The 57,671-nt window shown below is 60.2% G+C and carries 42 protein-coding genes and 1 pseudogene (2 of these 43 only partly in view); 10 read left to right on the top strand and 33 right to left on the bottom strand.

What is annotated here, in order from left to right; all coding sequences use genetic code 11:
- The 15 genes and pseudogenes from ubiA to hslV form a co-directional block, all read right to left on the bottom strand.
- On the bottom strand, positions 1–135 hold the beginning of the coding sequence (gene ubiA, locus ACR2R1_RS08845) for a 4-hydroxybenzoate octaprenyltransferase (RefSeq protein WP_077728841.1). Its footprint begins 753 nt before the window's first position; only the first 135 of its 888 coding nucleotides appear in the window; the start codon lies at positions 133–135; its stop codon lies off the left edge, out of view.
- Entirely contained in the window at positions 132–713 is a 582-nt protein-coding gene (locus ACR2R1_RS08840) for a chorismate--pyruvate lyase family protein (RefSeq protein WP_240502407.1), read from the bottom strand. The genes ubiA and ACR2R1_RS08840 overlap by 4 nt, the downstream gene beginning before the upstream one ends.
- Before the next feature lie 152 nt (positions 714–865).
- Entirely contained in the window at positions 866–1,651 is a 786-nt protein-coding gene (panB, locus tag ACR2R1_RS08835) for a 3-methyl-2-oxobutanoate hydroxymethyltransferase (RefSeq protein ID WP_077728843.1), read from the bottom strand.
- A 296-nt stretch (positions 1,652–1,947) separates the two neighbouring features.
- Positions 1,948–4,032, bottom strand: coding sequence for an ATP-dependent DNA helicase RecG (recG, locus tag ACR2R1_RS08830; RefSeq protein WP_434113659.1), 2,085 nt, complete (start codon positions 4,030–4,032; stop codon positions 1,948–1,950).
- Positions 4,033–4,047: 15 nt separating this feature from the next.
- A complete protein-coding gene (locus ACR2R1_RS08825; RefSeq protein WP_086134568.1) occupies positions 4,048–4,434 on the bottom strand; it encodes a RidA family protein in 387 nt (128 codons plus the stop codon).
- Positions 4,409–6,625, bottom strand: coding sequence for a RelA/SpoT family protein (locus ACR2R1_RS08820; RefSeq protein ID WP_077728846.1), 2,217 nt, complete (start codon positions 6,623–6,625; stop codon positions 4,409–4,411). The genes ACR2R1_RS08825 and ACR2R1_RS08820 overlap by 26 nt, the downstream gene beginning before the upstream one ends.
- A 52-nt stretch (positions 6,626–6,677) precedes the next feature.
- Complete coding sequence (gene rpoZ / locus ACR2R1_RS08815) at positions 6,678–6,971, bottom strand: DNA-directed RNA polymerase subunit omega (RefSeq protein WP_077728847.1); 294 nt, start codon at positions 6,969–6,971, stop codon at positions 6,678–6,680.
- A 259-nt stretch (positions 6,972–7,230) separates the two neighbouring features.
- Positions 7,231–8,448 (bottom strand): phosphoglycerate kinase, encoded by a 1,218-nt coding sequence (locus ACR2R1_RS08810; protein ID WP_240502418.1) that lies wholly within the window; start codon positions 8,446–8,448, stop codon positions 7,231–7,233.
- Between the two features lie 141 nt (positions 8,449–8,589).
- Positions 8,590–9,009: pseudogene (locus ACR2R1_RS08805) on the bottom strand (thioredoxin family protein); the annotation flags it as partial.
- Between the two features lie 386 nt (positions 9,010–9,395).
- Entirely contained in the window at positions 9,396–11,018 is a 1,623-nt protein-coding gene (ubiB, locus tag ACR2R1_RS08800; RefSeq protein ID WP_077728849.1) for a ubiquinone biosynthesis regulatory protein kinase UbiB, read from the bottom strand.
- Positions 11,019–11,031: 13 nt separating this feature from the next.
- Positions 11,032–11,685, bottom strand: coding sequence for a ubiquinone biosynthesis accessory factor UbiJ (locus tag ACR2R1_RS08795; RefSeq protein WP_077728850.1), 654 nt, complete (start codon positions 11,683–11,685; stop codon positions 11,032–11,034).
- A 5-nt stretch (positions 11,686–11,690) separates the two neighbouring features.
- Entirely contained in the window at positions 11,691–12,440 is a 750-nt protein-coding gene (gene ubiE / locus ACR2R1_RS08790) for a bifunctional demethylmenaquinone methyltransferase/2-methoxy-6-polyprenyl-1,4-benzoquinol methylase UbiE (protein WP_077728851.1), read from the bottom strand.
- A gap of 105 nt (positions 12,441–12,545) precedes the next feature.
- The gene (locus tag ACR2R1_RS08785) at positions 12,546–12,923 is read right to left on the bottom strand and encodes a gamma-butyrobetaine hydroxylase-like domain-containing protein (RefSeq protein ID WP_077728852.1); all 378 of its coding nucleotides are present in this window, start codon (positions 12,921–12,923) and stop codon (positions 12,546–12,548) included.
- A gap of 14 nt (positions 12,924–12,937) precedes the next feature.
- The gene (gene hslU, locus ACR2R1_RS08780) at positions 12,938–14,263 is read right to left on the bottom strand and encodes an ATP-dependent protease ATPase subunit HslU (protein ID WP_077728853.1); all 1,326 of its coding nucleotides are present in this window, start codon (positions 14,261–14,263) and stop codon (positions 12,938–12,940) included.
- Entirely contained in the window at positions 14,260–14,823 is a 564-nt protein-coding gene (gene hslV, locus ACR2R1_RS08775) for an ATP-dependent protease subunit HslV (RefSeq protein ID WP_077728854.1), read from the bottom strand. The genes hslU and hslV overlap by 4 nt, the downstream gene beginning before the upstream one ends.
- Between hslV and ACR2R1_RS08770 the strand changes: the two genes are divergently transcribed.
- Entirely contained in the window at positions 14,809–15,009 is a 201-nt protein-coding gene (locus ACR2R1_RS08770; protein ID WP_133717771.1) for a hypothetical protein, read from the top strand. The two genes, hslV and ACR2R1_RS08770, sit on opposite strands and share 15 nt — an antisense overlap.
- Positions 14,972–16,171: a class I SAM-dependent rRNA methyltransferase gene (locus ACR2R1_RS08765; protein WP_077728855.1), complete on the top strand. Its 1,200-nt coding sequence runs from the start codon at positions 14,972–14,974 to the stop codon at positions 16,169–16,171. Before ACR2R1_RS08770 ends, ACR2R1_RS08765 begins: the two co-directional genes overlap by 38 nt.
- Here ACR2R1_RS08765 and ACR2R1_RS08760 read toward each other — a convergent pair.
- Positions 16,166–18,370: a cyclic nucleotide-binding domain-containing protein gene (locus tag ACR2R1_RS08760; protein ID WP_077728856.1), complete on the bottom strand. Its 2,205-nt coding sequence runs from the start codon at positions 18,368–18,370 to the stop codon at positions 16,166–16,168. The two genes, ACR2R1_RS08765 and ACR2R1_RS08760, sit on opposite strands and share 6 nt — an antisense overlap.
- Positions 18,371–18,530: 160 nt before the next feature.
- On the opposite strand from ACR2R1_RS08760, the gene ACR2R1_RS08755 reads away from it, so the two are divergent.
- Positions 18,531–19,886, top strand: coding sequence for a DegQ family serine endoprotease (locus ACR2R1_RS08755; protein ID WP_077728857.1), 1,356 nt, complete (start codon positions 18,531–18,533; stop codon positions 19,884–19,886).
- A gap of 61 nt (positions 19,887–19,947) precedes the next feature.
- On the top strand, positions 19,948–20,589 hold the full coding sequence (locus ACR2R1_RS08750; protein ID WP_077728858.1) for a hypothetical protein: 642 nt from the start codon (positions 19,948–19,950) through the stop codon (positions 20,587–20,589).
- 206 nt (positions 20,590–20,795) lie between these two features.
- On the opposite strand, the gene ACR2R1_RS08745 is transcribed toward ACR2R1_RS08750, so the two are convergent.
- From ACR2R1_RS08745 to ACR2R1_RS08720, 6 genes are all read right to left on the bottom strand, one after another.
- Positions 20,796–21,719: a branched-chain amino acid transaminase gene (locus ACR2R1_RS08745; RefSeq protein ID WP_077728859.1), complete on the bottom strand. Its 924-nt coding sequence runs from the start codon at positions 21,717–21,719 to the stop codon at positions 20,796–20,798.
- Between the two features lie 36 nt (positions 21,720–21,755).
- On the bottom strand, positions 21,756–24,614 hold the full coding sequence (gene glnE, locus ACR2R1_RS08740) for a bifunctional [glutamate--ammonia ligase]-adenylyl-L-tyrosine phosphorylase/[glutamate--ammonia-ligase] adenylyltransferase (protein ID WP_077728860.1): 2,859 nt from the start codon (positions 24,612–24,614) through the stop codon (positions 21,756–21,758).
- A 51-nt stretch (positions 24,615–24,665) separates the two neighbouring features.
- The gene (locus tag ACR2R1_RS08735) at positions 24,666–25,382 is read right to left on the bottom strand and encodes a tetratricopeptide repeat protein (RefSeq protein WP_168175350.1); all 717 of its coding nucleotides are present in this window, start codon (positions 25,380–25,382) and stop codon (positions 24,666–24,668) included.
- A 112-nt stretch (positions 25,383–25,494) separates the two neighbouring features.
- Positions 25,495–26,094 carry a hypothetical protein gene (locus tag ACR2R1_RS08730; RefSeq protein ID WP_434113649.1) on the bottom strand — a complete coding sequence of 200 codons (600 nt, stop codon included), beginning with the start codon at positions 26,092–26,094 and terminating at the stop codon, positions 25,495–25,497.
- 171 nt (positions 26,095–26,265) lie between these two features.
- Positions 26,266–29,415, bottom strand: a complete 3,150-nt coding sequence (locus tag ACR2R1_RS08725) for an error-prone DNA polymerase (protein ID WP_434113646.1) — start codon at positions 29,413–29,415, stop codon at positions 26,266–26,268.
- A gap of 3 nt (positions 29,416–29,418) precedes the next feature.
- On the bottom strand, positions 29,419–33,756 hold the full coding sequence (locus ACR2R1_RS08720; protein ID WP_434113644.1) for a DEAD/DEAH box helicase: 4,338 nt from the start codon (positions 33,754–33,756) through the stop codon (positions 29,419–29,421).
- Between the two features lie 269 nt (positions 33,757–34,025).
- Between ACR2R1_RS08720 and ACR2R1_RS08715 the strand changes: the two genes are divergently transcribed.
- Entirely contained in the window at positions 34,026–35,948 is a 1,923-nt protein-coding gene (locus ACR2R1_RS08715) for an ATP-binding protein (RefSeq protein ID WP_168183842.1), read from the top strand.
- A gap of 171 nt (positions 35,949–36,119) precedes the next feature.
- Here the strand turns inward: ACR2R1_RS08715 and ACR2R1_RS08710 are convergent, their stop codons facing one another.
- The gene (locus tag ACR2R1_RS08710; protein ID WP_086134559.1) at positions 36,120–37,442 is read right to left on the bottom strand and encodes an NAD(P)/FAD-dependent oxidoreductase; all 1,323 of its coding nucleotides are present in this window, start codon (positions 37,440–37,442) and stop codon (positions 36,120–36,122) included.
- A 566-nt stretch (positions 37,443–38,008) separates the two neighbouring features.
- On the opposite strand from ACR2R1_RS08710, the gene ACR2R1_RS08705 reads away from it, so the two are divergent.
- Positions 38,009–39,352 (top strand): diguanylate cyclase, encoded by a 1,344-nt coding sequence (locus ACR2R1_RS08705; protein ID WP_086134558.1) that lies wholly within the window; start codon positions 38,009–38,011, stop codon positions 39,350–39,352.
- A 132-nt stretch (positions 39,353–39,484) separates the two neighbouring features.
- Positions 39,485–41,590, top strand: coding sequence for a RelA/SpoT family protein (locus ACR2R1_RS08700; protein WP_434113639.1), 2,106 nt, complete (start codon positions 39,485–39,487; stop codon positions 41,588–41,590).
- A gap of 146 nt (positions 41,591–41,736) precedes the next feature.
- Here the strand turns inward: ACR2R1_RS08700 and ACR2R1_RS08695 are convergent, their stop codons facing one another.
- Entirely contained in the window at positions 41,737–43,128 is a 1,392-nt protein-coding gene (locus ACR2R1_RS08695) for a Coenzyme F420 hydrogenase/dehydrogenase, beta subunit C-terminal domain (RefSeq protein ID WP_434113636.1), read from the bottom strand.
- Positions 43,129–43,131: 3 nt separating this feature from the next.
- Positions 43,132–44,202 (bottom strand): polysaccharide pyruvyl transferase family protein, encoded by a 1,071-nt coding sequence (locus ACR2R1_RS08690; protein ID WP_210023856.1) that lies wholly within the window; start codon positions 44,200–44,202, stop codon positions 43,132–43,134.
- Between the two features lie 69 nt (positions 44,203–44,271).
- On the opposite strand from ACR2R1_RS08690, the gene ACR2R1_RS08685 reads away from it, so the two are divergent.
- On the top strand, positions 44,272–46,086 hold the full coding sequence (locus tag ACR2R1_RS08685; RefSeq protein WP_434113632.1) for a hypothetical protein: 1,815 nt from the start codon (positions 44,272–44,274) through the stop codon (positions 46,084–46,086).
- Here the strand turns inward: ACR2R1_RS08685 and ACR2R1_RS08680 are convergent.
- The 5 genes from ACR2R1_RS08680 to ACR2R1_RS08660 all read right to left on the bottom strand — a co-directional run bounded on the left by ACR2R1_RS08680 (position 46,083) and on the right by ACR2R1_RS08660 (position 53,048).
- A complete protein-coding gene (locus tag ACR2R1_RS08680; RefSeq protein WP_434113630.1) occupies positions 46,083–46,694 on the bottom strand; it encodes a histidine phosphatase family protein in 612 nt (203 codons plus the stop codon). The two genes, ACR2R1_RS08685 and ACR2R1_RS08680, sit on opposite strands and share 4 nt — an antisense overlap.
- Positions 46,694–47,581, bottom strand: coding sequence for a glycosyl hydrolase (locus ACR2R1_RS08675; protein ID WP_143735073.1), 888 nt, complete (start codon positions 47,579–47,581; stop codon positions 46,694–46,696). Before ACR2R1_RS08675 ends, ACR2R1_RS08680 begins: the two co-directional genes overlap by 1 nt.
- Positions 47,582–47,929: 348 nt before the next feature.
- Positions 47,930–48,727, bottom strand: a complete 798-nt coding sequence (locus tag ACR2R1_RS08670) for a TIGR04290 family methyltransferase (protein ID WP_077728872.1) — start codon at positions 48,725–48,727, stop codon at positions 47,930–47,932.
- A gap of 10 nt (positions 48,728–48,737) precedes the next feature.
- The gene (locus tag ACR2R1_RS08665; RefSeq protein ID WP_077728873.1) at positions 48,738–49,823 is read right to left on the bottom strand and encodes an inositol-3-phosphate synthase; all 1,086 of its coding nucleotides are present in this window, start codon (positions 49,821–49,823) and stop codon (positions 48,738–48,740) included.
- 330 nt (positions 49,824–50,153) lie between these two features.
- The gene (locus ACR2R1_RS08660; protein WP_434113625.1) at positions 50,154–53,048 is read right to left on the bottom strand and encodes a proline dehydrogenase family protein; all 2,895 of its coding nucleotides are present in this window, start codon (positions 53,046–53,048) and stop codon (positions 50,154–50,156) included.
- Between the two features lie 176 nt (positions 53,049–53,224).
- Here ACR2R1_RS08660 and rocD point away from each other — a divergent pair, with 176 nt between their 5' ends.
- Positions 53,225–55,324 carry an ornithine--oxo-acid transaminase gene (gene rocD / locus ACR2R1_RS08655; RefSeq protein ID WP_434113622.1) on the top strand — a complete coding sequence of 700 codons (2,100 nt, stop codon included), beginning with the start codon at positions 53,225–53,227 and terminating at the stop codon, positions 55,322–55,324.
- Between the two features lie 56 nt (positions 55,325–55,380).
- On the top strand, positions 55,381–55,665 hold the full coding sequence (locus ACR2R1_RS08650) for a hypothetical protein (RefSeq protein WP_086134550.1): 285 nt from the start codon (positions 55,381–55,383) through the stop codon (positions 55,663–55,665).
- A gap of 36 nt (positions 55,666–55,701) precedes the next feature.
- Here the strand turns inward: ACR2R1_RS08650 and ACR2R1_RS08645 are convergent, their stop codons facing one another.
- The 3 genes in view from ACR2R1_RS08645 to ACR2R1_RS08635 are tightly spaced (at most 2 nt apart) and all read right to left on the bottom strand, a layout consistent with a single transcriptional unit that may run on beyond the window.
- Positions 55,702–56,535 carry a carbohydrate ABC transporter permease gene (locus tag ACR2R1_RS08645; RefSeq protein WP_240507023.1) on the bottom strand — a complete coding sequence of 278 codons (834 nt, stop codon included), beginning with the start codon at positions 56,533–56,535 and terminating at the stop codon, positions 55,702–55,704.
- Between the two features lie 2 nt (positions 56,536–56,537).
- Entirely contained in the window at positions 56,538–57,422 is an 885-nt protein-coding gene (locus ACR2R1_RS08640) for a carbohydrate ABC transporter permease (RefSeq protein ID WP_077728877.1), read from the bottom strand.
- Positions 57,419–57,671, bottom strand: partial view of a sugar ABC transporter substrate-binding protein gene (locus tag ACR2R1_RS08635; RefSeq protein WP_210023862.1) — the 3' end only. Its footprint extends 1,001 nt past the window's final position; 253 of the gene's 1,254 nt are visible here — the last part of the coding sequence; its start codon lies off the right edge, out of view; the stop codon is at positions 57,419–57,421. The genes ACR2R1_RS08640 and ACR2R1_RS08635 overlap by 4 nt, the downstream gene beginning before the upstream one ends.

The following is a 57,671-nucleotide window of genomic DNA, read 5'->3' as shown; positions in this document are numbered from 1 at the left end:
GTTTCCGGCAATCAATAGCGCCCACAGGGCCGGCCAAAGCAGAAGGAAGATGCCGATGGGCTTGTCCAGACGCATCAATCGCCAGTAAAGCTCGAGACGACGGCTGGACAGCCGGAAGGTCGGTTGGTCGATCATAGGCTTGCTTCTCGCTTCAACAGAGAAGGTAGAAAAAACTCGGCTACTAACAGGTTTCCGTGCGCGACGGCGTACAGCGAGCGCCGACCCCAGATTCGGTCGGACGATTCGGCGAAGTCAAGAGCTTTGGAACGTTCCGGTAGCCATTTCGCCCTTTCGACGACGGCCAATTCCAGCCCCAGCCGCTTCAGGTTCGGGTCGGAGAAAAGAATCTCTCCCAGCGGGCGGTTGCCCAAAGAAGCCAGATGGCGCTGAGCGCCGCGGAGAATACTTGCCGGTATGATGCTGCGCGCCACGACCAGGGGCTGTTCGCCGCATTGAAGAGCCACCTCGCGTACCAACGCGACCCGCGAAGGTCTAAGTCTCAGCGCTCTCGATTCGTCGGCAAACGGCCTCAGCCAGTCCTGCTGCAGCACCCGGAGGCGAAAATCGCCGCCGCAAAGGCCGCGAACCCGGCGGGTCAGCGAGCCGGCTTCGAAAAGCCATGGATGGAGCCCTTCGGGGATCTGGCTGCGCTGACTGCTTCCAAGTTGAAACCAGTCCGGTGCTCGGCGGAAAAGTTGGCTGCGTGTCGTCAATGGTCGGTCTCGAGAATAAACCGCGAATTTTAGCAGAGCGCGTGAGTTTTCCTGACCGGCCGGATACATTCATCTGCAAGGAATTGCCTAGCTGCGCCTCTGTTCCGGCGGTTCGGTCGGAGCGGCCGCTTCGGTCGGACAAATCGCTATCTCTATCTCTTCCTTGAACCGCGCATGTGGAGAACATTGTCCACGAAGGTTCCGTCGTCGACTTCCTTCATGAATCGCTCGGCAACATCGACGATCGCTTTGCCAACGTAAGCGTACTGTCTCGAAAACGGCGGCCAGAAATCCCCCAGGCCGATCGCGTCGTTAATGACCAAAACCTGTCCATCGCACGATGCGCCGGCACCGATTCCCACGGTGGGCACCTTGATCGACTGCGTGATGGTCTTCGCCAGGGTTGCCGGTATGTGCTCCAGAACCACCAAGAACGCGCCCGCTTCCGCGATGTCGATCGCTTCGCTCAAGATGCGTTCCGCGTCGCTTTTCTTGCCTCCGACCTGTCGGAAGTCGGAAGCCGTCTGGGGCGTCAATCCGGTATGGCCGACCACGTCGATTCCGTTGGCAACGAGATGAGCGATCACGTCGTACTTCGGACCTTCCAGCTTGATGCTGTCGGCGCCGGCGTCCAGCAGCAGTTTGGCGTTATTCAGGGCCGTGGCCGGATCGCGATCGCTGTTGTATGGAAGATCGCCGATGATATGCGTATTCGGCGCGCCGCGGCGGACGGCGCCGATATGGTATTGCATGTGCTCGATGGTGACATGGCGCGTGCTGTCGAAGCCCATTTCCACCATCCCCACCGTGTCTCCGACCAGGATGACCGGAATCCCCGCTTTTTCGAGAGAGCGGGCTACGGGGGCGGTGTAAGCCGTCAGCATCGGGATCGGCTTTACCGACTTCATTTGTCTCAAGGACTCTGCGTTGAGTTTCATGGCTTTCATCTCCGGTGTGTCGGATTCGTATCTGGCGTCGCAAGCGTTTCGTCAGGGTGCTTAGAGCCTATCCCGGTAGGTCCCAGAACCCTTCGACTCGGCTCAGGACAGACCCTTCGACAAGCCTGTCCTGAGCTAAGTCGAAGGGCTCAGGGCGAACGGCCTGGATAGGCTCTTATCTCGTTGGTCGATTTTCCCTCAAGGCGGGGATAAGATGGGGTTTCGCCACGGCGTATCCGCTTCGGAAGAATGTAATGGCATCTCGAAAAACGTCGATACCCCGTACGGGTAGTCATTCAAGCCCCGGCATATTGCACCGAATGACCGACCCAGCGCCGGATAAGGCGTTCGGCGCGGTCGGGATAATCCCGCAGCAGAATGGCGGCCGTTTGAGCAACGGCATCCAAGAGGTGTCCGTCGCGCGACAAGTCGGCGATGCGGAACTGGACCTGGCCGGTCTGCCGGGTTCCCAGGAGTTCTCCCGGTCCTCGCAATTCCAGGTCTTTTTCGGCGATGACGAAGCCGTCATCGGAGTCCCGCAGGATCCCCAAGCGTTGTTTGGCGGTTTCCGACAGAGGCGGCTGGTACAGCAAGACGCAATGCGCCTCGCCGGGACCGCGTCCCACCCTCCCGCGCAATTGGTGCAGCTGGGCCAGTCCCAAGCGCTCGGCGTTCTCGATGATCATCAGGCTGGCGTTCGGGACGTCCACGCCGACTTCGATGACGGTGGTGGCCACCAGCAAATCGAAATGCCCTTCCTTGAAGGCTGACATGACGGCTTCCTTTTCGGCGGGTTTCAAACGCCCGTGTATCAGCGCGACGCGAACATCCGGAAGCGCTTCGGCGAGCACGACGGCGGTTTTTTCCGCTGCTTCGCATTGCAATGCCTCGGATTCCTCGATCAGCGTGCAAACCCAGTACACCTGTCTTCCTTTGGACGCCCAGTCGGTGATGCGGGCGATGATTTCAGCCCGGCGACTGGTCGGAATGACCACGGTCTTGACGGGAGTCCGTCCGGGCGGACGCTCGTCGATGACCGATAGATCGAGATCGGCATACCCGAGCATCGCCAAGGTTCTCGGAATCGGTGTGGCGGTCATGATGAGTTGGTGCGGATACAAGCCATCATGCAGACCTTTTTCGCGGAGCGCCAGCCGTTGATGGACGCCGAATCGGTGCTGTTCGTCGATGATGACGATCCCCAGGCGATGAAATGCCACCTGTTCCTGAAATAGGGCGTGGGTGCCGATGACGATGCCGGCTGCGCCGCGACCGATGGCGTCGAGCTTGGCTTTCCGGGCTTCGCCCTTGAGGCGTCCGGACAAGAAGGCGATCTGTATGCCGAAGGGTTCGAGCCACTGCCGAAAACTTCGGAAATGCTGCTCGGCCAAAAGTTCGGTAGGAGCCATGATGCCGACCTGGTAGTTGGACGACAGCGCGGTCAGCGCGGCATGGGCAGCCACCACCGTCTTGCCCGATCCCACGTCGCCTTGGACCAAGCGCATCATGGGACGGTTACCGGATAAATCGGCTTCGATCTCGGCAATCACGCGCTTTTGGGCGGCGGTTAGAGAGAACGGCAGGCTGCGCAGAAACCGGTCCGCCGCCTCCCGATTGATCGCCATAACCGGGGCTCGATGAGCCTGCATCTTGGCCCGGAAGCGCCCGAGGCTCAGATGATGGCTAAGCAGCTCTTCGAAGGCGAGGCGCGAACGGGCGGCGGCGAGTTGCGGCGAAGTTTCGTTGTAGCCGGCGGGCGGCTGATGCAGAAGCCGAAGCGCGTCCATGAGTCGCAACCGGTTCGCCGAAGGGATCAAGGGCTCGGGCAATAAGTCGGGAAGCCGGGTTTCGTCGGCCATGGACAGTGCTTGTGCGGCCAGCCGGCGAATGGCTTTCTGATGGATGCCTTCGGTCAAGGGATAAACCGGCGTCAGCGCGCGCTCGGGAACATCGGTCTCCGTATCGTCGATGAGTTTGTAATCGGGATGGGTCATTTCCAGACCGGCATAACCCGTCCGCACTTCGCCGTAACAGCTCAGCCGCCTGCCGCGGGTTAGCTGCTCGCGCTGTTTCGCCGTGTAATGGAAGAACCGCAGATCGAGAAAGCCTGTGCCGTCGCCGATCCGAACAATCAGCGAGCGACGGCCCTTTGGGAGGATTTCCGCGAGTTCGATCCGGCCTTCCACCAGCGCATGACCGCCGGGTTTCAGATGTCCGATAGCGGTGACGGACGTCCGATCCTCATAACGCAGCGGCAGATGGAAAAGCAAGTCGCTGACGGTCGAAATGCCCAGCTTTTCCAGCCGTTTGAGGGTTTGCGCTCCCGCCCCCCTGAGGGTGGCGACCAGAAGCTCGTCGAGAGAACGGTTTTGCGAAGCCAAATAGTCGCGGGACGCCTATTTCGCCAAAACCATGATCGCGTCCATTTCGACTCCGGCGCCACGCGGCAGGGAGGCCACGCCGATGGCGGCGCGGGCAGGATAGGGCTCGGCGAAATATTCGGCCATGATTTCGTTCACCAGCGGAAAATGGGCGAGATCGGTCAGGAAGACATTCAGTTTGACGACATCCCGAAGGCTGCCTCCGGCCGCCTCGGCCACGGCCTTGAGGTTGTCGAACACGCGGCGGATCTGCACGTCCATGCCGCCTTCGACCAGCGTCATGGTGGCGGGGTCCAGCGGAATCTGGCCGGACAGATAAACCGTGTCGCCGACTTTTACGGCCTGGGAGTAGGTGCCGATCGCTTTGGGAGCCTGGTCAGTCTGAATAATTTGTTTTGCCATGGTTCTGTTTCTTTCTGAGTTCGGACTTTACGCGGGAAATTTTCAAAACGACCGATAATTTTCGCAGTTCTCGCATGACCGAGGCGAGATGGACGCGGTCCTTGACCATCAAGGTAATGATGTCGGTGGAAATCTGGCTGTCCTGATTGGAGATCTGGACGTTTTCGATGTTGGCGCGCATGCGGGAGATGGTGGAGGCGACTTTAGCCAGGGTACCGACCTGGTTCATCAGTTCCAGACGGATGACCGCCGGGAAATCGCCGCTGGCTTGTTTGTCCCAGTCCACGTCCAGCCAGTTCATGTGTTTTTTTCTGAGCTCCGAGACGTTCTTGCACTCGGTGAGGTGAACGACGATCCCCTTGCCGGGATTGAAGAATCCGACGATGGGGTCGCCCGGTATCGGGCGGCAGCACTTGGCGAGGTTGACCACCATGCCTTCTGTGCCTTTGATGATCAGAGGCGACAGTGCTGGCAGGTTTTCCTGGTTGGCTGTAGTCTCCGACGTGGCGTCGGCTTGCGCCATTTGGCGGACGACCAGGAAAGGCAAACGGTTGCCGAGCCCGATATCTTCCAGCAAGGCTTCGAGAGACGGCAATTCGAGCGCCTTCAGCAAATCGTCGATCCGCTCCCGCGGAATATCCTCGAAACGTATGTTTTGGGCATCGAATTCCTTTTCCAGCAAACGTTTTCCGAGGGCGACCGCCTCCTGTTTCTTGAAATTCCTGAGATAGCTGCGAATGGCCGCGCGCGCTTTGGCGGTGACGACGAAATTGAGCCACAGCGGATTGGGGCGGGCCCAGGGCGCCGTGATGATCTCGACGGTCTGGCCGTTCTCGAGAACGGTTTGCAGCGGCGCGAGTACCCGGTCGATTCGGGCCGAGACGCAAGTATTGCCGATATCGGTGTGCACGGCGTAAGCGAAGTCGACGATGGTGGCTCCGCGCGGAAGCTTGGTGATCTTGCCCTTGGGGGTGAAGACGTAAACTTCCTGCTGAAACAGGTCGACCTTCAAATTGTCCAGGAATTCCATCGAGTCGCCGGCGCTCTTCTGGATTTCCAGAAGATCTCTCAGCCACTCGTGGGCACGGGTCTGGCTGGTCGAAATCTGTTCATGCTCGCTCTTGTACAGCCAGTGTGCCGCGATGCCGGATTCAGCCAGATGGTGCATGGCGCGGGTGCGGATCTGAATTTCCAGCGGCTGGCCGTAAGGCCCGACCAGCACGGTGTGCAGCGACTGATAGCCGTTGGCCTTGGGCACGGCGATGTAATCCTTGAAGCGGCCAGGCACCGGCTTATAGAGGTTGTGAACTATCCCTAAGGCACGGTAACAATCGTCCACCTCATCTGCGATGATGCGGAAGGCGTAAACGTCGTAGACGCCGGAAAAGGAGACATGCTTGATTCGCATCTTTTGATAGAGACTATAAAGATGCTTCTCCCGTCCGATTACTTCGCAGTTGACCAGCCCGGCGTCCTGCAGTCGTTTCGTGATGGCCGACTCGATGATCGCCACCACCTCCTTGCGGTTGCCGCGAGCTTTCTTTACCGACTGTTCCAGCACGCGGTAACGTACCGGATACATGGCGGAGAACCCCAGTTCTTCCAATTCCAGCCGCATCTCGTTCATGCCCAGGCGGTTGGCAATGGGTGCGTAGATGTCTAGGGTCTCGCGGGCGATGCGCCGGCGCCGCGTCGGAGACATTATCCCTAAGGTGCGCATGTTGTGAAGCCGATCCGCCAGTTTGACCATGATCACGCGGAGGTCCTTGACCATCGCGAGCACCATCTTTCGGACATTCTGGGCCTGCGCCTCGGCCCTCGATTTGCAGTCGAGCTGGGTCAGCTTGCTGACGCCGTCGACCAGTTCGGCGACTTCGTCTCCGAATTGTTCTCGCAGTTGCTCCTTGGTGACGGAGGTGTCTTCGATGACGTCGTGCAGAATGGCCGCCATGATGCCTTTTGCGTCCATGCGCATCTCGGCGAGGATGATGGCGACCGAAAGGGGATGGCACACATACGGTTCGCCGGTCAGTCGGAATTGGCCCTCATGCGCGGAAAGGGCAAGCTGATAGGCGCGATAAATTTCCTCGACCTGCGCTCCGTCGAGATAGGCCGAGACTATGCTGCACAGCCTGCGAATGAGCTTTTCATTCGGCAGTTCGGTCACTTCTTTGGGAAGAAGCTGGTTCATGGCAGCCCGCGCTCTTGTATCGGCTCTTCGGCGTTTGAGGTACCGATTCGCCTTACTCGAAATCGTCCTCTTCAAGGTTGCCCATGCCTGCGCCATGCGGATTGGGTACCGGCGGACGCTCGATGGCGAACCGCTCCTGTTTCGCGGCCGCAGTGAGATATTCGCGAGTGATCAAGCCCTGTGCAATTTCCCGAAGCGCCACGACGGTCGATTTATCGTTTTCCCACGGCACCTTGGCATCGTCCGGATGGCGGGACAATTGGCGGGCTCTCTTGGTTGCCAGCAAAACCAACTGAAAACGATTGTCGACGTGTTCCAGACAGTCTTCGACGGTTACTCTTGCCATGTTTGCTGTATCCTCGATTTAGAGTCGTTTTGAATGAAAAATTTAATAAAAACAAATAGTTTATGGAACCCTTTTACCCTAAAAGCAAGGTTCTTGTACAGAACACCCGCTTTTCAAAGCGGAATCCGATCCATCGGGCGTTTTGGTCGAAGGATTCTTAATCCAGACCGCCAACGCGGCTGGAAGGTTCAGATCGCCCAAAAAACAAGGCGCGAAGGACAGCTTCGGCCGCTCTCCTTCGCGCCGTGAACTCGAAGAACTATTTTGCCCGTTCCTGCAACATCGCTACGGCGGGAAGCATCTTGCCCTCCAGGAATTCCAGGAAAGCTCCGCCCCCGGTCGAGGTATATGATACCCGATCGCCGATGCCGTATTTTTCGATCGCCGCGAGCGTATCGCCGCCACCGGCGATGGAAAAACCCTTGGTTTCCGCAATAGCCATGGCTACGGTGCGGGTGCCTTCGCCGAACTGGTCGATCTCGAATACGCCCACCGGCCCGTTCCAGACGATGGTTCCGGCCGCTTTGATCATTTCCGCATAACGCGCCGCGGTTTCCGGCCCGATATCGAGGATCAAATCGTCCTCGGCTACTTTGCTGACTTTTTTAATCGTGGCTGTCGCCGAATCGGAGAATTCTTTCGCGCAAACCACATCGGTCGGTACCGGAATCTCCGCGCCTTCCGCTTTCGCTTGTTCCATCAAGCGTTTGGCTTCGGGAATCAGGTCGGCTTCATACAAGGACTTGCCCACCGGATGACCTGCTGCGGCGATGAACGTGTTGGCGATGCCGCCGCCGACGATGAGTTGGTCCACTTTGGCGGCCAAGGAGTCGAGCACCGTCAGCTTGGTGGAAACCTTGGAGCCGCCGACGATCGCCAAAAGCGGGCGCTCCGGGTTTTCCAGAGCCTTGCCGAGAGCGTCGAGCTCGGCAGCGAGCAGGAGGCCGGCACAGGTTTCTGTCGCGAAACGGCCTACGCCGTGGGTTGACGCTTCGGCGCGGTGCGCGGTGCCGAAGGCGTCCATCACGTAGATATCGCAGAGAGCGGCCATTTTCTTGGCCAACGCTTCGTCGTCTTTTTTCTCACCCTTGTTGAATCGGACGTTTTCGCATAAAACGACCTCCCGCGGGTGCATGTCGACGCCGTTCAGCCAGTCTTTCACGAGGGGCACTTTGCGTCCGAGCAGCCAGGTCATGCGATCGGCCACGGGTTTCAGAGAGAATTCGTCGGTGTATATGCCTTCGGTCGGCCGCCCCAGATGGGACATGACCATGACCCTGGCGCCGGCTCTCAAGCAATGTTCGATCGTGGGCAAACTGGCGCGGATGCGGGTGTCGCTGGTGACTTTGCCGTTCTTGACGGGAACGTTCAGATCCGCGCGGATCAGAACGCGCTTGCCGGCGAGATCGAGATCGGTGATTCGCTTGAAAGCGAGGGGCTTCTTCTTAGCGGCCTTCTTAGCGGTCTTTTTGGGTATCGATGGCTGCTCCCGCCATTTGATCGAGCAGCCCATGCTCGGGATTTGCTTCTTCGGACCCTTGCCGGTCTCCGCAACTTGTTTCATGGCGTCGAACAGCTCGCGCCTGACGTCCGGCGGGGCGGTTTCCTTGCGGCTGGCGTCCAGCCGTCCGCGGTACTGCAACTCCAGATCCTTGTTATAGCCGAAGAAGTCCGGGGTGCAGACGGCGCCGTAGGCCTTGGCCACTTCCTGAGTTTCGTCGTACAGGTACGGAAAGGGATAGCCGAGTTGCTCCGCGACGATTTTCATGTTTTCGAAGGAGTCTTCGGGATAATCGGCCGGGTCGTTGGACATGATGGCCACGGCGTTGATGCCGTGTTCCTTGAGCTCTTTGACGTCCCGCACGATGCGGTCCTGCACGGCCTTCACATAAGGACAGTGGTTGCAGATGAACATCACCAAAAGGCCGTTGGGGCCTTTGCACTTTTCCAGAGTCCAGATTTGCCCATCCACGCCAGGCAGAGCGAAATTGTGTGCCTTTTTTCCGAAATCACAAACCGGGGTTTCTGTGCGCGCCATGGAGATCTTCCTTCTTATACGTTATAAGTGAAAATCGATGAAAATGGCTGAAATCATAACAAAGAAATCGAATCCAGTCGTCCGCTTACCGTCCCGCGAATGTCGGGAAGGGCGGCTCCGGTGCTCCTGGAAGGATCGGTTCGACGCTCCAATCGCAAACGGCCTGGCCGGGAGCGCCGGCCAGCCCCTTCCCCGGATGACCGTTTGCGATTGGAAGGGTTGCGGCTAAGGCAACCGTTTGCGATTGGAAGGGGCCGATTAAAGGCCCGTTTGCGATTGGAAGGGTCGCGACTAAAGCGACCGTTTGCGATTGGGAAGGATTCCGGACCTACTCGGTGACGCAGAGCTCGTAGGCCGACAAACCCGCCGCCATGCTGAATCGTTCGTTAAAGCCAGGCGCCGACGAGAAGGAGTACGCCCAAAGCGCCGGCTATTCCGGCGACGGTCAGCGAGGCGGCGGAGCCGGACAGGACGGCCGCGCTGATGACAAGGGCGCCGCCGGTGATTCCGGTCAGCGTGCGCCGCCGGTTCTGGGTGATTTCCCGATGGATCTGTTCGAGTTCCCGCGACTGGAAAGTCACCGTCAGCTTTCCGGTTGCCGCGTTTTCCAGCATCCGATGGATCAGCATGGGCATCTCGGGCCAGCTTTCCGCCCATTCCGGAAGCTGCGACTGGATTTTTCTCAGGCCGGCTTTGGGTCCCATTTCGTCCTTGAACCAACGTTCCAGAAATGGTTTGGCGGTCTGCCAAAGATCGAGGTCCGGATAGAGGTCGCGCCCGAGTCCTTCGATATTCAGCAGGGTTTTTTGGAGCAGCACCAGTTGCGGCTGCACTTCCATATCGAAGCGGCGGGCCACCTGGAACAGCCGCAATAACAAATGGCCGTAGGAGATGTCCTTTAACGGTTTTTCGAAGATCGGTTCGCTCACGGCGCGTACGGCGGACTCGAATTCCTCGACGCGGGTGGTTTTGGGAATCCATCCCGATTCGATATGCATCTCCGCGACACGGCGGTAGTCGCGGTTGAAAAAGGCCAGAAGATTTTCGGCGACGTAACGCTTGTCTTCCCGTGAAATGCTCCCAACGATGCCGAAGTCGACGGCAATGTACTGAGCGGGCGGCGTGACGAAGATATTGCCGGGGTGCATGTCGGCATGGAAGAAGCTGTCCCGCAGCACCTGCGTGAAGAAGATTTCCACTCCTCGTTCCGCCAGAAGCTTGAAATCGACGCCTTCGCGTTTCAAGGTTTCCACGTCGCCGACCGGAATGCCCGATATGCGTTCCATGACCAAGACCTGCCGCCGCGTGTACGGCCAATAGACCTTGGGAATGTAAAGTATCTCGGAATCCTCGAAACGGCGCCGCATCTCGGCGGCATTGGCCGCTTCACGGACCAGATCGAGTTCGTCCAGAATGGTCTTTTCGAATTCGGCGACGACCTCGATCGGCCGAAGACGCTTGGCGTCGCTCCAGAAGCGCTGCGCGAGCCGAGCCAACTCGTACAGCAAGGCGATGTCCGAGCGGATCTGCTTTTCGATGCCGGGTCTAAGCACCTTGACCACTACATCCTGACCGTCGTGCAGCCGCGCGGCGTGTACCTGCGCCACCGAGGCCGAAGCGAGCGGCGTCTCTTCGAATTCGGCGAAAACCAGGCTGACCGGCTGTCCCAATGCCTGCTCGACGATGGCTTTGGCATCGCTGCCGGGGAAAGCCGGCACGCGGTCCTGAAGCTTGATCAATTCTTCGGCGATGTCGTCCGGCAGGAGATCCCGGCGGGTGGACAGGGTTTGGCCGAATTTGACGAAAATGGGACCCAAGTCTTCCAACGTTCGGCGGATCCGAACGCCGCGCGGTTCGTCTTTGGCGCCCAGCCAATAGTTCGGGGAAAGGGTGCCGACAAAGCGGATCGGCCGAAACAGGTGAGTGGCCAGCACCAATTCGTCCAGGCCGTGACGCACCAGCACGCGTTGAATGTGCAGCAAACGCCGGATCTGTTTCGGTCGAATCACGGGCGAGATGTTCCTAGGCAGCGGATTCGGAAGACGAGGAATCAGACGGCAGCGAGCACCGAAGCCGCTCTATCCGGGCTTTGAGGCGGTCGAAATCGGCGCGAAGCCGGTCGACTTCGGCGTAAAAGGCGTCAGCCTCGAATTGCGCCGGCAATTCCCGGCTTTCTTCCTGCCAATATTCAGCAAGATCGAGTCTTAAGGTGTTCAGGGAATCTTTGGTCCAACCGAGCCCCGAGCGAACAAGGTCGAAGCAGGCGGAGGCGAAGGCTCGGCCGGTATATTGGGCAAGGTGGGCCTCCCAGTCGACGTCGAGCTTCTCGAACAGCGCCTGGAAGCGGCGCGCCGTGTCCATGTCGCCGTCGATTTCGATGTCGCCGGAGGAGAGGAGTTGCCTGGCCGGTTCGCCGAACCTGAGCTTGGCAAAGGCCGGAATCGAACCGGCCAGAGTAACGTCCGGTCGGCCGCCGAAATCGCCGAGAATTTGTACGTCCGAATCGGTCGGGCAGAAATAAATCGACAGCTCGAACGGATGCAGTCGAAGCTCGATGACTTTGCCCGCGATCGGGGCCAGTAGTTCTCTGTTGCCTGAATCCAGGCTCAAATAGTGCGCGACCGCACGCTCCAGCGCTTCGGCAAGAATACCGGCCAACACCGGATGACGAGCCATCACGGTCAGACCTTATAGCCCCGGTGGACGGCGACGACGCCGTGGGTCAGGTTGAAGTATTCACAACGTTCAAAACCGGCTTCGAGCATCAGCTGCTTGAGCTTTTCCTGGTTGGGATGCATCCGGATGGACTCGGCCAGATATTTGTAGCTTTCGGCATCGTTGGCAATGAATTTGCCGAGCATCGGCAGGACCTTGAACGAGTAGAGATCGTAGACCTTTTTGAACAGATCCCCCTGCGCTTCGGAGAATTCCAGGATGATCGCCCGCCCGCCCGGCTTCAAGACGCGGTGAATCGAGCGAAGCGCGACCTCCTTGTGGGTTACGTTGCGTAGACCGAACGCGATGCAGACGCAATCGAAATAATTGTCCGGGAACGGCAGCTTTTCGGCGTCGATCTGCGCATAGCTGACGTTGTCGACCACGCCCTCGTCGATCAGCCGGTCGCGGCCGCGCTTCAACATCTCGGCATTGATGTCGGAAAGAACGACACGGCCGTTCGGACCGACCCGTTTCTGGAAGAGAGACGTCATGTCTCCGGTGCCGCCTGCAAGATCCAGAACCTTTTCGCCGGAGCGCACGTGGCTCAGCTGCAGGGCGATCCGTTTCCAAATCCGGTGAATACCCAAAGACATGAGATCGTTCATGACGTCGTACTTGCCCGCGACCGAGTCGAATACGGCCTTGACCATTCTGGCCTTTTCGTTCGCGGGAACCTCACGGAAGCCGAAGTGGGTGGTTTTTTGATCGTTCATTCGTAAGTGGCCGGATGGTTTCTTGATGATCGCCTGGCGAGATATGTGTTGATCTTATACTTCAGCGTGGATCGGGACGTGATCTAAATCACCTTCTCGGCGCCTTTATCGGCTCCGAAGCGCCTCGGTTCGACGTTCGTATCCCGCTTGCTCCAGTTTTTTCAAATACTCGTTCCAGAGTTCCGCCTGATGCACGCCCAGATTGTACAGCATCTCCCAAGTGTAGATCCCGCTATCGTGGCCGTCGCTGAAGCTGGGGGCGATGGCGTAATTGCCCACCGGCCGGATCGCCGTGATGGTGACATCCTCTTTCCCGAGCTGGAGGACCTCCTGGCCCGGTCCGTGGCCACGAACCTCGGCGGACGGCGAATAAACCCGCAGGTATTCGCAGGGCAGTTCGAAGCGGGAACCGTCTTCAAACGCGATTTCGAGTACCCGCGATTTTTGATGGAGCTTGATCTCGGTGGGCAGGGGCGCAGCCATGGCGGGACTGCCGGTTAAAGGATATAGCGGCTCAGGTCTTCGTCCTGGGCCAGCTCGGACAAATACCGGTCGACATACTGGGCGTCGATGACCACGGACTTTCCGGCATGATCCGGCGCTTCGTAGGAGATCGTTTCCAGAAGCCTTTCCAATACGGTGTGCAGCCGTCGGGCGCCGATATTCTCGGTGCGCTCGTTCACTTCCCAGCTAATCTCGGCGATCCGGGCGATGCCGTCCTGAGTGAACTCCAGTTCGACGCCTTCGGTGGCGAGCAACGCGGCGTACTGTTCGGTCAAGGAACTGGCCGGTTCGGTCAGGATGCGGATGAAATCCTCCACGGTCAGTGCGTTCAGCTCCACCCGAATGGGCAATCGCCCCTGAAGCTCCGGAATGAGGTCGGAGGGCTTCGACAGATGGAATGCGCCGGAGGCGACGAACAGGATGTGATCGGTCCGGACCATGCCGTATTTGGTGCTCACGGTGGAACCTTCCACCAAGGGCAGCAGGTCGCGCTGCACGCCTTCGCGCGAAACATCCGGGCCTCCGTACTCGCCGCGCTTGCAGATCTTGTCGATCTCGTCGATGAATACGATGCCGTTTTGCTCCACCGACTCTACGGCGCGCAACTTGATGTCCTCCTCGTTGATCATCTTGGCCGACTCTTCCTCGCGAAGGAGCTTGAGCGCATCCTTGACCCGCAACTTGCGAGTGCGCGTGCGTCCGGTGTGCAGGTTCTGGAACAGGCTCTGGAGCTGATTGCTCATTTCTTCCATGCCGGGCGGCGCCATGATTTCCACGCCGATCGGTGCGGCGCTGACTTCGATCTCGATTTCTTTTTCATCGAGTTCGCCGTTACGGAGCTTTTGCCGGAATTTCTGGCGTGTCGCCGATTCCGGGGCCTGTCCTTCTCCGCCCCAGCCCGAGCCGCCGGGCAGCAAAGCGTTCAAAATCCGTTCTTCGGCCGATTCTTCGGCATGGGTTCGTACCTTCGCCATCTCGGTTTGGCGCGTCATTTTTACCGCGGCATCGACTAGGTCGCGAACGATGGATTCCACATCGCGTCCGACGTAGCCGACCTCGGTGAACTTGGTCGCTTCCACCTTGATGAACGGCGCGTTGGCAAGCCGCGCGAGGCGGCGGGCGATTTCGGTCTTGCCGACGCCGGTCGGACCGATCATGAGGATATTCTTGGGCGTGATCTCTTCGCGGAGCGCGGGTTCGATTTGCATACGCCGCCAACGGTTGCGCAAGGCTATGGCGACCGCGCGTTTGGCGGCGGCTTGACCGACGATGTGTTTGTCCAATTCGTGGACGATTTCTCGGGGAGTCATGTGCGTCATGGGTGTTCGTGCAGTTCCCGTTGCATGTCCAGTTCTTCGATAACCAGATTGCGGTTGGTATAAATGCAGATATCGGCGGCAATTTGCAGCGACTTTTCGACGATGTCGACAGCGCCCAATTCGGTATTTTCCAACAGTGCGCGGGCGGCTGCCTGGGCGAAGGGCCCTCCGGACCCGATCGCGATGAGGCCGTTTTCCGGTTCGATGACGTCGCCGTTGCCGGAAATGATCAAGGATGCTTTCGAATCGGCGACGGCAAGCAAGGCTTCCAGCCGGCGCAGCATTCGGTCGGTGCGCCAGTCCTTCACCAATTCGACCGCCGCTTTGGTCAGGTTGCCGCGCTGCTTTTCCAATTGGCCTTCGAAGCGCTCGAATAAGGTGAACGCATCGGCGGTTGCGCCGGCAAAACCCGCGAGCACGCGGCCGTGATAGAGCCGGCGGACCTTGCGGGCATTACCTTTCATGACGGTGTTGCCCATAGTCACCTGGCCGTCGCCGCCGATGACCACTTTGTCGCCGCGGCGGACGGACACGATGGTAGTGCCGTGAAACTGTTCCACAAAATTGCCTGCTTAGAGAAAACCGCCATTGTACACCATCCGGCTCGCCGCGGCCGCCGGCCGAAGCGGGCGCTCGGTTTTTTAGATTCTGCAAAGGATGGAATCGTGCGAGATAATGGCGAACTATTTTTTATTTTCAGCGACAGTTATGAGCCAGTTACCTTCGATACGCCTCAAGAAAAATGAAGAACGACGCCTGCGCGGGGGCCATTCGTGGATTTTCAGCAACGAGGTGGATATCTCGGCGACGCCGCTCAAGATTTTCGGGGCGGGTGATTTGGCTATCGTGGAGAGTTCACGCGGGCAAGTCTTGGGCATCGCCTACGTCAACCCGGCGTCGCTGATATGCGCCCGTCTTTTGACTCGGGACGTGCACGCGGAGATCGATCAGGCCTTCTTTGAACAGCGCTTGAAGCGCGCCCTGCAATTACGAGAACGGGTGTTTTCCAAGCCTTTTTACCGGCTGGTATACGGCGAAAGCGACGGGATCCCCGGGGCGGTGGTCGATCGTTTCGGCGATGTGTTCGTCATTCAGACGAATACGGCCGGCATGGAGAAGCTTCAGGAACCTCTGGCGGCTGCGATCGAGGCTTTGTTCGGCCCGAGCGCCATTGTCTTGAAAAACACGTCCAGCCTCAGAGCCTTGGAAGGACTCGAGACTTACACGCGCATCGTCAAAGGTGCTCTGGAGGAGGCAATCGAAATCGAAGAAAACGGCGCACGATTTCAGGTTGATCCGGTCGGCGGCCAAAAAACCGGCTGGTTTTTCGATCATCGCGAGAGCCGGGCCGTGTTGGCGAAGCTTTCACGCGGTCTGCGCGTACTGGACCTTTTTTCATACAGCGGGGCGTGGGGCGTGCAGGCGGCGCTCGCCGGAGCGGGAAGGGTCGACTGCGTGGACGGCTCGGAGGCCGCTTTGGCCTTGGCGGCCGAGAATAGCCGGCTCAATGGTGTTATGGAGAAAATGCAGTTCGTCAAGGACGATGTGTTCGAATTTTTGAAGCGGGCAAGGGAGGAACGGCTGCGCTACGACGTGATCGTGCTCGACCCTCCGGCTCTGATCAAGCGCAAGAAAGATGTCGGTCAAGGCGTAGAAGCGTACCGGCGGCTGAATCAAGGCGCGATCCAGGTATTGGCTCCGGGCGGCATACTGGTATCCGCATCCTGTTCATTTCACTTGCAGCGGGAGACTCTGCACGATCTTTTGCGGGCGACGGCGAGAAGTTTGGATCGCCATCTGGTCTTCTTCGGACGCGGTGGACAGGCGCCCGATCATCCCGTGCATCCCGCGATTCCAGAGACCGAATATCTGAAAACCTTTTTCTGCCATATCGGCGAGAGCTTATGAACCCTGCATCGGCGCGGAGGACATCGGGTTGGGCGGGATACGCTCGGGGGATGCCTGACTGGTTTGCGTCAGCAAGCGGCTGAGGAATTTTCGGCCGGATGCCGTGCCGAATAGCCCGCCAAAGACAAGCGCCGTCAGCAACAACGTTATCACGAGGGTTACCGGGAATGTGACGGCGAATTCGAAGTGTAGTTTCTTCTTCTGATCCTCATTGCCCGCTTGCGCTGCGGACGCGGCGGATTCCATAACGGCCAGCCGGGTCCGGGCCGATTGAAGTGCCTCTCTGAGCTGGTTGCCTTCCTCCTCCATGTCACGCAGTCTGGCTTGCAGCGCCATCAGTTCGTCGCCATGCTGGCGGCGCACGGTGTCCAACTCGGGATTGTTTCGAGCTCCGGCATTTTTGGCATGTTCCGCCAAGAGGAGCTCATAATTTTCGCGCAAGGATAGTAGCGCGGCTTCTCGATCGCTTGCCAGTTCGCGAGCCTTTTCGAGTTCTGCCTTCAAAGAGTCGATCTCTCCCTTGGCCTTTAGCAATCGCTCTTCAGCCTGCTGATACTTTTCTGTGACGGATGCGACAGACGAAACAATATCGCCGGCTTTGGTCAACTGCTTTTCCAACGCATGGGTTCGAGAAACCGCTTCTGCGGCCGTGTTTTCGGATGCCGCCAAACGCTCGGCGAGATCCCGTTCCCGTAAAAGACTTTCTTGTATTGTTGCTTCGAGTTCCCGCAGCCGGCGCTGCAATGCGGCCGACTGGTCTTCCGAATCCCGGCTTTTCTTCCGCTCAGAGGAGAGTAGCGCATCCAATGTCGGTGCATGGTCCATTGAAGAAATTGGACCGAGCGATTCGCTCTCCCGAGACGCTGGCTCCGCAAGCGGGGCAGTATCGAGAGTGGTTCGGGTTTCTTCCGAATCTTCGGTTCGGCCGCCTTCGTAGTCCGCCGTCTCATACAGACCGGACAATAGCCCTTCTTGTCGAGTTGAATCCTGGGCGATGTCAGTGTCCATTTCGAATGTTGTCAAATCGGACTGCCCCGGCTGAGATGCCGAGTACGTTGGGGCGGTCGACGAGCGGGAGGGAGACCATTTTGTCGCTTCGACGACCAAGTGATCCCGTGGCACGTTGCCGATACCGCCGGCCAGCACGTGAGCCTCGAAGCCGTACCGAATTAGCAGGAAAGCGGAAGCCTCGCTGAGCCGTCCGTCTTCGCAAACCAAAAGGTATTTGCCTTGCCGGTTCAGGGTGGGAAGCATCACCCGCAGTGAAAAGAACGGAATATTAAGGCTTCCCGGCAAGCGGCCCTGCTCGTAGACATCCGGCGCTCGGACATCCAGCCATACCGCATCGCGACTGGCCATTCTTTGGGCGGTTTCGAAGTCGACATGAGATATCACCGGTTCCTTAAGGAGCTTGATAAAACTGGCTTTGTCCAGTCTCAGCAAAATGCCGTCGGTCACCATAGTGACCGTCACATTGCGCGGGTCTCCGGAAATGAGGGAATCCTCGCCGAAGGTATCGCTGATTTTTAGCGTGGCCAGCTTGATCTCTTTGGCGAGCCGCGACGGCTTGCGGGTTAGGGCGCAGCGTCCTTTCTTGATGATGTAATAAAAGTCGCCGGGGTCGCCTTGACGGCAAATGACATCGCCCGCTTTGACTTCAATTTCTTCGAGACTGCGAAGAATGGCCTGAATGTTCGCCGGAGACAGGCGCTGAAAGAGCGGCGACTTGAGCAGCGCTGTCATCCAGTCGCGCGTGGGTTCCTCCGGAATGTCGCTGACCTTGTACGTAGGCACGTCTCGGTTGAGTTCCTCCTGTTGGTTTATGATTTCCGGCTTGATCCTGACGTATCTGACGGTATCGTTCGCAACAGCCGAAACTTTGCGCGGAATCTGGTGGGCCAGGGCAAATCGGGCCGTATCCGTGCCGCCACTGATCGAATCCATTTCGACTCCCCCTGCCTGCAGCGATATCGTGCCGCTCAACAGATACACGAACTCGTTCTTCGTTTCTCCTTGTCGAAAGAGAATAGAGCCTTTCGGTGCCTCATCGATTCGGATCTGTGAGCAGAGCTGCTCGAATCGGCTATCCGAGAGCGTATTCAGTGGAATCAGGCGGCGCAATTCCTGTGCATCAGAGGCGCTCAAGGCAGAGGGCATGTTCGTGTTACTAGAGTATTCGAGTTTGTGGACTTCGAGCATCGATCGTTTCCGGCATCCGAGCCGATAGCATTGTTGTTCGGTTTTCCCACGCTTCCATATAATAGACCATCCCTCCGTAAGCACTTTGTGATGTCTATCAATTATCGTTGGCCAAGGATCCGGGCCATTCAATCTTCTTGAAACGACCGAGGTATAACGAATGAGCGATAACCGTCGATTGCTTCCGCTTTTTTTGGCCGGCCTGCTGTTATTTCTGAACGCTGCGTATGCGGCCTGGCCGACCAGCGTGGATGGCCAACCCCTGCCTAGCCTTTCGCCTATGCTGAAGAAGGCGACGCCGGCTGTGGTGAATATTTCGACGCGTACGCAGATTCAAGAAGCCGAGCATCCCTTGTTGCGCGATCCGTTTTTCCGCTATTTTTTCGATATCCCGAATCAACCCCGCCGCCGCGAAACCTCCAGCTTGGGCTCGGGCGTGATCGTCGATGCGCGACGCGGCTACATCCTCACCAACAATCACGTCATCGATAAAGCCGATGAGATCACGGTGACGCTTAATGACGGTCGTCATCTCAACGCAAAATTGATCGGGGCCGATCCGGAATCGGACATCGCCGTGATCAAGGTCGAGCCGCAGAACTTGAGTGAGCTTCCGATCGCCGATTCCAGTCGATTGCAGGTAGGCGATTTCGTCGTGGCCATCGGCAATCCGTTCGGATTGGGGCAAACGGTAACTTCCGGCATTATCAGCGCGCTCGGCCGTTCCGGGCTCGGTATCGAGGGCTATGAGGACTTCATTCAGACCGATGCCTCGATCAACCCCGGCAACTCGGGTGGCGCGCTCGTCAATCTGCGCGGAGAGCTGATCGGCATCAATACCGCCATCCTGGCGCCCAGCGGAGGCAATGTGGGTATCGGCTTTGCCATTCCCGCCAATATGGCGACCAGTATCATGACCGCCCTGATCGAGCATGGTGAAATTCGGCGCGGTTTGCTCGGCGTAACGGTTCAGGACTTGACCCCTGAATTGGCGCAAGCTTTTGGCCTTACCCAAACCCAAGGCGCCGTCATTACCGGCGTCCAGCCCGATTCCCCCGCTGCCAGGGCCAAGCTGGAGCCGGGCGACATCGTGCTGGCGATCAACGACCACCACGTGAGGAACAGCATGGACGTCCGAAACGCCATCGGTTTGCAGCAGATCGGCGACAAAGTCTCGATCGAAGTTCTGCACAAAGGTGAAACCATGGTCCGTGAAGCGAAGATTGCCGAGCCCAAGATCACACGGGAGGAAGGCAAGAAAATCCATCCGAAGCTTTCCGGTACCTTGCTCGCCAATACCGAGCCGAACGAAGCGGTGCGAGGCGTGCGCGTGGAAAAGATCCATACCGCCTCCTATGCTTTCCAGGCCGGTTTGCGCCCCGGCGACGTCATCGTCATGGCCAATCGCCAGCCGGTGGGCAATCTGAAGGAGCTCAAGGCCGCCGCAAACGGCAGCGGCGAGTTGCTGCTCAATCTCCAACGGGGGAACGGCTCGTTCTTCTTGCTGCTGCGCTAATAAAGAATGCCGGCTGATTAAGGGGCTGTTTAACAGCCCCTTTTTGTTGCGAGAGAGGTCTATGGATTTTTTGTGGGCGATTTCCCAGCCGAACTACTGGCTACCCTTACTGACCGCGGCCTTGTTGCATGTGCCGATGTTTATTCTGCTCGACAGGCTGCAACTTAGACTGGAGGGCATTCCGCTAAGCCGCGAAATCACCGCACGGGTTGGACCGCCGTTCGTTCATGCCGTACTCGCCCTCGGATTTGTCCTTCTCGTATACCCTCACCAGTTCGGACGCGCCGGGGAGCCGGATTTCGTTCGAAATCTCCATGCCGGAGCCAGGCCGATCTCGGATCTGTTCAATCTGGCTTTCGTGCTGGCGGTCTTTTTGCCCTGGCTGCCGGTGCTCGGCAAATACAGAGGCATGGTGACATCGCTTCAGATCACTGTCCTCGGCGCCGTGCTGTTGCACTGGCGGTATCCGGAGGTGTCGATGAAGTATTTTCCGCCTGCTTCGATGCTTCTCGGACTCATCGCCTTGTCGATCGGTTCGCATTTCTTGGCGCGAGAGTTCGGCGAACGTCTAGGGCGCCGATTGGACGGGGTGTTTGAAACGGAAGGGTGGGCAAATCTGATCGAAGCGCCGCTCGATTTTCTGCTGCAAGGCGCGGTGTTGCTCAGATACGGGCTCTATCTGGGTGGGCAGTTGCCGGGTTGAACGAGGCGGAGCCGCCCGCAGGGTGCCGCACACGGATGTACGGCATGACCCGTATCAATCGCGAACGATGCCTGTCCTGAGCCCGGTCGAAGGGTGCTTCACTTCGTTCAGCACATCCTACGGGCTTTATTGGGGTGAGCAGTTGCCTAGTTAGCAAAGTGGGGTAGGGCGGGAAAATCCCGCCCCGAAGTACGGCTGAGGGTTGATCAGCCCACGTAGCTGAGCCACTCCTGATGGTCGTTACGGCGGCCGTGCACGTAATCGAAATACAGGGTTTGCAGCTTTTCCGTGATCGGTCCGCGTCCGCCTTCGCCGATGGTCCGCCCGTCCACTTCCCGGATGGGGGTTACTTCGGCGGCTGTACCGGTGAAGAAAGCCTCGTCCGCGACATAGACTTCATCGCGGGTAATCCGCTTTTCGACAACTTCCAGCCCGTTCTCCCGGGCGATGGTGAAGACGGTTTCGCGGGTGATGCCTTCCAGCGCCGAGGTCAGGTCCGGCGTATAGAGCTTGCCGCGGCGCACGATGAAGATGTTCTCGCCGCTGCCTTCGGCTACGTAACCCTCGTGATCGAGCAACAAGGCTTCGTCGCAGCCCGCTTCCACGGCTTCCTGAACGGCCAGGATCGAATTCAGATAGTTGCCGTTCGCCTTGGCCTTGCACATGACGCTGTTGACGGAGTTGCGGGTATAGGACGAGGTGCGGACCTTGATGCCGCGCGCCATGTTTTCGGCGCCGAGGTAACTGCCCCATTCCCAGGCGGCGATCATGACATGTACATTGAGCCCCTTGGCGTGCAGGCCCATGCCTTCGGAACCGTAGAAGCACATCGGCCGGATGTAGGCGCTGGACAGGCCGTTCCGGCTTACGGCTTCGCATTGCGCCCGGTCGAGGATGTCCTTGTCGAAAGGAATCTTCATGTTCATGATGTGGGCGGAGCGGAACAGCCGGTCGGTGTGGTCGCGCAGGCGGAAGATCGCCGCGCCCCGGTCGGTCTTGTAAGCCCGAAGACCCTCGAATACGCCGCAGCCGTAATGTAGGGTATGGGTCAGCACGTGAACCTTTGCGTCTCGCCAGGGCAGCCACTCGCCGTCGAGCCAGATGACGCCGTCTCTGTCATCCATCGCCATCAGTCGTTCTCCGAAATTACCAGTGAATTGAAAAACTTAGCGTTCCATCACGTTCCGCCAAATCTGCTGCACGTGGGAACGCAGTTCGAAATGTTCATGGGCCGGAACCAGCGCGGGCACTTCAAGCAGCGCAAGCCGGTGGGTACGTTCACGGAAAAGGCAATAGGCCTGCCTTAATAGTCCGGCATCGTCAGAACTTAAAAAACCGGCCTTCGTGAGAGAGTCCAGTAGGCGTACCACGTCGGTCCACTCGGTCAGTTTATTGCAATCGTGAGCACGCGAAAGAACCCCGAATTGTACTATAAACTCGATATCGACGATACCGCCGAAACTTTGCTTCAAATCGAACACGTCGGGGTCTTTTGCTGCCAGATTGGCGCGCATTTTTTCGCGCATTTCGCGAATTTCGGTCCGTAGGGTTTCGGTATCCCGCTCCCGGCACAGAGACTTCTCGCGGATAGTGCCGAACCGTTCGCCGATTTCGGGATCTCCGGCGACGAACCGGGCCTTTACCAGCGCCTGCTGCTCCCAAGTCCAGGCGTTATCCATTTGGTAGGTGTCGTACGCGTCGACACTGCTGACCAGAAGACCGGAACTTCCGGACGGCCGAAGCCGCAAATCCACCTCGTAGAGAATGCCCGCGGGGGTATTCGCCGTCAAAAGATGAATGATGCGCTTGCCCATCCGCGCGAAAAACTCGGCGGTGCTGACCGGCCGCTCGCCATTGGTGAGAGCGCTGTCGACGCCGTCATAGAGGAAGACCAGATCCAGATCCGATCCGTAGCCGAGTTCCAGCCCGCCCATTTTGCCGTAGGCGATTACGCCGAAACCGCCGACTTGGTCGACGCTTGCGCCGGGAGGAACGCCGTGCCGCGCGGCCGTCAGTCGCCAAGCTTGTCGCATGACTTCGTTCACCAGCACTTCGGCGATATAGGTGAGATAGTCGCTGACCACCATGATCGGAATGGCGCCGACGAAATCGGCTGCCGCGACTCTCAAAATGCTGCTTTGCTTGAACTGGCGCAGGCCGATCAGGATTTGTTCGAGATCCTCGGGATCGATCGAGTCGAGCTTCCGGCTCAGTTCCCGTTCCAGTTCCGCCTTCGACAGCGGCGTGTAAAGCGCGCGCGGGTCCAGCAATTCGTCCAGAAGCAGAGGATGTTGGGCGATATAGTTGGTGATCCAGGGGCTGCCCGCTGCCAGTTTGACGAGCTGCGACAAAGCTTGCGGGTTCTCCGCCAGAAGGGTCAGATAAACGTTGCGGCTAGCGATGGCCTCCAATAGCGCGAAAATCCGCTCCAGGGCATTTTCGGGCTGTTCGGTCGAGGCCGTGGCTCGGAGTAGCATGGGCATCAGGCGAGCGAGTTCCGAAGCGCCCCTCGGAGTGAGATTCTTGATGGCGTGGGAAGTCTGAAACGTCTCGATGAGTTTTGCCCCGGATTCAGGTGTAGGCCAGCCGAGATTCCGCAATGCCATGTAAATCTGTTCGCGATCGCCGCTCAATGCGAAAAAGTCTCGGCCCTCGGCCTTGACCGGCGCGACGACCTGTTCGAACACCTCGTGAACCTCCCGGCGCACCGCATCGATGCGCGCTTTGAAGCTCTCCCAGGCGGAAAAGCCCATCGCGAAAGCGAGGCTGAGCCGCTGTACAGGGCCGGTGGGAAGATCGTGGGTTTGCCTGTCGGCGTATTGTTGCAGCCGGTTTTCGACCGTGCGGAGAAAGCGATAGGCCTCCTGAAGTTTTTCGACCGTGGGCTTGGGCAGCAAGCCCAGATCGGCCAGGGTTTCCAGTACGACCTGGATGCGGCGCTCCTGCAGGCGTTTCTCGCGTCCGCCGCGGATCAGTTGAAATGCCTGGCCGATGAACTCGATTTCCCGAATGCCGCCCGGACCGAGCTTGATGTTTTCCTGGCGGTCCTTGCGTTGCAGTTCCAGCGAGATTTTCTGCTTCAATTCGCGCAATTCGCCGAGCGTTCGGTAATCGAGATAACGCCGATAGACGAAAGGCTTGAGAAATTCCTGAAGTTCGCGTCCGGCTTCGATATCGCCGGCGATGGGGCGCACCTTGACCATGGCGTAGCGTTCCCACTCGCGCGCCTGGCTTTGGTAGTACGCTTCCAAGGCATAGAAGTTCTGAACCAGGGGGCCCGAGTCGCCGAACGGGCGCAAGCGCAGGTCGACGCGGAAGATGAAGCCGTCCTCGGTCTGGGTGTCCAACACCTTGACCAGATTGCGCGCCAGCTTGGTGTAAAACTCGCAGTAGCTGGTTTCGCGCTTGTCCGCCAGAACCCCGTCGTCCCGATAGGCGAAAATCAGATCGATGTCGGACGAGAAATTCAGCTCGAAGGCGCCGAGCTTGCCCATGCCCAGCACGACCAGCGATTGCGGCCGGCCTTGCTTGTTGACCGGCGTTCCCTTGGCGGCGCAGGCTTGGCGAAAAAGAAAGTCCAGGCTTTCCTGTACACACACGTCGGCGAGCGCGGATAAATCCCGGAGGGTTTCTTCCAGGCTTGCCCAGCCGGCAATGTCGCGCCAGGCGATGCGCACCATTTCCCGGTTACGGAAGCGGCGCAGAACGGCCATCAACTCCGTTTCGGTAGCTACGCCTTCCAGGAGCTGTCGCAGGTCGCCGCGACAGGTTTCCTCGTCGGTCGAGTTCACCAGCCGGCCCGATTCCAATAAGTCTTTCAGGAGCTCCGGCCGGCGGGCGCATTGTTCGGCGACGAAAGGGCTCGCGGCCCAGACCGGACCTAAAGAGCCTTTGATCTTGTCCGGAAACTCGTCGAGTTCGATTCCGAGGTGCGCCGAGTTTGCGGAAAACGCGGCCCAAGCCGAGGCTACCGGCTGTTTGAGCGGTTCGGGCAAGCGCTGCAGAAAATCGGAGTTGTCGGACATAAGACAGTCTTAACGATGATGGAGTGGGTCAGGCCTCGGGACATGATCGTTTCAGGGCTTTTTAGCATCGTTACCGAAAAACGACGTCAAAAAGCCCTGGAAGAAATCCCCGTGCTCGTCCCGCTTTTCGCGTGCGGCTATCAGTGCCTCACGGACTTCTTCCTTCAATTTGGCATCGGAAAGCAACATGTAAGGCCGAATCGGTGCTTTCTCGGCTTTTTCCAAATAAGGCAGGGCCTTGTCATACTCGCCCTGCTGCAACAAAAAGTCGCCGTAAAAATAATTCGAATCCAGGGCGTTCGGATATAGCTTCAAAGCCGCTTCCAGATATTGACGGGCCGAATCGTCGTCTCCGAAGGAGATTGGCCAGCCGGGAAGCCGGTAATAAAGATTGCCGAGGGTGATATAAGCCGATCCTTCCATGGCGCGGGGATCGATGTCTATCGCCTTGATGAGCAGTTCCCGGGCCTCGCTGACCCTGCTCAGCGAGCTCAAACCGACGTCCGCAGCGGCGTAGGTGCAGAGGACGATGGCCTCCAGAACCAGCGGATCGGCTTCTTTGGGGTACTGCTCGGACACGGCATGAACCCTGGCCAGAAGGCCTTTGAACTTCTCTGCATGTTCGGATGGCGGCAGGCGGTAAAAAATCTCCGCCCATTCGTCTTCAAGACGCCGGACGGCCTCATGAACGCCCGATTCGGCCTTCGAGTGGCTGGTACCGGGGAGAATAACAGCTAACAAGGCGAGTACGAGATGTAAGGATTTCAAATGCAAATTTTCAGCAGTGGGCGATGAAACGAGCATTCTAACAATCGAGGATCGGGTGGTTAATGAGGAATGTCTATAGATTCTCGAGGTGGCGGCCGGTCCGATTGACTGGCTACGGCTGATCGGATTTTTCGTTGCCGAAATTTCTTCTCGTTTTTTCTATCTCTCGCCGATAAGTCTCGGCGTCGCCGTAATCGAGAAACCGGCCGTATGAGGAGTGGGGCGATTTGATGCGGCGCGCGTGTTTGATGGGACACCAGTGCTGTTCGGTGCGGGCGGCAATCTCGCGGACGTACGCGAGAAGGCCGTTACCGTAGGAACAGTACGCGCAATTGAGTTTTTCGATCAGATTCAGATAAGCCAATCGTCCTCGGTCGAAGACCAGGTAATCGCCGCGTTTTACCTTAGGAATGCCGTAAATCGGGAAGCAAACCGCCTGGTATAGCGTGACGGCCAGATCCAGAAGGACGAAAGGGACGATCAATGAGTAAATGATCGGCGCGGTGAGCAGCGTGAGCGGGTTGGCCCTGACGATGTACTTGGTCAGGCTGGCCTTGAGTCTGCGATGTTCCCGCAACAGTTCGTGGGCATAATCGATCCTTCCGTTGCGGAGCTTGATCCGGAATTCTTCCCTATGTTTGGCCAGTTCGGCTTCGAGTTCCTCTTCGAGCGCTTGGATGTTTTCGATCAGGGTCGCGATTCGTGGGTTCATGAGGTGCTCGAAGAGACGGGAAAATGGATCGTCTACGATAGCACGAAAGTTCGTGGAAAATCGTAGATTCAATCGGCCAGAACGCTTCAGGTTTGATACAGCGCCCCTCCGGGTGAAGTAGGTCGGCAATCCTTTGCCGACAAAACCTGCCACACCACGCCGGAAAATGCTCTAATGAAAATCCCGGCAGGGCACGCTCAAGTTACCCAGCCAGTGGCTCAAGTCTTCCAGCCGGCCGGCAACGAGGTGCAACACGCCGTCTTCTTCCTGCACCGTGCCGTGCACGGCGAGGAGTCCCGCTTGCAGAACGATGTGGCGCTGCCGCTGGACCAGGCTGGGCCAGACGATGACATTGGTCTGGCCGGTTTCGTCTTCGAGGGTGAGAAAGATGACGCCGGAAGCGGTCATCGGGCGCTGCCGGCAGATGACAAGGCCGGCGGTGCGCGCGAAGCATCCGTGGCCCAGTGCGCGCAATTCCTCGGCACTGAGCAGGCGCCGTGCGGCGAGCCGGGAACGCAGCAGAGTCAAGGGATGGCGGCGCAGGGTGAGTCCGGTGGACGCGTAATCGGCGACGATGTTTTCGCCCTCGCGGGGCGGACGCAGCAAGGGCACGCCCTCGTCGAACGCCGGCTGGCCGAACAGCGGCGTGGGGCGTTCGTGCGCGCTCATATCCCAAAACGCGCGATGCCGGTGGCCGGCGAGTCCGTGCAAGGCATCGGCCGCGGCCAATGCTTCGGAATCACGGCGGTCGAGTTTTGCGCGGGCGATCAGGTCGGTGGCATCGGCAAAGGGCTTCTCCAGCCGGGCGGCGACGATGCCTTCGGCGCCTTGCCGCGACAAACCTTTCATCAGGCGCAGGCCGAGGCGGAGGGCGGACGGTTCGGGGGGCGACCCTTCGAGTGTGCAATCGTAATCGCTGTACCGCACGTCGACTGGGCGGACATCCACGCCGTGACGGCGCGCATCCTGAACGAGCTGGGCGGGAGCGTAAAAGCCCATGGGCTGGCTGTTGAGCAGCGCGCAGGTGAAAGCGGCGGGATGATGGCATTTCAGCCAGGCCGAAACATATACCAATAAGGCGAAGCTGGCGGAATGCGATTCCGGAAAGCCGTATTCGCCGAAACCCTGAATCTGCCGGTAGATCTGCTCCGCGAACTCGGCGCTGTAGCCGCGTTCGCGCATGCCTTCGATCAGACGGCTTTGGAATTTCTCCAGACCGCCGCGCCGATGCCAGGCCGCCATGGCGCGGCGGAGCTGGTCCGCCTCGCCGGCGCTGAAACCGGCGGCCACCATGGCGATCTGCATCACCTGTTCCTGGAAAATCGGGACGCCCAGGGTGCGCTCGAGCACTTTTTTCACGTCGGGACCGGGATAAGTGACCGGTTCCCGGCCGCTGCGCCGCGCCAGATAAGGGTGGACCATATCGCCCTGAATGGGACCAGGGCGCACGATCGCCACCTGAATGACCAGGTCGTAGTAGTTCTCGGGTTTCAAGCGGGGCAGCATGGCCATTTGGGCGCGGGATTCCACCTGAAACACCCCAAGGCTGTCGGCCCGTTGCAGCATGGCGTAGACCGCCGGATCTTCCGCCGGAATGCGGTCCAGGCTCAGTGCTTCACCGCGCCAGTTGCTCACATAATCGAGCGCCTTGCGGATGGCGGTCAGCATGCCTAAGGCGAGAACGTCCACCTTGAGCAGGCCGAGCGCTTCCAGATCGTCCTTGTCCCATTGAATCACGGTGCGTTCAGGCATCGCCGCGTTTTCCACCGGCACCAAGCGCGGCAAGGCGTCCGCCGCGATGACGAAGCCGCCGGTGTGTTGCGACAGATGGCGCGGAAAGCCGCGCAATTGCCGGACCAATCCGGCGAGCAGGCGGAGTTTCGGATTCTTAGGGTCGAAGCCGGCGGCTTGGAGGCGTTCGGTATCCACACCGTCGCCGCTCAAAAAATGGGCGGCTCCGGCCAGATGGTCGATCTGCTCGCGGCTGAAGCCTAACGCCTTGGCCACGTCGCGCACCGCGCTGCGGGTCCGGTAAGTGATGACGCTGGCGGCCAGGGCGGCGCGCTGCCGGCCGTATTTGCGGTAGATGTATTGGATGACTTCCTCGCGCCGCTCGTGCTCGAAATCCACATCGATGTCGGGCGGTTCGTTCCGCTCGCGGGAGATGAAGCGCTCGAACAAAAGGTCGAGACGCCCCGGATCGACTTCGGTGATGCCTAGGCAATAGCAGACCGCCGAGTTGGCGGCCGAACCGCGGCCCTGGCAGAGAATGCTGCGCTCGCGGGCGAAGCGGACGATGTCTTGAATGGTGAGGAAATAGGGCTCATAGGCGAGATCGGCGATCAAAGAGAGTTCGTGTTCGATTTGCCGCCGCACCTTGTCGGGAGCGCCGTCAGGCCAGCGGCGCCTGACACCTTCCTCGGTCAAATGACGCAGCCAACTCTTTGGTGTATGGCCTTCCGGTACCAGTTCGGCCGGATATTCGTAGCGGAGTTCATCGAGCGAAAACCGGCATCGTTCGGCGATGCGCACGGCTTCCGCCAGCAGCTCCGGGGGATAGAGCCGGGCCAGGCGGGACAGCGGGCGGAGATGACGCTCGCCGTTCGGGAACAGCGCGTAGCCGAGCTCGGAAAGCGGCCGGTTCAGGCGAATGGCGGTGAGCGTGTCTTGCAGAGGCTGCCGTTCCGGGCTGTGCATGTGCACATCGTTGCAGGCCACCAAAGGCAGTCCCAGCTCGCTGCCGAGCCGGCAAAGGCGATTCAGCCGTTCCCGGTCCGTTCCGCTCAGGAACAGCTCCACGCCGATCCAAAGACGGCCGGAAAAACGCTCCTTAAGCCAGACGCCTTGTTCCGGTTGCGGCGTTTCGCCCGGCAGCCATAGCGCCAGGCAATGGTCCAGCGGGTGTCGTTCCAGTATGAGGCGGTCCAGCCGGTAATGGCCTTTGGGCGCATTCATCCGGGCTGCGGTGATGAGGCCGGAAAGCTGCGCGTAGCCTTCCCGATCGGTGGCCAGCAGCACCAGCTTGAGCCCGTCTTCCAATCGCAAACGGTCGTCCGGGGAAGGGGCTGGCCGGCGCTCCCGGCCAGGTCGTTTGCGATTGGAGCGTCGAACCGATCCTTCCAATCGGAATTCGCTGCCGACGATCAGCTTCAAGCCGTGACGGCGCGCCTCCAGATGAGCTTTTACCACTCCGGCCAGGGAGCATTCGTCGGTCAGCGCCAGTGCGGTATAGCCGAGGCGGGCTGCCGTTTCGACCAGCTCTTCCGGGTGCGAGGCGCCGCGCAGGAAGCTGTAATTGCTGAGGCAATGGAGTTCGGCCATATCCTATGACGCCGAGCCGAGATAAGCCCGCAGCTGCGGTGGGACGGTCCTTTGCGTCAGCCGGTTCTTGAACTCCCACTCCCGGTGTTTTTCCACCGAAACCAGGAATTGTGTTTCCTTGCCGGCGTGCAGGGCTGTCGGGATGCCGTCCCGGAACAGCACGCGATTGCCCGGGAGCGCGGGGATTTTCGCGCCGGGCGTGACGATGCCGACGAGATTCAGCGGATCGACGGCGCTGAGCGTGACCAAGGTTTCGGTGTCTTTCTCCTTGCGCACCGCGCGCAGGGCTTCCACGGCTTCGGGCAGGGCGAACTGCTCGCCGAAATGGCCGGCCACGAAGCGTCCTCCGCGTATTTCGCCGCGCGCTTCCAGACGCCGGTAAATGCGTAGGAGATCCTGCCAGGGCGGCGCGACGGTCTCGCGGGCCAACAGCGCCCGAAACACGACGCCATAGCGCTTGAGCAGTGTGCCGGCGATATGCTCGACGGCTTCCTGATCGGCCGACTCGGATGCGTTCTCGTCGAGTAGCAAGGGCGGCTGCACGAGCGTCCAGCGCCCGGCTTCCGCCATTCCGAAGGAAAGTCCCCGATAGCGCTGCTTTTTTTGCTCGGGGATCAGCAGGGCGCGCAGCCCCATGAAACTGTCCGAGGCGACCCACCCGCGCGCCACCAGTTCCGCCAGCGTGTTTTCCAGCTGGGTCGGCAGTAGACCTGTCCACTGCGCCAGTTCTTCGAAAAAGAGAGCGCCGCGGGTTTTCAGGATATCCGCTACGTGCCGTGCGGCGGGCGACAGCTCGGTTGACTCGCTTTGAACGGCGAACTGCCGCCAGTACGATAGATGACGCCGGGCTATGAGCGCCATGGGCGAGGATTTGACGGGCCCTTGGCCGCCTTTGGCGGCGGAAAGCCGGGTCCAGACAATCTTGCCCGAAAGACACAGGGCGTCGAGCCAGGCCGGGTCGTAATCGGCAATTCGCGCCGGCAGCACATCGCCTTCCCAGGCAACCGCGGCCGCCTCGAAGCCTTCCAGTTGGGCCAGGACCGCCGCGAGGGCTTGCGCGCCCTGCATGCGGTTTTCGGGATGCACGTGCTGCCAGCGGAACAGGAAACGCATGAAATCGGCGCTGGGCACCGGTTCGATTTCCTGGCGCAGACGGTTGATGGTGTAGCGGTGGATGCGCGCCAGAAGGCGCCTTTCGCACCATTCTTCCGTGCCGGCTCCTGGCGTATACGACCCGCGCAGGACGAAGCCTTCGTTCTGCAGCGCCAGGAGAGCATACTCGACGCGGCCGACGGGAAGAGCCATGGCTTCCGCCAGTTCCGCCGCCGTGACCGGCCCGGTGCAGTCGATGCGCGCGCGGACGATTTCCTTCAGCGCGTCTTCCGGCGTCCAGGTTTGCTCCAGATGCTCCGGCGGCAGTTGTGCCGCATAACCGATGCCAGCCGACGAGGAGCCATCGGCCTGCGCATACACCGCCTGGAATTGCGGCAAGCGCTCGGCCGCAATCCAAAGAATGTTGCCGCTCGCTACATGCAATTCCGCCACGCGCCCTTGCAGCTTCAACTCCCGAAAGAATGCTTCCCAGCCGATTTCCGCTTCGGATTGCTGGAGAAAGCCCAGCATCTGCAAGGCGTCGTGCAGCTCGTCGGCGTTGGAGGCCTCGGGCCAGGCTTCCTGCCGCACCCGGTCGATGGCCGCCTGGTCGAGACGTCCGAGGTCCGCGGCTTCGGAAGGATCGAGCCAGCGGCGGCTGGCCACCGCGCGGGTCCGGCGCTCTTCCAGGGGAGCTCCGTCCAGAAAGCTGTAGACCTTGGAATTGACGATTTCGGCGGCGAGCGGCGAGGGTTCGGTCAGATCGCGGCACACCACGCGGATCGCGCCGCTTTCGATCCCGCCGATCACCTCGATCAACCGGTCGATGTCCATGGCTTCGGTCAGGCAATCGTGCACGGTCTGGTTGACCAGCGGATGATCGGGCACCTCCCGGTCGCCGACGATGTTCTCGAAGCACGCGAGCTGGTCGGGAAACACGCAGGTGACGAGGTCTTCCGCCTGCATGCGGAGGAGATAGGGGGGCGTCTTACGGCCGCCCTGAAAGCGCTTGAGCGCGAGCGAGCAGACGGCGTTCCAGCGCCAGCGCACGTTGAACATCGGGGCCGCGAGCAGCGCCTGCACCAACAAATCGCGCACGGTGTTGGCGTTCAGGAAACGCGTGACGTCCTCCAGCGGAAAGCTTTGCGAGACGCCCAGTGACAGGATGATGGCGTTCTCGGTGGCGGCGGCTTGCAGCTCGAAGTTGAAGGTACGGCAGAAGCGCTTGCGCAGGGCGAGTCCCCAGCCGCGATTGACCCGGCTGCCGTAGGGCGCGTGAATGATGAACTGCATGCCGCCCGATTCGTCGAAGAAACGTTCGAACACCAGGGTGTCCAAGGTGGGCAGTGTGCTTAGGGCCAGCTTGGCCGCGGCCAGGTAGTTGACGGCCTGCACTGCGGCCAGCGACGACACGCCGACCTCCTTTTCGAGAAAGGCATTGGCGGCGGGTAGATTCAGGTTCTTATCCGGGCCTACAAAGCCTGTATCGAACGGCCTTTCCAAGCGCTCCTCGATTTCCCGCCGGAGCCGCGCCACCGCGTAAGACAGCTCATGAGTCCGCCCTGGCGCTTCGCCGAACCAGAACGGGATATTGGGCGGCTGATGTCGGGCATCCTCCACGCGCAAGGTGCCGGCTTCGAGCCGCAAGACCCGCCAGCTCGCGTTGCCGAGCTGGAAAATGTCGCCGGCCAGGCTTTCGATGGCGAAATCTTCGTCCACGGTGCCGATGAATTCCCCGGAGGGTTCCAGGATCACGCGGTATTCGGCGTTGTCCGGAATCGCCCCGCCGCAGGTCACGGCGGTGAGTCTCGCGCCTCTCCGGGCCCGCAAGCGCTTGTGGATGCCGTCCCGGTGCAAATAGGCGCCGCGCGGCCCGCGCCGGGTACTGAAGCCCTCCGCCAGCATCTTGACGATTTCGTCGAACTCTTGCCGGCTCAGTTCGCGGTAGGGAAACGCGCGGCACACGGTGCGGTAAAGCTCGTCCTCCGACCAGTCCGCCGCGGCCACCATTGCGACGATCTGCTGAGCCAGGACATCCACGGGCTTTTGCGGCATGATCAAGCGATCCAGATCGCCTCGTCGTATCGCATCGATCAGAGCGATGCATTCGATGAGATCGTCCCGGCTGGCCGGGAACAGCCGGCCCTTGGGCAGACCTCCTGCAAAGTGCCCGGAACGGCCCACTCGCTGCAGAAAGGTGGAGATCGAGCCGGTGGTTCCCAGTTGGCAAACCAGGTCCACGTCGCCCACGTCGATGCCGAGTTCCAAGGAGGCGGTGGCGACCAGCGCTTTCAGCTTCCCCGTTTTCAGCCGGTGCTCGGCGGAAAGCCGCTGCTCCCGCGACAGGCTGCCGTGGTGCGAGGTGACGTGTTCCTCGCCCAGCCGTTCGCTCAGGGCGCGAGCCACCCGTTCCGCCATGCGGCGCGTGTTGACGAAGATCAGCGTGGTCTTGTGCGCCTCGATCAAGGTCGTCATGCGGTCGTAGATTTCCTTGGCCGCTTGCTGGGAGAGCACCGCCTCCAGCGGCGAATCGGGCAGCTCGATGGCCAGGTCGAGTCGGCGCCGGTGGCCGGTATCGATGATGCGGCAATTGGTCCCGCCGGTCAGAAAGCTTGCGACCGATTCGATGGGGTTCTGGGTTGCGGAGAGACCGATGCGGGTGAGGCGGTGCTCGACCAGTCGTTCCAGCCGTTCCAGCGACAAGGCCAGGTGCGATCCGCGCTTGCTGCCCACCACCGCATGGATTTCGTCGACGATCACCGTCCGAACGGTTTTCAGCATTCGCCTCCCACCTTCGCTGGTGAGAAGGATATAAACCGACTCGGGAGTGGTCACCAGAATATGCGGCGGATGCTTGTTCATAGCCGCCCGAGCGAGTGCCGGGGTGTCGCCGGTGCGGACCTGGGAGCGAATCGCCACGTTTGTCGAGCCGAGTTCGAATAGCCTGGTGTTGATTCCGTCCAGCGGCGCTTCGAGGTTCTTGTGGATATCGTTGCTCAGCGCCTTGAGCGGCGAGATGTAGAGCACGCGGGTTTCTTCCGGCAAACCGAAGACTTCGCCTTCCCTAACCAGATCGTCTATGGCGGCCAGAAACGCCGCGAGGGTTTTGCCGGAACCGGTGGGCGCGGCAATCAGCGTATGCCAGCCGGATTTAATGGCGTCCCAGGCTTCGGTCTGGCATTCGGTCGGCGCGGGGAAGGCGTCCCGGAACCAAGCCGAGACAGCTGGGTGAAATCGATCGAGAATCATGGAACTACGTTACCCCAAAGCGGACGGCAATCTCAATCAGGCTTATCGTCGCGGCCGGGCGATCGCGCAGTTTTCACCCTCTCCCTCTGGGAGAGGGTGAAAACGACGCCGCACCGGGACCCTTTGACCGATGTCCCAGTTTTGTTATAGCGGTTTCGGTCAAGGTATCGTATTTTCCGCGGCAGTCGATTTTACGGTTTCGATTTCATCCGAAGAGATTCGGATCAATAAGGGCTACCTCCTTGCACAGATTTCCAATCAGACGGATTTTGAGTAACGGCTATGTTGTAGCGGCATTGGCGACAGCAACCATAGTGATCGTTCAGTATTTCCTGCTGCCGCTTTTCATGGGATCGCCTCCTTTGCTTCTCTTCCTGCTCGGAGTGGCGCTTGCGGCCTGGTACGGCAGCTTTAGGGCGGGACTTTTTGCCACCGTGTTGAGCACCTTGGCGAGTATCTTCTATTTGATCGAGCCTCTCCATTCATGGCAGATCGTGGAACAAAGGGAGTGGCTCAGAACCTTGCTGCTGTTGAGCGTGGGCGCTGTGCTCAGCCTGATGGTTTCGCTTCTGCGTAGCGGAGAACGAAAGGCGCTCCTCGAGGTGCTGCGGCAAAAGGAACGACTCGAGCGGGAAATCGTCGAGCGCCAGCGGGCCGAACAGGCGCTGAACGCGGCGCATACCGAGGTCGTGAACGAGCGCAGCCGGCTCGAAGCCATCATGGAAACCTTGCCCGTGGGTGTGGCCATCCTGGACGCACAAGGCGGCATCATCGGCACCAACCGAGCCGTCGATCAGGTTTGGGGCGGGCCGTGTCCGCCCGTACGGTCGGTCAGCGATTATGCCGTCTTTAAAGCGTGGTGGGTGGATACCGACGAGCGCGTCCGGCCGGAGGATTGGGCCCCGGCGCAAGTCTTGAAAAAAGGAGAGCCGGTCGTCGGGCAGCTGATGGAAATTCTGCGTTTCGACGGCGCTCGGGCCATTGTTCACAACAGCGCCGCACCCATCCGCGACGCTACCGGTCGCATCGCGGGCGCCGCGGTGGTGGTTATGGACATCAGCGAAAGCGTCAAGCGGGAACAGGCGTTGCGGGAGAGTGAGGAGCGGTACCGATTGGCGATCGATGCCGCGCAGATGGGTACCTGGGATTGGGATCTCGGCAGCCGGAAAGTCGTGGGGAATTCTCGTCATGCCGCGCTTTTTGGCTACCCGCCCAAGGAGACGGTGATGGACGAAGGAATGATTTCCGATCGGATACATCCGGAGGATTTGCCGCATGTCGCGGCCACCGTCGACGAGGCGAGGGAAGGTCACACCCGCTATGACTGCGATTTCCGCATTGTCTGGCCGGACGGTTCGGTTCGATGGGTTTCGTCGATCGGAGATTTCCACTATGACGCCCATGGCACTCCGGTGCGCATGATCGGGGTGTTGCGGGACATTACCGACCGTAAACAGGCGGAGGAAGCGCTTCGCGATGCCGACCGGCAAAAGAACGAATTCATCGCCATGCTCGGACACGAACTCCGGAATCCGCTGGCGCCTATCCGGAATGCGGTTCATCTGATGCGCAAGCTGGATACTCCCGATCCCAATCTGCGGTGGGCGCGCGATGTGGTCGACCGGCAAGTCGATCATCTGGCTCGCTTGGTGAGCGATCTGTTGGATGTGTCGCGAATCGTACAAGGCAAACTCACGCTTCAAATCACTCTGGTCGATCTCGTGACGGTCATCAACCAGGCTGTCGAAACCAGTCAGCCGCTGATCGAGTCCAGACACCACACGCTTTCGGTCGCGATGCCCGAAGAGCCGGTGTATCTCGAAGGTGACCACGTGCGCTTGGTTCAAGTCGTTTCGAATCTTCTCGACAATGCTGCCAAGTACACGCCGGAAGGCGGCAGAATTTGGCTTGCCGCAGTCGCCGAGAACGGGGAAGCGATCATCTCCATCCGCGATACCGGCGAAGGAATCTCCAGCGCATTACTGCCCCATCTTTTCGATGCATTCACCCAAGCCGCGAGAACGCTGGACCGAGCGCAAGGCGGGCTCGGACTGGGTTTGATGATCGTTCAGAAAATCATCGAGATGCACGGGGGAAACGTCGAAGTCAAAAGCGAAGGGCTCGGCAAAGGCAGCGAATTCGTAATACGCTTGCCGCTTTGCGAGCAGGTGTGCGTGGTTCCCGGATTGTAGGATGCGGTTTGTGCCTCACCGCATCCTACGTTCTCGTTTCTTGATTACAAGTCAGTTTGTAGGATGTGGTGACCGAAGTGAACCGCATCAATCGCGAACGATGCGCTTCCAATCGCAAACGGTCGCTTTAGTCGCGACCCTTCCTTCGTCAGCACATCCTATAGACGAGGCTCAATGCAGCTTGATCTTCGGCCTCAATCTCCGCCGGAAGAATCCCGAGACCATCAGCATGCTGACCCGGATCGGTCCGAATAGCGCCAGTTGGTGCATCTTGTAGAGCGAGAGGTAAACCAGCCGGGCGATCAGGCCCTCGATCATCACGGTGCCCATCAGATTGCCCATCAGATTGCCGACGGTGCTGTATTTGCCGAGCGATACCAGCGAGCCGTAGTCCTTGTATCGGTAGGTGAGCATGGGCTTGCCCTCCAGTTTTCGACGGAGATTCTTCAGGACGAGGGTGGCTTGCTGATGGGCGGATTGGGCGCGTGGCGGAACGGTGGAGTTTTTTTCCGGCCAAGGGCAGGCGGCGCAGTCGCCGATGGCGAAGATGTCGTCGTCGACGGTGGTTTGCAGGGTGGGGCGGACCACGACCTGGTTGATCCGGTTGGTTTCGAGATCCGTGATGGTCTTGAGAAAATCGGGTGCTTTGACGCCGGCAGCCCAGACTTTCAGCGCCGCCGGGATGAATCGGCCGCTTTGGGTCTTCATGCCTTCCTTGGTAACTTCCACCACGCGCTCGCCGAGATGGACCTGAATGCCGAGTTTTTCCAGCTGTTTGAGCGTGGATTTGGAGAGGCGCTCGGGCAGTTCCGGGAGCAATCGGTCGGCGGCCTCGATGATGTGAATCTGGAGGTCGGACGGCTTCACGTTATCGAGCCCGTAGGCGCTCAATAGCCGTGTGGCCTGATGAAGCTGGGCGGACAGCTCGATGCCCGTGGCGCCTCCGCCGACGATGGCGACGTCCAATTGACCGGTTTCCTTGACGCCTCCGGTGGCGTGGGCGTGGAAATACGCTTCCAGCAGCCGGTTTTGGAACTGTTCCGCCTGGTCGGTGGTATCCAGGAACAGGCAATGTTCGGCCACGCCGGTGATGCCGAAATCGTTGCAGATGCTGCCCACGGCGATGACCAGCATGTCGTAGGGATGGGTGCGGGGCGGCATGATTTCTTCGCCCTTTTCGTTCACCATCGCCGCCAGATGGACTTGTTTGTTGGTGCGATCGAGACCGTCCATGCGGCCCAATACGTACCGGAAACCGTTGCTGCTCGCCTGGGCTAGATAATCCAGTTCGTCGTCGTGGGAATCCAGGGTGCCGGCGGCCACTTCGTGCAGCAGCGGTTTCCAGATGTGAGTGCGGCTGCAATCGATCAGCGTGATATCGGCCTTCTTCCGGCCAAGGCTCTTGCCGAGCTGCGTAACCAGTTCCAGACCGCCGGCGCCGCCGCCGACCACCACGATCCTGGGCCGGTTTTCACTTGTTTTAGATTCGCTCATATCCTCTCCCCCCTTTTTTAATAGATGACTGATCTAAGACTGGAATAAGCCGGTCTTGCCCCCTTGAAAGGGCGGTACCCGTTCCCGGCATTTTCGCGTCTTGCCGAAAATGTGATGCTTATCCCGTGCGTAATTCTTTTCCGGTGCTTTGCTTGGTATAAGCATCCGTCTGAAGCGGCGTTGATGGGACGGCTGCGTAAATCCGCTGAAACAATCGATGAGTCTACGCTGTTATCGATGGCGAATTGATCGGTATGCCAAAACCGCTAGTCCAAACTGTGATAGCGGAAAAATGCGACATCGAGCGCCTCCCGAATATTCGCTGAAGCCGGCTCCCCCGGCCCGCTGGCGGTCCGGATTGAGTCGCGCCGATGACGGATTACCGTGAGATGTTCGGCCGCTGCGGATTCTGCCACAGCCGAAGGTCCGATGTCTTTAATCCGGTGTGCGTCGAGGAACGCGGTGGATGTTCGTCTTAGCCCTTGCTAATATTCGAGCATAGGATTTGGTTATCGGTTGGCTGAAGAACTAGCGATGAGTCGGTTTGTCTTACGGACGTTAATCAGATGTGTGCCCCACAGGATTTTGTGCTGAATTCCGAGTTTCCAAATCCCATTCCCGATTGGAGCGACCAAATTCCTGTTCCGCTCGTTACTATTCGACTGGCCGATCAAAAGCTGCTTTTTCTCAATCGCCCGGCTCGCGAACTTTTCGGCGATACCGTCAAACCCGGACTCGATGCGTCGGTGCTGTTCGACGACCCTAATGCTCTGCGGCAGTTGCTCGAATCGGTGTGCTCTGACAAGAAGACGGTCCGTTCGGAGGCGCTTCTTAAGAACGCGTCGAACAAACACCATAAGTATTCGATCGACGCAAGCGCGGCCGAGCTGGACGGCGAGCCTATCGCCGTGTTGTCCTTGATCGATGTGCCCGCCTATATACCCCAGCCGGAAGAAGCCGAGTTTCGTTCCAACATCGCTTTGTGGCGGGGGGTGTTCGACCAGGCGGCCGTCGGGATCGCTTTGTTGGATACGAATTTTCGGTTTATCGAGGTGAATCGGCGTTGGTTGGAACTGTTCGGATACACCGCCGACGAAATGAGCGCGTTATCTCCGAGCGATCTCATTTCCTCGGAAGACAGTTTCGTATCGCGCGAACGAGCCGAGGCGCTTTTGGGCGGTGAAGTCGACCAATACCGGGGAGAGAAGCGTTTGGTCCGAAAGGACGGAAGCGTATTCTGGGGCGATTTGTCCGCGAGCATGCTGCGGGACGGGAAAGATACGGTATCCGTGATTTTAACTTTTCTGATCGACATTACCGATCGCAAGCTGGCGGAAGATAAATTGCAGGCCAGCAACGAGCGGCTCGAAGCGCAATTGGCCGAGAACCGGATATTGCAGGAAAAACTGAGAGATTTGGCGGTACGCGATCCGCTGACGTCGCTGTTCAACCGGCGGTACATGGAAGAGACCCTGAGGCGCGAGTTGTCACGATCGGCCCGGGAAGATCAGCCGCTCAGTCTGGTCATGATCGACATCGACCATTTCAAGCAACTCAACGACACTTATGGTCATCCGGCGGGGGATCTGGTCCTGAAGGAACTGGCAGCACTGTTGCTGCGCCACCTGCGCAGCGAGGATATCGTCTGCCGCTTCGGCGGCGAGGAATTCGTGGCCATTCTGCCGGGCGCTCCGTTGTTGACGGCGGCTCAGCGTGCCGAATCCTGGCGTTTGGCGTTTCAGGAATTACACATCGTTTATGAAGACCAAGTATTAACCAGCACGCTCTCGATGGGGATCGCGGAATATCCTCGTCATGGCGCGACCAGCGAGGACCTTCTGTTCCAGGCCGATAGTGCGATGTACATGGCCAAGCGTGCGGGAGGCAATCGGGTGATGGTCTGGGGTTGAGTAGTCTTTGGCGCTGGTGCGCCGTTTGCTTGTCTTGCTCGACCTTGTGTGTTTATACGGATTTTCATGAAGCATTCTCTGTCTCGCTCTGATATCTCTTCTCACGCTATCGATGACTTGGAGGCGCGGCTGATGGCTACTGCCGGCGGGGCCGAACGCGGCAAGATCGCCGAGGCCCTGAACCTCGCCCGCAGGGCGCGGGATCAAGATACGATCGTCAGGCCGCGCGGCATCGACGTCGCGGATATTCTCCTCGGGATCAAGGCCGATGGGCTCACGCTGCAGGTTGCGCTGCTGAGCGATCCTTATCTCCGCGATACGCTCAAGGAAGCCGACATCAAGGCCCAATTCGGGGAGACCGTCGCCGATTTGGTGCAGAAGGTCAATTGGCTCAACACCTTCGACGAATACCGTCCGACCGAAATCAAGGAGCCCGCCCAGGCGGAACTCTTGCGCCGCATGCTTTTATCGGTGGTCAACGACGTGCGTGCGGTGCTGGTCAAGCTCGCCTATCGTCTGCAGCGCTTGCGGCTGCTCAAGAATCAGGACGGCGAGTTGCGCCAAAGGATCGCCATGGAAACCCTGGACGTGTTCGCGCCCCTGGCGAACCGGCTGGGCGTGGGGCAGCTCAAGTGGGAGCTGGAGGATCTCGCTTTTCGCTATCTAAACCCCGACAAATACCGCGATCTTGCCAACCAGTTGGCGACCAACCGCGCCACGCGGGAAGCTTTCGTCGGTCAATTCATCGAGATACTGCGGCAGGAATTGGAAGCGAACCATATCCACGCCAAGGTTTACGGCCGTCCCAAGCACATCTACAGCATTTATCGGAAGACGCAGCGCAAGGAGCTGGACCTGGAGGAGCTGTATGACCTGCACGCCGTAAGGGTCATCGTCGACGATGTTGCGACCTGTTATGCGGTGCTCGGTCTGGTGCACGGCCGCTGGCTCCACGTTCCCAAGGAGTTCGACGATTACATCGCCAACCCCAAGGAAAACGGCTATCAATCGCTGCACACGGTGGTGATCGGACCCGAAGGCCGGCCGGTCGAAGTTCAGATTCGCACCCAGGCCATGCACGATTTCGCCGAATACGGTGTCGCGGCTCACTGGCGATATAAGGAAGGCGGCAAGCAGGACGCGGTTCTCGATCGCAGCATCAATGCCCTGCGCCGCCTGCTGGAAAGCAGGGACGACGATCAGTCGATGCTGGAGGATTTCCGCGCCGAACTGTTCGAGGACCAGATCTTCGTGCTGACGCCGAAAGGGCAGGTGGTCCGGTTAAGTAAAGGAGCGACGCCGCTGGATTTCGCCTATCACATCCACACCGAGGTGGGGCACCGCTGCCGCGGCGCGAAGGTCAACGGACGTATCGTGCCGTTGACCTATTCGCTCAAGTCCGGCGAAAAGGTCGAAATTCTCACCGCCAAGCACGGCGGTCCGAGCCTCGGGTGGCTCGATCCGCACCTGGGTTATGTCAGGACGGGCCACGCGCGTACCAAGATCCGCCAATGGTTCAAGCAGCAGGATCATGAAAAGCATCTTCGCGCCGGGAAATCCATTCTGGACCGGGAGCGGCAGAAGCTGGGCATCAAGGAAGTCGATCTGGACGAGCTGGCACGGCATTTCCATTTGCCGCGCGGGGACGATCTGCTGCTGGCCGTCGGCCGCGCCGACATCGCTCCGGCCCAACTGGCCAATGCCTTGAAGCTTCCGGAATGGCAGCCGAAGGTTCCGGCGGCTCCCCCGGCGAAAAAACCCTTGCCGCCGGCGACGGGCAAGGCATCGGAAGAGGTGACCATCCAGGGAGTCCGCAACCTTCTGACCTATTTCGCCCATTGCTGCGAGCCCAAGCCCGGCGATCGGATCATCGGTTATGTAACGGTGGGCAAGGGCGTCGCCATCCATCGCCAGGATTGCGACAACATCATTCAGTTGCCGCCCCGCAAGATGAGCCGTCTGATCGACGTGGCCTGGGGTACGGAGCCGGAAGCGTTCCCGGTGGAGCTCGAAGTCAAGGCGCTGGATCGAAAGGGGCTGCTCAAGGACATCACCCATATTCTGGCGCACGAACATATCAATATCGTGCGCACCCACAGCGAGACCAACGGGGACGATCAGTCGGTCGTCATGAGGATCACGGCCGAGGTATCGGACCCCGGACAGCTCAGCTCGGTGCTGGACAAGATCGGCCAGGTGCACAACGTGTTCAGCGCCAGGCGCTTGCAGCACGGGTGAGGGGTTGTGATTTCTTTTCGCATTAGTCGCTTTGGTAAAAGGTGCCGCTGATCGCGGCGACTGCTTTGGAGCGGGTCTCGCCCCGCTGGCGAGTTACTTTTCTTTGCTTGCCCAAAGAAAAGTTTGTTTGGTCCGGCAGCCCCAATCTAATGTCGTTCCCATCGGTCGATCATTGCGCCAAGCCAGCCCCGGGAATAGGCCAAGCCGTGATAGATCGCCAACGCCAGACGCGCCCAGCGGATATAGAGCCCCGGCCGGCGGATCAAACGGGCGAACCGGAATACCGGATGGCTCCAGGCCGTGATCAGGCTGCGAAACCGGTAAATCAGTTTTCTTCGGGCGGATAGGCCTCGGGAATCCGGCTGTACACGCTTGCTCGGCTTCACGCCGGGACGCCGCCAACTCAGTCGATAGGCGAGACCCTCCCGGCGCTGCCGAAAACCCGCGGCCTGGGTTTGTTCGACGAACCGGGCGTCGACCGGCGTCAGGTGCAGCCGGCCTTGTTCGAACCCGGTCGTCACGAGCCGTTCCATTTCCGGCGAGCGGACGATGACCACATTCGTGCCGCGCCCGTCGGATGAATAAGGTTCCACCCAGGCATCGCCGAAGGCGATGTCGGCCGTTTCCGCGACCACGTCGTCGCAGGCGTTGCAGGCCGAGTTCTGAAAAAAACCGGCGCCCCAGTCGCCGTCCGCCAGATGCCACCAGTCCTTCTGTACCACTTGCCCGTTCCTGAGCGTCAATTGAGCGGTGTACCAGTTCGCCGGACGATCGGGGTCCTTATGGCGGAATTCGACATCTAAAATGTCGTCCATCGAGACACCCATCTGCCAGGCGAAGCTTTCCACGAAACGGGCGCTTTTCATATGGCCGCAGAAAAGCCCCAGGGTGAACCGAATGCGTTCGCGAAACACGGGATCATAGCGGCGGAGGAGTTGTACCGCCTTGATGAAACAGGGGACTCCGACCACGGCATAGCGTCCCGGATTCGCCCGGATGAGTCCGAGCGCGTCCGATAATTCCACCGGATAATAGCGCGACTTCGCGCCAGCCAGGATTTCGTCCTCGGTGCGCGAGATCCGATAACGGAAGAACAGCCCGTCGCGCTTCGGGTCCGTGGCCGCGACATGCGCCGCGCCGTCGATCCGCCCGCTGCGCAGCAATTCCGCCAAAACCCAGCTGACCATGCCGCCCGAGCTTCCACGCTCGCGGAAGTCCTTTTCGGCCACGTAACCCACGTAGGCGGCTCGAAAATGTCCCACGGCGGAATCGTGCCGGCCGGCATCCGGAAAAAGCTGCTCGGCCAGCTCGTTCTCGTCCCTTGCACCAGGCGAAAACGGGCAGATTCGCGCGAACTCCGAGGATCTGCGGCGCAGCCATTCGGGAGACCCTGTCGGCTTATATTGCCCGTACCGGTCCAGCTCCATCCGCGAGGCGAAGGCATTCGCCCGTGCCACGCAACTGCCGCAGCCGATGCAGAGATCAGAATCCACGATGTCCCGCGGACTGAAGGTCTGTCGATCGGCTGGGGTCGGCATCGGTCAATCCAATGCGTGATCGAGAAATTCGTTCGACTGTCGACGGAGCCGATCGACCCGGTCGAGTATCCGGGAATCCAAAAGTTCGCTCAGGCAGACGTCGTAAGTGGTCGCCGTCGAATCTTCCGATAGTAGACGCTTTTCTCCGCCGATCATGGCCATCAAGTTTTCGATCTTGGTGGACCGGTACGGGGAGCGCTCGGAGACGAAAGGTTTGGCATGGCGGAGGGCAAAAATACAGCCGTGGAAGAAGTTGGTCGCTACCGCTTCCGCACGGGCCATGGCATGGGCGAAATCCTGCGGACCGGCGGTGATCCATTGCTGATCGGCCCAGTCGTTCCGATAGCCCAGGCTGACCATCGGATAGCCGTGCGATCTGGCCCAGCGCCTAACATTTCGGCCGAATGCCTCGGAGAAATTGTGCCCATAGACCGCTACGAAAGGCCGATCCGGCCCGCGCCAGATTCCTTCCGGTCTCGGCATGAACTGAAGACAGGGGTCGAGCACCAATTCCGGTTCGAAGCCGAGCGCGTTTTGAATAATGGCGCGGGAGTTGTCGTCGCGAACCGAAATCGCCTCGAACCTGCGCAGTCGATCCGCCCAAGCCGGTTCGAGTTCTTGCGAAGCGTCGTAATTGCCGAAACTGGCGCCATAGGAAACCAGCCGTGCCCCGATGCCGGCGCCGAAGAACAGTGGACATCCGCCATACCAGGGGTGTCTCAGATTCCACACTTCGTCGCTGCCGACGATCACCCGATCGAAGCTTTCCAGATTGCTCGCATGTTCGAGGTTGAAGCGCGGCGAACGCGGCAGCTTGGAAATGGCACGGAGAAACTTGAGGAGCTTCAAGCCGTAGAGCAGGTAGTCCATGCTTGGAACCGACGTCGGCAGGACAGGGCGGAGTGCGCACGTCCATTCGGCGCGTTTGATCCGCCAGGCATCGTGATCCAGGATCACGGCCTCGTGCCCGCGCGAGCGTAGTTCCTCCACCAGGCAACGCGCTTGCCAGTAGCTGCCGTAATTGATGCAGCGGTGAAAGGTCAGGATTCCCATCCTTGGCTTAGGATTCCCCATAGCGTTCCGTTCCTGCTTTAACGATTAGATGGCGCGCGAAAAGCGATGTGCGGCACGGTCCAAGAAAATATGATTGTTTATGGCGACCCAAGCTACGAAGAGCCTGTTACCGCCACGCTCGGCCGGGTTCGGCAATGGGCCGACCGTGCGAGCGGCCATGCGCCGGATCGAACGGATTCGTCGGCAAAGGATTGCCGACCTACCGATCGATGCCGCCGAGTAGGTCGGGAATCCTTTCCCGACGCAATGGATGGGCAAGCGGATACGGCGCCACAGTATGCGGCGGGCGAAGGACGGGACGCCCGCCGAAGGCTGCTGATCGACGCGGGACAACTGGAGCAAGCCCTGGCCGACCGGGTGGAAAACGACACGCTCGTAGAACGCATCATGAGCGTCACCGATCTCGCCGCCGACGCGTTTCTCCACGATTCCGATCTCGGGCCACTCCAAGAAGCGCTCGCCCAACTCGAACTGCCGGCGGACTTGACGGTGCGCGTCAAAGTGCCGGAAGGATTTGCATTCTACGCGCTCTATCCGGAGCAATACGCCCAAGCCGCGAGATTATGGGTTCGCAATCATGCGGATTCCGATTCGCGGCGGGCGGTGGTGGTCGGCATTCGCAGCATCGGGACCAGTCTTTCGGCGGTGGTGGCGCGGGAGCTGGCTCAAGCCGGATGGAACGTGCGACGGCTGACGGTCAGGCCGTCGGGGCACCCGTATGCGCGGCGCGCGGCGATTCCTCGCGAGGCGGTTCAAGGAGCGGTTTTCGGATTGGTCGTCGACGAAGGGCCCGGGCTATCCGGCTCGTCGATGGCGGCCGCGGCTCAAGCGCTGGTCGAAGCGGGACTCGATCGATCCGGAATCGGCTTTTTTCCGGGACATGACCGCGGCCCCGGAAACGCCGGAACCGAAGACGTGCGGAGGTGGTGGAGCGATACGCCGAGGTATGTCGTCGGGCCGAGCGAAATGGCTTGGCAGGGCCGGCCGCTAGCGGAAGAGCTGGCATATCGCAGCGGCCCGGCCGTTCGGGTGGACGATCTGAGCGGCGGGATGTGGCGGCATGCCGTCTATCGGCATGAGCAGGAATGGCCGGCGGCGTTCGTCGCATTCGAGCGGGCCAAATATCGGGTGGTGCGGCGTGACGGCTCGTCGGTGCTGTGGAAATTCGAAGGACTGGCCGGCGGGGCGGAGGCGGTCAGGGATAGCATGGCATGGCTGGCTCAACGCGGATGGACCCTGGCTCCTCTGGATTCCGCCCACGGTTTCGTGGCGAGGCTCTGGATCGAAGGCAAGCCGCTTCAAATAGATCAATGCAATACCGCCGTTCTGGATCGAATCGGGCGCTACATCGTCGATGCGGCCGGTACCGCGCTTTCGATTTCCGAGCAAAGAACATCGCTGGAGCGGCTCAAAGAGATGTTGTACTGGAACACCCGGGAAAGTCTGGGAGAGGCCATGGCGGCGCGTACGCTACGGTGGAGCGGGTTGGTCCCGGAGCATCCGTGGCTGTCCTACGGCGATGGGCGGCTGGCACCCGAGGAGTGGATACGCTCGATCGACGGGCGTCTGATCAAGGTCGATTGCGCCGGGCATTCGACGGATCATACGGTAATCGGACGTCAGCCCCTGATTTGGGACTTGGCGGGCGCGACGGTCGAATGGCGGCTCGATAGCGAAACCGTCCGGCCTTTGCTGAGTGCGTTCGCCGATGCGGGCGGCGAGTTGCCTACACCGGGGACGCTGGCCTTTTACTGCGCGGCCTATGCCGCGTTTCGCTTGGGACAGTGCGCGATCTGCGCCGGCATGAGCGATCCGAGCGAGCAGCGGCGGCTCCTTCGCGCCGGCGATTTCTACGAGTCGCAACTGTTTCGAATTCTCGCTTAGTAAGGCATGGGTAATTCGCTGCCCGTATTGTTGACGCAAAGCACCCACGGGCCATGGTCGAAGATGGCGACGATGCTGACCGAGGCCAGTCCGATCTCGATGCGCATAAAGAGATCCAAAGGCACGCCCAGAAAATAGGCGAGGGCGGCTTTGATCACGTCGCCGTGGCTCACCAGGGCGATGCATTCGTCCGGGTGTTTTTCGCGCAGGCGGAGCATTTCGCCGACGATGCGGGCTTGCGTCTCGACCATCGCTTCGCCGTTGGGGACGCGTGTCCCGCTGCGAAAACTATTCCATCGGCCAAAGGTTTCCAGACGGCGGAGATCTTCGAGCTTCCTTCCGGTCCAGTCGCCGAGATCGATCTCGTGGAGGGTTTCGAGGGGTTGAACCGGCAGGCCGAGCCGTTCGGACAAGAATTCGGCCGTCTCGCGGGTTCGGTCGGCCGGGCTCGAATAAAGAGCCGCAACCGGCAGACGGGCGACCCGTTCTGCCATGTCGTTGGCCTGATTCCGGCCAAGTTCACTGAGGTGCACGCCCGGCGCTCGGCCGGCGATGGTGTCGCCGCCCAAGAGATGCGCACCGTGGCGAATCAGCAGAAACGTGGTCATCACGCGTAGCGCCGGGTCATTTCGACGCAGAATTCGGCGAATTCCTCCACGCGTTGCGGCGGGCTGGTGTGGTGGGCGTTGATGCCGCGGTGCTCGGGGGTGAAGCAGTAGGTTACGGTTACCCGGAAGGGTTCGAGCGCCCGCATCTGCCGGTCGAACCAATCGAGTGCGTTCGGCCGAAAACGGTCGGCCCAGCTCAGGCCGGTACGGAGATAGGTGACGCCCAAATCTTTCATGATTCGCACCGCATCGTCGAGCCGGTGGTCCTCGAAATGAAACCACTGGCACAGGCCCATTTCCGGCGCATACTCGTAGAAATGCCGAAAAGCGCGTTTGGGCATGCCGTCTTCCCGCAGCAGGCCCATGTAGAAATGGCGGTAATAGGACGAGCCTTCGGCCTCGCGGTGACGGGTCGTGGCGGGCCAGGCTCTGGGCAGGTCGTAAAGGCTGTACCAGTGAATCCGCGGCGCTTGCTCCAGCAGCAGTTCCGCGGTTCGCTTGAGCCCGAATTCCTGTACTTCCTCGGCGCCGAAGCTGGAGACGCCGACCTCGGAAATCCAGATGGGCTTGTCGTCGACGACGCTGTGAATTTCGTTCAGCTTGTCGGGCCATTCGTGAATCTGCCAGTGGTTCCAGTCCAGCGGAAACCCGTGGACGGCCACGGCATCCATGCGCGGAATGACGCCGTAGTTTTTCATCCGTTCCATGAACAAGGGATCGATGGGAGAGATGCCCCCGAGGACGACCGGGAGTTTCGGATGTTCCTCGTGCAGGGCATCGGCCGTGAGATTCACCATTTCGGCGAAAAGACTCCAGTCCTGGTCGATCTCGAAATCCCAGTGGGATTTATTGTTGGGTTCGTTCCAGAGCATCACTGCTTCGATCATGATTTCCCTCCGCAAAGCTGTAGCGGGTCGCAAAAGCCTCGTTCCTTTTGGGGTGTCGCAAACGGTCGTCTTGGGAGCGCTAGGGCGAGCCTTCCCGACGCCATCGGTCGGCCAAGTGGAGCCGTCGGCGAGGGATTGCCGCCCTGCAACCGTGCCACTGTGTAGGTCGGGAATCCTTTCCAATCGCAAACGGCCTGGCCGGGAGCGCCGGCCAGCCCCTTCCCGACGCAATGCCCCATCCAGCGGATTCATCCGCCAGGGACGGCCGACCGACGATTTTTCGCCGGCGACTTTTCGTAGGCTCGAAAGGTATACCGTTCCCGGCAAACCGCCAATGCTTATTCCGGCCTACGGTTTTCTCCCGCGACAGGGATAGACCGCCCGATGATCCCAGTCTTCCAGGTTCAGTTCGGTCCTGCGGCAGACGTAGACCTCCTCCTCCGGACGGTCGAGGATATCGAAGCCCGCGCTGCGCAGCATCGCTTCGGTGCCGGCGCGGTTGGGAATCCACCAGTTGGTGGGATCGCCGGAATAGCGGTGTTCTATGAAATGCATCCTGGGAAAACCTGGCCGGTCGAAGACATCCCGTTCCTCGAAGCCGTAGTCCCGTCCTACCGCCTCGATCTCCGGGCTGCCGCGCTGCATGGACTGGAACAGCAGCAGGTCGCGGGCGACGTGTTCGTGGATCAGGTCCAGCGCCAGCAAGGGGTGGCGCAGGTGATAGAACACGCCCATGAAGATCACCAGACCGAAGGTTTCGCCGAGGTCGGCGATGTCGTAGACGGACAGCCGGCGAAATTCGATGTCGAGCCCTTTGACCTCGGCCGCGAAGCGGGCCTGGGCCAGATAAGCCTCGTCCGAGTCGATGCCGACGACCCGCTCGGCACCGCGCTTTTTCATCTCGATGGCGTAGAAACCCGCGTTGCAGCCGATGTCGAGCACCGATCGGCCGCTCAAATCGGCGGGAAGCGCGTCGGCGAATTGCCGCCACTTGACGGCGGGATAATCTCCGAGGAAATGATCGGGAGCGGTATGTACGCCGTCGAGGTCGAGATTGTGGAACCATTCGCCGAGCTCGCGGACGCGCCGCTCGATGCGGTCGCGGGTCCAGACGGTGGTCCCGTCCGTTTCGGTGGGTTCGATCATGGCGACTCCGTCAACGCGGCGCCTTGCCGCGTATGAATGCCTCCGTACGGGCACGGGCTTCGGCATCGGTGAACTGTTCGGGCGGGGATTTCATGAACCAGGCGGCCGGTCCGATCAGCGCTCCGCCGATGCCCCGATCGAGCGCCAGCTTGACGCAGCGCACCGCATCGATGACCACGCCGGCGGAGTTGGGCGAATCCCAGACTTCCAGCTTGAGTTCGCCGTGCAGCGGCACGTTGCCGAAGGTCGTGCCTTCCAGCCGGATGTAGCAGAACTTGCGGTCGGTGAGCCAGGGCACGTAGTCGCTGGGGCCGACGTGGGCCTCGGCGTCGGACAGGGCATGGTCGAGCTGGCTGGTCACGGCGCGGGTCTTGGAGAGCTTCTTGGACTCCAGCCGTTCCCGTTCGAGCATATTCAAAAAGTCCGTGTTGCCGCCGAAATTGAGCTGATAGGTGCGGTCCAGCCGGACGCCGCGCTCGCGGAAGAGATTCGCCAGCACCCGGTGGACGATGGTGGCGCCCACCTGCGATTTGATGTCGTCGCCGATGAGAGGAAGGTTTTTTTCCTCGAAACGCTTGCGCCAGCGGAGGTTCGAGGCGATGAACACGGGAATGCAGTTGACCATGCCGCAGTCCGCTTCGAGAGCCTGCTCGGCATAGAACTCGGTAGCCTTTTGGGCGCCGACGGGAAGATAGGAGACGACCACGTCGGTGGCGGTATCGCGGAGCACCTGGGCAATATCTGAGGGCGGATCGGGCGATTCCTCGATGACTTCCCGGAGATACTTGCCGAGGCCGTCGAGCGTGATGCCGCGGCGGACTTCGACGCCGATTTCGGGAACTTCGCAGAACCGGTATGTGTTGTTCGGCTCCGCGAAAATGGCTTCGGACAGGTCCTTGCCGACCTTGCTCACATTGATGTCGAAGGCGGCGGAAAACTCGATATCGGAAATGTGATAGCCGCCGAGGTTGACGTGCATCAGGCCAGGGACGGCATCGCCGTTCTTCGCCTTGCGGTAGAACTCGACGCCCTGGACCAGCGAGGATGCACAATTGCCTACGCCGACGATGGCGATCCTTACCTTCTTGCGATGCATACTCTCTCCTTGAGCATGTCTGGCAGATCGGGAGCGGCCTACGAGACCGTCCGGTTATGGCCGCGGTTTCCTCCCTGGAATAGGCGCAGGGACGGCATTCATTGCCGGAAGCGCCGGAGGAAAGTAGATCCCGGTTCGAATATATTTTTCGAGATTAATTTTTGCAAGAAGTTTCGCGGCGTACGGCGGGTTTCACTCCGTTAACCCGCCCTACGAGCTGGGTAGGGCGGGTTAGGCCGACAGGCCGTAACCCGCCGTACGCCGCGAAAAGGCGGGTTACGCGAGTACGCTAACCCGCCCTACAACCTTCGTCGGGAACGGATTCCCGACCTACTCGATGTTTGGAACGAAACCGTGCCTCAGCGTGTTCTCGCTCACCACCCGAGTCCACAGAAACTGCTTGAGATAGTCGGGGCCGCCGGCCTGTACGCCGGTTCCCGAAAGCCGGGTGCCGCCGAAGGGCTGTACGCCGACGCGCGCGCCGGTGGTGCGGCGGTTGAGATACAAATTGCCGACGCGATACCGTTCCCGCGCGAGATCGAGATGTTCCGGAAGGCGCGAAAAAACGCCGCCGGTCAGAGCGTAGTCCGATTCCAGCGCCAGCGTGAGCGCGGCCTCGAAGGTGGGCGCGCGCAGCACGGCCAGCACGGGGCCGAAGATTTCCTCCCGCGCTAAACGGTGATGGGACTCGATGCCGGTGATTATGGCGGGCGGACAATAGAAACCGTCCGCGGGAACGCGTCCGAGATAATGAAGGCGACCCTCGGTCCGGCCGAGCTCGATATAGCTCATGGCCTTCTGCTGCGCATCGCGGGTGATCATCGGTCCGAAAAGAAATGCCGGATCTTCCGGCGGACCGTAGTCGTAGCTGTCGAGGGTTTCCGTCAGCCGTTTCACCAGCCGGTCGTGAACCCGGCCGACGGCGATGAGACGGGAGCAGGCCGAGCATTTCTGGCCCTGGTAGCCGAACGCGGAGTACAAGGTTTGGGCGACCGCTTCGTCCAGATCGGCGTCCTCGTCGACGATGATCGCGTTCTTGCCGCCCATTTCGCAGACCACCTGCTTGATGTACCGTTGCTCCGGCGCGAGCGTGTGCGCCTCCCGAAGAATCTCCAGGCCCACCGTCTTGGAGCCGGTAAATGCAATGACATGCACGTCCGGATGCTTGACCAGATACCGCCCGACCGTTGCGCCGCTCCCCGGCAGGAGCTGGCACACGCCGGGCGGAAAACCGGCCTGGTCGAGGACGGACTTGAATCCGTGGGCGACGAGATTGGCGGGTGTCGCCGGCTTCACGATAGCGGTATTGCCGGCGACCAGCGCCGCCGCGGTCATGCCGGTGAGAATCGCCAGAGGGAAATTCCAGGGCGGAATCACGGCGACGCCGCCGCGCGGCTCGTAGCGAAGATGATTCGGCTCGCCGGGAAAGCAGCGGGTGGGCCGCCAACCGGCCAGTTGCTCCATCCGGTAGGGGTAATAGCGCAAGTAGTCGACGGCTTCCGCCACGTCCGCGTCGGCCTCGCGCCAATTCTTTCCCGTTTCCAGAACCTGCCAGGCGGCCAGTTCGCCGCGGCGAGCGTCCATGATGTCCGCCGCCCGCCGGCACAGCGCGACCCGAGCGGCGGCGGGCGTGTCGCGCCAGCCGGGGAATGCGCGGTACGCATTGCGGACGGCGCGCTCGGCATGGGTGACATCGGCAACCGCCACATGTCCCAGAATCTCGGACGGTCGCGCCGGATTTCTCGATACTTCCAGCTCCGCGCCCTGCGGCGGAACGCCGGCCATGTCCAGCGGGTAGGTCGCGCCCAGTTTCGTACGCACCGCCGCCAGCGACCTTCGGAATTCCTGGCGAACCCGGTCGTGGCTGAAGTCCTTTAACGGGGCATTGAGAAAGGCGGGAGAAAGTGTTTCGGTTCCGGGTTCGTGCGGGTCGGGCGCCGCCAGAAGGTCGTCCAAATCGGCGCCTTCGACATAGGTTTGCCGCAGAATGGACGTGTTGGCGGTATTTTCCATCAAGCGCCGGATCAGATAGGCGATGCCCGGAATCAGCTCTCCCGTGGGGAGATAAACCCGGAGCGCGATGTCGGATGCGGCGACGGCGTGGCGCAAGGGCTCGGCCATGCCGTACAGCATCTGGACCTCCCAGTCGGCCGTGGAAAGACCTTGCCGGGACGCCGACGCGATGGAGTAGGCGAGACTCCGAAGATTATGGCTGCCCACGGCGGGATAGACAGCATCTGCATGCCGGAACAAGAGATCGAGCAGCGATTCGAACTGGGCGTCGGTAGCCGATTTGTCGAGAAACACCGGCACCGGCCAGTTGCGCTGCTCGGCGAGCGCAACTTCCGTGTCCCAGTACGCGCCTTTGACCAGACGCACGGAAATCCGGCGTTTTTCCCGCTCCGCCCAGTCGATCAGTTCTCGGAGATCGTCCGCGGTCTCCGGAAGATAAGCTTGCAGCGCGATGCCGGGATGCCAGCCGTCATCTCCCTCGCTTTCGACCAGGTCGCGGAACAGGCGGAGCGTCAAGGACTTGAGTTCGTAATGCTCCATGTCCACCGTCATGCCGGCTCCAAGTTCGCGAAGCTTGGCCACCAAGGGCTCCAGCCGGGCGAATACCCGGCGGCGCACGCCGGCGTAGTCGAGCGGATCGAAGTGGGCGGTCAGAGCCGAGAGCTTGACGGAGATATGAATCGGCGGATGTCCGAGCGGCAAGCGGTTCGCCGCCAGAAGGTCCAGCAGCGACAAGTATCGGCCCAGATAAATATCGCATTCCCTTTCGCTCAAGGCAGCTTCGCCCACGGCGTCGACGGTAACGGCCGCGGGTATCCGGGAGATGGTATCCAGCGCTCGGTTCAGGCGATCTTCTTGCTCCTCGACAACGAATTGACGCGCAAGGCGCGACACGGCGCGGCGCAGTGCAAAACCGCTGAAGGAATGGCCCCCCAGCTTGAACATGCGGCCCCACAGTCCCCGAAGCCGATCGGCATGAGGCGCCAGATAGTTCTGAAAATGGCGGGCCAGTTCCCGATCGGTTTCCAGTACCGGCAACACGTCGACGAATTGGAACAGCGCGGCGCGTAAGCCTTCGTCATGCATGGCCCGCATCAACACGCGCCCTCTCAGGCCCCGCGGGTCGAATAAGGACGGCGGCGACTCTCCGGCCAAACGGTAAAGGTTTTCGCCGATGTCGCGGACCCTTCGCTCGAAAGCCGTGTCGTTCATGACCCTACCTCAGAGTTGCCCAACGAATTCGGACCTCACCCGCGATGATAGTTCCATGGCGGAAGCCGCAGCGGGCGTCTCCGACAAGGAACAGAGTGCAGCAAATCGTCTCTAAGGGGAAGTGGCATGAGTGTGATAGATTGGAGGCTATTCCAATGCTTTCCGGATCATCTCTCATGGACGACAAAACCTTAAAACCGATACGACTGATCGGCGTGGCCTTCGACCGCGACGCCGAAACGGGGCCGGAATCCTTGCGCCTTCTGGGCTTGGATCGGAGGCTGAGGAGCCGGGGCGTTCCAGCCAACTGGCAAACGATTCTCCATCCGCACCGAATACTGGACAAGGTGCCCAAGGTGGCGGATCTCTGCGAACGAGCGGCACAGGAAACCGAGAGCGCCCTGAGAGCCGGCGAATTTTTCGCCGTATTGGGGGATGACCATTCTTGTGCCGTAGGCTCCTGGACTGGTGCGGCGGCGGCTTTGGCCGAACGAGGCCCTTTGGGGCTGATCTGGATCGACGCCCACATGGACAGCCATGTGCCGGAGACGAGCCCCAGCGGCGCATTGCACGGCATGCCTCTCGCGTGCCTCCTCGGTTTCGGCGAACCGTCTCTGGTGAATTTGGGCGGATTCGGCCCGAAGCTGTTTCCCCGGCATGTTTGCCTGATCGGCGTCCATAGCTTCGAGCCGGCCGAGCAAGCTTTGCTGGAAAGGCTCGGCGTCCGGATCTTCTATTTGGGCGAAGTCCTTCGGCGCGGCCTGAACAACGTCATGGAGGAAGCGTTGTCCATCGTCCAATCCGATACGGCCGGCTTCGGCGTCACCCTCGATCTCGACGCCATCGATCCGAAGGACGCGCCTGGGGTCACGACGCCGGTGGCGGGCGGCATTTCCGGCGAGGAAATGATCGGCGCTTTGGCCATGCTCCAGGGCAATCCGGGCTTTCTCGGCATCGAAATCGTGGAATTCGACCCGCCCCGCGATAGGAGCCGTGCCACGATCTATCTGGCCAGCGATCTCTTGCTGGCTGCCGTGGTTCCCGAGCGAACCGCGCGAGCGGAAGACGTTCTGAGCATCACCGAACGCTATGGCGCGCACAACTACGACACCTTGCCGGTGGTTTTGACCCGAGGCGAGGGCGTCTACCTTTGGGACGTCGAAGGGAAACGCTATCTGGACATGATGGGCGCCTATTCCGCCGCAAGCCATGGTCATGCCCATCCGCGCCTGGTCCGAACCTTGACCGAGCAGGCGAAGCGGCTGGCCATCACCTCGCGGGCCTTTCACAGCGACCGGCTCGCGCCTTTCCTCAAGAGGGCTTGCGAACTGACCGGACAGGACATGGCGCTGCCGATGAACACCGGCGCCGAAGGCGTGGAGACCGCGCTGAAAGCCGCCCGCAAGTGGGCGTATCAGGTCAAGGGCGTGGCTCCCGACAGCGCCGAAATCATCGCCTGTCGAGGCAATTTCCACGGGCGGACTATCGCGATCGTAGGTCTTTCATCCGAGCCCGGCTACCGCGAAGGCTTCGGGCCGTTTCCGCCGGGCTTGAAACTGATTCCGTACGGCGATTCCGCGGCCTTGGCCGATGCGATTACCGAGAACACGGCGGCGTTTCTGGTCGAGCCGGTCCAGGGAGAGGGCGGCATCGTCGTCCCGCCGGCGGGTTATCTCGCCGAATGCGCCCGGATTTGCCGGGAGCGGAAGGTTTTGCTGCTGTGCGACGAGGTTCAGACGGGGCTTGGCCGAACCGGCAAATTCCTGGCTTCCGAGCATGAAGGCGTGAAACCCGACGGCCTGATCCTCGGCAAGGCGTTGGGAGGCGGTTTGCTGCCGGTGTCGGCATTTCTGGCGAGCCGCGAGGTGATGGGCGTTTTCGGCCCGGGCCATCACGGCAGCACCTTCGGCGGCAATCCTCTGGCTGCGGCGGTCGGGCTGGAGGCGCTCAATGTGATCGTCGAGGAAGGGTTGGCCGAGCGCTCGGACGAGCTCGGCGCCCATTTTCTCGAAGGGCTGCGCGCTTTGAGGAGCCCTCTGATTCGCGAGGTCCGCGGCAAAGGTTTGTTCATTGGTCTGGAACTTAACTCAGGTTTCTCCGGCCGCGAGTTCTGTATGAGGCTGATGGAGCACGGGATTCTGACCCGCGAGACCCATCAAACCGTCATCCGATTCGCACCGCCTCTGGTCATCGAACGCAGGGAAGTCGAGTGGGCGGTGGAGACGCTCGAGACCGTCATTCGAGATCTGGAACGCAATTGTCCCGGCAAGGGGTAAAAGCATGCGGCTCCGGTCTTTGCGCTTTTTCCAATTCCACTTGGAAAACGGTGTTCATGGCCGATCAGTTCAGCGATGTCCACAATGCGGAAGGGCAGGTCAATCCCGATGGAACGCCCAGTCCGAGCGGGCAGTTCGGCAAGATCGAGGACTGCGCCATCGCCAAGCTCGCGGCCACGTATCGGATCAAGCCCTTGAACACCGACGTGTTCGTCAGCGTGAAAAACCTCTTCGACCAGAACTACATCGTTGATCGCACCCGCGGCATATCGCCGGGTTCGCCGAGACTGGTGCAGGCGGGATTCAAACTAGACTTCCGAGCCTTTCCTGACCGCTCTTAGCCGGTTTGACGCCGCACGAGGGCGTACGGCGCAAGGTCATTCCTTGACGCTTCCCAATACCAGTCCTTCGATGTAGTACTTCTGGAGGACGAGAAACAGAAGAATCACCGGCAGCACGGTGAGCACCGAGCCGGCCATCATCAGTTCGGCGTCTTGCACGTGTTCGCCTAGAAGATTGGCGAGAGCGACCGGCAGCGTGTAAAGATCGCTGTCGGTCAGGATGATGAGCGGCCACATGAAGTCGTTCCAGGTGCCCATGAAAGTGAAGATGGCCAGGGTGACCAGGATAGGCTTGCAGAGCGGCAGAACCAGGGTCCGGTAGATCCGGAATTCGCCAGCGCCGTCGATGCGGGCGGCATCCAGCAGGCTGTCCGGAATCGACAGGGCATACTGCCGGATCAGAAAAATGCCGAAAATGCTCGCCATGCCGGGTACGATCACGCCGCCGTAAGTATTCACCAGCCCCATCTCTTTAAGCATCAGGAACAAGGGCAGCATGGCGACCTGCGCCGGAATCACCATGGAGGCCAGAAGCAGACGAAACAGGCGGTCGCGTCCCTTGAACCGCAGCTTGGCGAAGGCGTAGCCCGCCATGGAATTGAGCAGCAGGGAGAGCACGGTGACCGATGTGGCGATCAGCGTGCTGTTCAGGAGATAGGCGGCGAGATTCAAGCGGGAGAACAGCATCCGGTAATGTTCCAGCGTCGGCGCTGCCGGCAGCAGCGGAGGCGGGAACCGGTTCGCCTCGGCCGAAGACATCAAGGACACGGAAACCATCCAGAACAGCGGGAACAGAGTCGCGATCACCGCCGCGATCAGCGCGAGGTGAAGCAGCAGTGTCTTGATCGGTTTTTCGGAAAATACGGCCACTGTCAGATTTCCCGTCGCCTCAATCTCAACTGCAACACTGTCCCCGTCAGAATGATGAGAAACAACGTGAAGGCCACCGCCGCCGCGTAGCCGAGATTCCACCAGCGAAAACCTTCCTGGAACATCAGGAGCGCCACGCTCAGGGTGCTGTTGGCGGGACCGCCCTGGGTCATCACGTAAGGTTCGGCGAAAAGCTGGAAGTAGCCGATCATCGTGATGACGGTGACGAAGACGAAGGTCGGCGCCAGCATGGGCAAGGTGATGTGGCGGAATTGGCGCCAGGTGCTCGCGCCGTCGATCACCGCGGCTTCGTACAAACGGACCGGAATGCTTTGCAGCCCGGCGATGAAGATGATCATGTTGAAGCCGAAATTCTTCCAGATCGCCATCAGGATGATGGCCGGCATGGCCCAGTCGGGGTCGCCCAGCCAGTCGACGGTATCGAGCCCGAGCAGTCCGAGCAGATAATTCAAGAAGCCGTAGCGGGGATGGTAGAGATAGCGCCAGACCACGGCTATCGCCACCAGGGTGGTGACGACCGGCAGGAACAGCAGCGAGCGGAACAGTCCCTTGAACCGGACCAGGCGGTGGTTGACCAAGAGCGCCGCGCCCAGCGACACGGCCACCGACAACGGGCCGCCTACAAGCACGAAATACAGGGTGTTCTTGAGCGCGGTCCAGAACAAGGGGTCGCCGAGCAACCGAAGATAGTTGTCGAGCGCCACAAAGCGCAGCCGTTCGTGGTCGCCGAGGGCGTAGATGTCGAAATCGGTAAAGCTGAGCAGCAGCGACGCCGCGACCGGCAGGAAAAAGAAGACGACGATCAGGATCAAGGCCGGCGCAAGGAACCAGAAGGCGGTATTCGCCGGTAACAGCGGGGTTTTCATGGCGCCCGTTTCCGCAACAGCCAGCGACGCTTTTCGAGAATCCGGTCTACGTCCTTGTCCAGGGCAGCTAAGGCTTGCTCCTCGGTCAATTCGCCGCGCACTGCTTTTTCCGTATAATGGGCGATTTTGCTGGCGATGCGTTCCCATTCGGGAATTTTCGGCGTGGACACCACCCGCTCCAACTGCGTCTTGAAGGCCTGCGTGCGAGTCGCTGTGGCCAGATCGGGGTGCAGCCAGGCGGAGCGGCGG

Origin of the sequence: Methylocaldum sp. GT1TLB, from assembly GCF_051027445.1 — a bacterium.
In the GTDB taxonomy this organism is placed as follows: Bacteria; Pseudomonadota; Gammaproteobacteria; order Methylococcales; family Methylococcaceae; genus Methylocaldum.
The sequence above is the reverse complement of the archived record's forward strand: the minus strand, read 5'-3'. Positions and strand labels throughout refer to the sequence as shown.

What these genes read in the sequence shown, in the direction of transcription:
- panB (WP_077728843.1), bottom strand. Translation starts at nt 1,651, where the DNA reads ATGAAACTCAACGCAGAGTCCTTGAGACAAATGAAGTCGGTAAAGCCG.
- ACR2R1_RS08825 (WP_086134568.1), bottom strand. Translation starts at nt 4,434, where the DNA reads ATGGCAAAACAAATTATTCAGACTGACCAGGCTCCCAAAGCGATCGGC.
- ACR2R1_RS08820 (WP_077728846.1), bottom strand. Translation starts at nt 6,625, where the DNA reads ATGAACCAGCTTCTTCCCAAAGAAGTGACCGAACTGCCGAATGAAAAG.
- rpoZ (WP_077728847.1), bottom strand. Translation starts at nt 6,971, where the DNA reads ATGGCAAGAGTAACCGTCGAAGACTGTCTGGAACACGTCGACAATCGT.
- ACR2R1_RS08795 (WP_077728850.1), bottom strand. Translation starts at nt 11,685, where the DNA reads ATGGCTCGTCATCCGGTGTTGGCCGGTATTCTTGCCGAAGCGCTGGAG.
- ubiE (WP_077728851.1), bottom strand. Translation starts at nt 12,440, where the DNA reads ATGAACGATCAAAAAACCACCCACTTCGGCTTCCGTGAGGTTCCCGCG.
- ACR2R1_RS08785 (WP_077728852.1), bottom strand. Translation starts at nt 12,923, where the DNA reads ATGGCTGCGCCCCTGCCCACCGAGATCAAGCTCCATCAAAAATCGCGG.
- hslU (WP_077728853.1), bottom strand. Translation starts at nt 14,263, where the DNA reads ATGACGCACATGACTCCCCGAGAAATCGTCCACGAATTGGACAAACAC.
- ACR2R1_RS08765 (WP_077728855.1), top strand. Translation starts at nt 14,972, where the DNA reads ATGAGCCAGTTACCTTCGATACGCCTCAAGAAAAATGAAGAACGACGC.
- ACR2R1_RS08760 (WP_077728856.1), bottom strand. Translation starts at nt 18,370, where the DNA reads ATGCTCGAAGTCCACAAACTCGAATACTCTAGTAACACGAACATGCCC.
- ACR2R1_RS08755 (WP_077728857.1), top strand. Translation starts at nt 18,531, where the DNA reads ATGAGCGATAACCGTCGATTGCTTCCGCTTTTTTTGGCCGGCCTGCTG.
- ACR2R1_RS08750 (WP_077728858.1), top strand. Translation starts at nt 19,948, where the DNA reads ATGGATTTTTTGTGGGCGATTTCCCAGCCGAACTACTGGCTACCCTTA.
- ACR2R1_RS08745 (WP_077728859.1), bottom strand. Translation starts at nt 21,719, where the DNA reads ATGGCGATGGATGACAGAGACGGCGTCATCTGGCTCGACGGCGAGTGG.
- glnE (WP_077728860.1), bottom strand. Translation starts at nt 24,614, where the DNA reads ATGTCCGACAACTCCGATTTTCTGCAGCGCTTGCCCGAACCGCTCAAA.
- ACR2R1_RS08730 (WP_434113649.1), bottom strand. Translation starts at nt 26,094, where the DNA reads ATGAACCCACGAATCGCGACCCTGATCGAAAACATCCAAGCGCTCGAA.
- ACR2R1_RS08725 (WP_434113646.1), bottom strand. Translation starts at nt 29,415, where the DNA reads ATGGCCGAACTCCATTGCCTCAGCAATTACAGCTTCCTGCGCGGCGCC.
- ACR2R1_RS08720 (WP_434113644.1), bottom strand. Translation starts at nt 33,756, where the DNA reads ATGATTCTCGATCGATTTCACCCAGCTGTCTCGGCTTGGTTCCGGGAC.
- ACR2R1_RS08710 (WP_086134559.1), bottom strand. Translation starts at nt 37,442, where the DNA reads ATGAGCGAATCTAAAACAAGTGAAAACCGGCCCAGGATCGTGGTGGTC.
- ACR2R1_RS08705 (WP_086134558.1), top strand. Translation starts at nt 38,009, where the DNA reads ATGTGTGCCCCACAGGATTTTGTGCTGAATTCCGAGTTTCCAAATCCC.
- ACR2R1_RS08700 (WP_434113639.1), top strand. Translation starts at nt 39,485, where the DNA reads ATGGCTACTGCCGGCGGGGCCGAACGCGGCAAGATCGCCGAGGCCCTG.
- ACR2R1_RS08695 (WP_434113636.1), bottom strand. Translation starts at nt 43,128, where the DNA reads ATGCCGACCCCAGCCGATCGACAGACCTTCAGTCCGCGGGACATCGTG.
- ACR2R1_RS08690 (WP_210023856.1), bottom strand. Translation starts at nt 44,202, where the DNA reads ATGGGGAATCCTAAGCCAAGGATGGGAATCCTGACCTTTCACCGCTGC.
- ACR2R1_RS08685 (WP_434113632.1), top strand. Translation starts at nt 44,272, where the DNA reads ATGATTGTTTATGGCGACCCAAGCTACGAAGAGCCTGTTACCGCCACG.
- ACR2R1_RS08680 (WP_434113630.1), bottom strand. Translation starts at nt 46,694, where the DNA reads ATGACCACGTTTCTGCTGATTCGCCACGGTGCGCATCTCTTGGGCGGC.
- ACR2R1_RS08675 (WP_143735073.1), bottom strand. Translation starts at nt 47,581, where the DNA reads ATGATCGAAGCAGTGATGCTCTGGAACGAACCCAACAATAAATCCCAC.
- ACR2R1_RS08670 (WP_077728872.1), bottom strand. Translation starts at nt 48,727, where the DNA reads ATGATCGAACCCACCGAAACGGACGGGACCACCGTCTGGACCCGCGAC.
- ACR2R1_RS08665 (WP_077728873.1), bottom strand. Translation starts at nt 49,823, where the DNA reads ATGCATCGCAAGAAGGTAAGGATCGCCATCGTCGGCGTAGGCAATTGT.
- ACR2R1_RS08660 (WP_434113625.1), bottom strand. Translation starts at nt 53,048, where the DNA reads ATGAACGACACGGCTTTCGAGCGAAGGGTCCGCGACATCGGCGAAAAC.
- rocD (WP_434113622.1), top strand. Translation starts at nt 53,225, where the DNA reads ATGGACGACAAAACCTTAAAACCGATACGACTGATCGGCGTGGCCTTC.
- ACR2R1_RS08650 (WP_086134550.1), top strand. Translation starts at nt 55,381, where the DNA reads ATGGCCGATCAGTTCAGCGATGTCCACAATGCGGAAGGGCAGGTCAAT.
- ACR2R1_RS08640 (WP_077728877.1), bottom strand. Translation starts at nt 57,422, where the DNA reads ATGAAAACCCCGCTGTTACCGGCGAATACCGCCTTCTGGTTCCTTGCG.